This window comes from Sphingobacterium alkalisoli (assembly GCF_005049105.1).
Taxonomy (GTDB): Bacteria; Bacteroidota; Bacteroidia; order Sphingobacteriales; family Sphingobacteriaceae; genus Sphingobacterium; species Sphingobacterium alkalisoli.
The window spans coordinates 633474-691144 of the sequence record NZ_SUKA01000003.1 but is presented as its reverse complement, the minus strand read 5'-3'; the positions used below and the strand labels follow the sequence as shown (position 1 = coordinate 691144).

Here is a 57671-nt window from a genome sequence, read left to right as displayed (position 1 = left end):
TACCTAGTGCAGCATCCGAAAAGTTAATATATAAGTCATAAATGACATTTATACCGTCGCGTTTTAATGTTTCGTGCTGTACTTCTTCAACCAAGATAATCAAATCTCCGGGTACGCCTCCGCGCGGAGCTGCATTGCCTTTTCCATTCATAGACAATTGCATTCCTTCACTTACTCCTGCGGGAATATTAAAGGTAATGGTTTCTTCGCCACGCACAAGTCCTTCTCCTTTACAAGATGTACATTTAGCTGTCACTTCCACACCTTCGCCGTTACAAGTGGGGCAGGTGCTTGTTGTTTGCATTTGGCCCAGTATGGTATTGGTGACACGTCTTACTGATCCTGCACCCCCACAAGTACTGCAGGTGTGAAAAGAAGATTTATCTTTAGCACCTGTGCCGTCACAACTTTGACAATGGATTTGCTTATTTACTTTTACTGTTTTCTCTATACCGTTGGCAATTTCTTCCAGTGTAAGTTTTACTTTAATGCGTAGGTTAGTGCCCTTCTGCACCCGTCTTCCACCTCTGGAATTTCCGCCACCGAAAAAATTTTCAAAAGGATTTCCGCCACCGAATATATCTCCAAATTGACTGAAAATGTCGTCCATATTCATACCGCCCCCACCAAAACCAGAAGCTGAGTTTCCTGAATGACCGAATTGATCGTAGCGTGAACGCTTTTCTGGATTACTTAATATCTCATAGGCTTCGGCTGCTTCTTTGAAGTTTTCCTCGGCTTCTTTATCTCCCGGATTTTTATCGGGGTGGAATTTAATTGCCAGCTTTCGGTAAGCTGACTTAATTTCAGCGGCTTCGGCTGTACGAGATACACCTAATATATCGTAATAATCTCTTTTTGACATGTTATATTAAGGTTATTGTCCAATCACCACTTTTGCAAAACGGATTACTTTATCATTTAAAAAGTAACCTTTCTCCACAACGTCTAATACTTTGTTTTTTTGATCTTCAACCGGAGCCGGAATCGCCGTAATAGCTTCCTGGTATTCTGCATCAAAAGGTTGCCCCAACACTTCCATCTCTTTGAGTCCTTCGTTTTCCAACAGTTTTCTGAATTTCGAATTTACCAACTCAATTCCTTGTTTTACAGATTCAACATCTAGGGCTGTAGACATGGCATGAAGCGCTCTATCAAAGTCGTCTATTATTGGAAGTAATTTAGTAATCACGCCTTGGCCAGCAGATTGAATAAGATCAATACGTTCTTTAGAGGTACGTTTCTTATAATTATCAAATTCAGCAACTAAACGGGTATATTTGTCATTTGATTCCGTCAATTCTTGTGCTAGTTTCTCTTCCCTTGATACGGTTTCTTGCTCCGTCTGCAGCGTATCTTCTTGCTCTAAATTCTCTTCTTGGGTATTTTCTTGTTGTTCGTTCATTATCGCCCTATTTTTAATATACTTAAAAAGCTTCTTGAGATTTCTCAATAATTTTGCCATTATAAAATAAACGACACCCTGTCAGTACGCTGCATTGATGTACTTACAAAATGTCGCATTTAAGATTTTATGTCAGTTGATTTAGAGGCTTACGTTGTCATGCAACGCACCGTCTGAGGTTTTTATGATCCGAGCAGGAAGATTCTGAATAATTTGATAATCATGGGTAGCCATTAAAACTGATGTTCCGGAAGCAGCAATATCTCGAAGTAACAACACAATTTCCTCAGATGTTGAAGGGTCTAAATTTCCGGTAGGCTCGTCCGCAAGTATAATTTCGGGATTATTTAACAAAGCACGCGCGATGACAACCCTTTGCTGTTCGCCTCCCGATAATTCGTGGGGCATTTTTTTTAACTTAGAACGTAGGCCAACTTTTTCCAATACATCCAACATCCTGCTTTGAATCATTCCTTTCTCGGTCCAGCCTGTTGCCTTTAGTGCAAACTCTAGATTTTTTTCAACTGTTCTATCATTTAATAAATGAAAATCTTGAAAAACAATCCCTAGCTTTCTGCGGAGAAATGGAACTTCGTTTTCATGGAGTTTTTTTAAATCAAATCCAGCAATCATACCTTCGCCATTCGCAATATACAGATCTCCGTATATGATTTTCAATAAGCTACTTTTTCCGGTACCTGATTGTCCAATTAAATAAATAAATTCTCCTTTTGCAATGTCCATGTTGACATGCGATAAAACGAGATGTTTCTGCTGATATATATCGACATTTTTGAGTCTAATTACGGTGTTTTCTGCCATGTTCTATAATTCGATTTTCTTTATTTGACCAAACGGCAGATCATTAACGATTGCCATAATATACGCCATTTTGTCTCCGAGACCTATTTTTTCTAACGACTTATCTGGTCTATCTACTCTAAAATATGCTAGTAATGTAAACGAATCATCGCGTAATTGCACATAATCTGGAATTTTAGCAATGCCTTTTACTTTAATTAAATACATATATAGCAAAGTTAGAATTTTTTATGGATTCGTTATGAAACTAACGTTATAAATTCAAATTTATTGGTTAGCAAATAGAAAGTCCAATGTATTAACACCATCTGCATAGTCGTCGAGCGCAGGACACTGACTTGATCCTAAAGGAAAGACCGGAACTTCGAGGTCAAAAGATCCGTCTGTTACTACACACTGAATGCGTTCTCTACAATTGTTGATTGTGTTAACTACATCTTTGATGTTATCGTATTCCTCATAAAATACAACAGCTAAAGGGGATGCAATGTTTTTATCTTCTTTTAATAATAAAAAACCGTTGTCAAAGTGCTTTTCGCCATTAATAAGATAAATAGATTTGTTATAATCATAATTGTTGTTGTATTTGAAATGCGCCTTTGATTGATTGAAATGCTCAATCGCTTCAAAGAATGTTGAAACAGGGTAACCTGACGGAATAAATATCTTGGAAACAGATCTACAGCCTAGGCCAAAGTAATCAAAGATGTCATAACCCACTTTTTTTAGATCTTCTTCACTTTCTTTACCTGTAAGAATAGCCACGGAATTTCTGTTTTTACGAATTATATGAGGTTTACTGGAAAAATAATATTCAAAATAACGCGCCGAGTTGTTTGATCCGGTAGCTATAATAAGATCGTAATTGGCTAACTTATCAACTAAATCTATTTTATAGGCAAACAGCGGTTCTACTTGAGCCAACCTGTCAAGTACCATGGGTGTTAATCCGGCATCATCTGATGAAACTTTGATTTGTGCCACAAATCCGGACATGAGTACCGCTAGAATATCATGAAAGCCTACCAAAGGAAGATTACCCGCTAAGACAAGACCTACTATTTTGGAAGATTCGATATCGGGATAGTTTGCCAACCATTGGTTAAGCTTCTCGTCTGTCAATTGCTGCCCAAGAGACTGAAATTGCTTTAAAATATACTCTTCGGTATACCAAGGATTTTTATAATGAGCTCTTTGGATAGTATGAAGAGAGGTTTCATCTAAATTTAGCATCCATTTCCCCAATTGGCCCAATGCTTGAATACGTGTGTCCTTTGTCAAAATATTTTATTTAGAATTGTTCTGATAAATATTTGATTTATCTTTGTATTGTCAAATAAGTAGATAACCTACTAACTTTGTATACATTTTGTTGATAGTATACAATGAAGGTGCTACCTTTGAAATACAAAATTAGTTTATTTATTATAATTGTGAGGTTATAAATGGCGATAAAAATTACAGACGAGTGCATTAATTGTGGAGCATGTGAACCAGAATGCCCAAATAATGCTATATATGATGCTGGTGTGTCTTGGAAATTTTCAGAGGGAACAGCCTTAGATGGTATTATCGATTTTGGTGATGGTGTGACGCTAGATGCAAATGAAGGGCAGGCTGCTATTTCTGATGAGGTATATTATATAGTATCCGATAAATGTACGGAATGTGTTGGATTTCATGATGAGCCACAGTGTGCAGCTGTGTGCCCGGTGGATTGCTGTGTAGAGGATGAAGATGTGGTAGAATCTGAGGATGAATTATTAGCTAAAAAAGCTTGGTTACACGCCGAATAAAACAATATACATTTTGAAAAAGCATTGTCCAGGAGGATGATGCTTTTTTTTTGAAAGGTTAAAACGTAATAATTTGGTTTGCCTTTGTATTTTTCTATTTTTGTTGCTGAAATTTAAATTATGATCTAGATGTCGAAAAAGCGAATCGGTTTTGTAACCCTGATTACAGTTTCCATAGCTATTATAACCACTATATTTTATGAATTCGACTGGCTAGGGGTGAGCCCCCGGATAATGATTGGGGTTCGTTGGATTACAGCTATAGTGTTGATATTAAATGGAATATCTCGTAAAAACCTAACCACTTGGATTCTCACATGCTTGGTGCTAGGCGTCTTTGTTGGATTGGATTTTCCGGATTTGGCACGTGCGATGCAACCTTTAAGCCAAGGCTTTATTAAGCTTGTCAAGACTATCGTCGGACCTATTTTATTTGCAACGTTGGTATTCGGTATCGCAGGACATTCAGATTTGAAGTCCGTAGGACGTATGGCTTGGAAATCGATGCTTTACTTTTTTACAGCGACGTCATTTGCGATCTTCATAGGTCTATTTGTAATCAATTTAACCAAGGCGGGGGTAGGTGTCGACGTAGAAAACATGCCACACGAAGAACTGCCACAAACAACTACTATAACAGACGCTGACCAGCGCGCGTTACAACATATAGATGCCGACACCCATTGGGTATATAAATTTAACGCTTTTATAAGGGATACTTTTCCTGAAAACGTTGTAAAAGCTGTTTACGAGAACAAAGTGTTACAAATTGTTATTTTCGGAGTAATCTTCGGTATTGGTTTGGCCATGGTAGAGGAGAAGAAGCGGAAACCCCTTGTCGACTTTACCGAAAGTTTGTCGGAAGCAATGTTTAAATTCACTAACATTGTTATGTTATTTGCTCCAATTGGCGTAGGAGCTGCTATGGCTTATACAGTTGGACATCTCGGCGTGGATATTCTTAAAAATCTATTTATGCTATTAGGAAGTTTGTATTTTGCTTTATTGTTGTTTCTGGGATTCATTTTGTTCCCTATCGCTTTATTTCTAAAGGTACCCATTAAGCAATTTCTGAATGCAATCAAAGAACCCGTCTCGATAGCTTTTGCCACCACAAGTTCGGACGCAGCATTGCCAAAGGCGATGGAAAATATGGAAAAATTTGGAGTACCACGAAAAATCGTTTCTTTTGTAATACCTACTGGCTATAGCTTTAATCTAGATGGCACTTCTTTATACCTATCTTTAGCATCCATATTTGTAGCCCAGGCAGCTGGTATAGATCTTACTATTGGAGAACAGCTTCTTATCGCTTTTACGTTAATGATTACTTCAAAAGGAGTTGCCGCAGTTCCAAGAGCTTCTCTGATCGTGTTGATTGCAACAGCAGATCAATTTGGGTTGCCAACTTTTGTTATTGCTGCTATATTAGGTATCGATGAGCTGATGGATATGGCTAGGACTTCCGTCAATGTAATCGGAAACTGTTTAGCAACCGTAGTCGTGGCTAAATGGGAGGGGCAATTTGATGAAGAGGCTCCCTTCAGAACTGAATTAACCCAGAAAGCCTATTCTGGTGAACAATAATGCAACCCACACTTAATGTTATTGAAGATAGAGCTGTCACCATCGTTCCTCAAGTTCGCGATGACGACGATGACTTGCTTTTTAAAACAGCTTTTTTTAACCAATAACCAATCTTTTGAGGATTGTGTAAACGATTGCAAGATGCTAATGCGTGTTTGTAATCAACGAAAGCAAGAGGTATCGGCAGAATAAGGTAGTTAAGTTCGCTAGAGATGACGGATACGTTTTTTAATAATTTTAATTGTTACACCACAATTATCCAAAAAAATGTTATTTTGGATTCATGATTAATTTCTTGAAGAATGTGTCGTTATGTTTAATAGGTGTTCTATTTCCTTTATCGACCGTACAGGCACAAAATTTTGATACGTTGCAAGAACTATTTAAGGGTTCGTCAGTTCTGAATAAACACTATTATGGGTTTAGCTTATATGATTTGGACAGTAACAGATTTGTCTATGGTAATAACGAAGATAAGCATTTTACCCCCGCATCAAATACAAAGGTTTTTACATTATTTGCCTCTTTAAAAATTATTGGAGATTCTATTCCCGGAATCGAGTATATTGAAAAGGGAGACTCTTTATTATTTTGGGGTACGGGCGATCCCACATTTCTGCATCCTATTCTAGATTCGCGTCGGGTGTATAATTTTTTGAAATTTTCGAATAAAAAATTATTTTATGTATCCCAACAAACTGCTGAACCATTTTATAGAGAAGGGTGGTCTATTGAAGATTATGCTTATGATTATCAACCCGAAATAGCTGTATTTCCTATATATGGTAATTTAGTTCGCTTTAAAGCTTTAGGGAAAGATATTATCGCTTTTCCGAAACTATTTAATAACAAACTAACCATTAGGGAGAAATACGCCCGACATTTTAATATCATTCGTGATTTCCATTCCAATGCCTTTGAGCTAACGAATGTAAATCCGAGTGCGTCCTATCGTTCAAGTAAACCGTTTCATTGGTCAGACAGTCTTTTCGTCAATTTATTATCGGACACATTGTCTGTTAATATTAGACTATTAAGTAACTATAGCAAACCATCGGATACAAAAACACTTTATTCCGTGCCCAGAAATGTGGTTTTACGCGAAATGATGCTTCCTAGTGATAATTTTTTGGCGGAACACCTTACTATGGTAGCTGCAAAGATAAAATATAGGGAATTCCAAACGGATTCCTTGCGTGTCGAAATGCAAGACAAGTTTTATAAATTATTTACGGATTCTATACAGTTGCGTGATGGAAGTGGCTTATCGACATATAATAAGGTAACTCCGAGAAGTATGGTTGAACTATTAGTGTCCGTGAAGGAGATTTTTCCGGATTACAACCAATTATTTAATTACTTTCCTGCCGGCGGTATCGATGGAACTTTAAAAACGGCTTATGCATTGGATCAGGGTGTCCCCTTTGTTTGGGCCAAAACAGGAACTATTCACGCTGTACATTGTCAATCGGGCTATCTAGTGACGCGTACGGGGAGGAGGTATGCATTCTCTTTTTTGAATAATAATTTTATAGGAAGTGCCACTCCTGTACGTAAAGAGATGGTGCGAATAATGACGTTCATTCGTCAAAACTATTAATATTCTAAAACAAATGGTATCTTCGTAAATCAATAAAAAAAATGCTGGTTTTAAAAAAAAACGATAAAAAACTTGTACGTTCCTGGGCAATGTACGATTGGGCAAATTCGGCTTATAATCTTGTCATCACTTCTACGATATTTCCGGTCTATTACACGGCTATTACGACGACACGAGAAAAAGGAGATGTCGTAAGTTTTTTTGGTTTTGAGGTAATAAACACAGTCCTTTCCAATTATGCATTGGCAATCGCTTACTTAATTATGGCACTGGCGTTGCCTTTTTTGTCAGCTTACGCAGACTTAGGTGGTAAGAAAAAGTTTTTTATGAAGTTGTTTACTTATATAGGTGCTTTAGCCTGTATGGGACTGTTTTTTTTTAAACTTGAGACGTTGGAATTAAGTATTGTGTTTTTTGCGGTTGCCGCAATGGGTTATATCGGTGGTGTCGCCTTCAATAATTCATATCTTCCGCTGATCGCTACTGTTGATCAACAGGACAGGGTAAGTGCGCAAGGATTCGCATACGGGTATGTAGGCTGCGTAACTCTTCAATTAATCTGTTTTGTATTTGTGTTTAAGCCGGAATGGTTTGGAATTATAGATGCTTCTTTTCCGGCGAGATTTTCATTTTTTCTTGTAGGATTGTGGTGGATGGTATTTGCGCAGATACCGTTTGGCTATTTACCCGAATCGAAACCATTACTGGGTGATACGCAAGTCGTATTTTTTGACAAGGTGAAAAATGAGTTTAATCAGGTATTATCCGAGATAAAACAAATAGAACCTATTCGCCGCTTTTTACCGGCTTATTTCTTTAATGCTATGGGAGTACAGACGATTATGATTGTAGCGGCAGCTTTTGGTGAAAAGGTTTTGAATCTTGGAGCTACGAAGTTAATAGCAACAATTATATTGATTCAGTTAGTGGCGATTGCTGGAGCTTACCTAATGTCGAGCTTCGCTAAGCGTTACGGAAACATTAAGGTATTACTGGTGGTCGTTCTGATGTGGGTTTTTATATGTATTTCCGCTTATTTTTTGAATAATGAATTCCAATTTTACGGTATTGCTTTTATGGTAGGATTAATGATGGGCGGGATTCAGGCTCTATCAAGGTCGACTTATTCCAAACTCTTGCCACAAGATATGGAAGATACAACGGCATTTTTTAGTTTCTATGACGTCACGGAGAAGTTGGCGATTGTGTTTGGATTGTTTACTTTTGGTATCATTGAACAACTAACACACAATATTCGGAATTCAGCATTATTTCTTTCCGTCTTTTTTTTAATAGGATTCGTTTTAATGTGGAGAGTATTAAAGTTTAACACATTATTGAAGAATTAGTGTCTTATGCATAAAAAAGTAGAGTTATTTATCCCATGCTTCATTGATCAATTGTATCCTGATACAGCGTTTAATACCGTGAAGTTATTGCAAAAGGCCGGTTGCGAAGTCATTTACAATAGTGAACAAACGTGCTGTGGGCAGCCGGCTTATAATGCGGGCTTTTGGGATGAGGCTAAGACTGTGGGGGCTAATTTCTTGAATAATTTTACCGAAAATAACTATATTGTATCACCTTCTGCCTCTTGCACAGGCATGGTGAAACACGGCTACAACGATCTATTTACCAATTCGATCGAACATAATAAGTGCAGGAATGTGCAAAGAAATATCCATGAAATATCTAATTTTTTGGTAAATGTATTAAAAAAGGAATATTTTGGTGCTGAATTAGTGGGGACAGCAGTCTATCATGATTCTTGTTCTGGTTTACGGGGATGCAAGATAAAGGAAGAACCTAGAGTGTTGCTTTCACACGTCGGAGGACTTGAATTGGTAGAAATGCGAGATCAAGAAACCTGCTGTGGTTTTGGAGGAACGTTTGCTGTAAAGTTCGAGGGAATTTCTGCAGCGATGGCAGAGCAGAAAGTAAAAAATGCACAAGCTGTACATGCTGAATATATCATTTCTACGGATTCGTCCTGCTTGCTACAGCTCCAAGCATACATTGATAAACATAAAATTCCCATGAAAACAATACATCTTGTGGATGTACTGACTTCAGGATGGGCAAATATTTAATATATAAATCTATAAAATAATGAATTCAAGAAGAGATTTTATTAAAAACCTAGGGTTGGCGACAGCGGGTATAGTATTGTTGCCACCATTAGAAGGTTTTGCGGCAAAAAAGAAATGGTTTGACATTTCGTTGGCTGAGTGGTCCTTACACCGTACGCTTCACAAAGGTGATTTGAAAAATATTGATTTTCCAGAATTTACAGCTAAAAATTTTGGTATTTACGGCGTGGAATATGTCAACTCTTTCTTTAAGGATAAAGCAAAAGATATGACATATCTGAAAGACTTGAATAACAGAGCAAAAGATAACGGGGTAAAAAATGTACTGATTATGGTAGATGGAGAAGGGGATCTAGGTCATGCAGATGCTCAAAAAAGAGCGCAAGCTGTAGAAAATCACTATAAATGGGTTGATGCTGCAAGTTTTTTGGGATGTACATCTATCCGGGTAAATGCAGCAGGTAGCGGGACTCGTGAAGAAGTGGCAAAGCGGGCTGTTGAAAGCCTTTCTACGTTATCTAGTTATAGCAAGAAAGCAAAGATCAATGTTATTGTTGAGAATCATGGTGGCATATCTTCTCATGGTGACTGGCTAGCTGATGTGTTGAAATCTGTTGGCAATAAATACTGTGGTAGTCTACCTGATTTTGGTAATTTCTACGAATATGATCGTTATCAAGGTGTGAGTGATCTGATGCCTTATGCAAAGGGGGTTAGTGCCAAAGCACATGATTTTGATGAAAGCGGCAATGAAGTCAATATTGATTACGCAAAAATGATGAGAATTGTGAAAGATGCGGGCTATAAAGGTTTTGTAGGCATCGAATATGAAGGTGGTACTTTGAGTGAAATCGAAGGTATTAAAGCAACAAAAACTTTATTAGAACGTTTTCAATAAAGTATGATTAGAAAAAGCTTACTATGCATTTTTCTCACTTGTAGTATACTTTCATCTTTTGGACAAAATACCCAAAAGATGAAAGTATGGCAAGATAGTTTGGTGAAGTTGGGTACTAAAATGTTTAGAAACTCTGCAGAACCCGAGCGGCTTGACAACAATTTCAAATTTGTGAAGACCTTAGTGTCCGCTTTAAAAGAACCAAACTCTTATTATTATTCTTTTGAGCAATTAAATATGATTGCGATTTTGTCGTCTCCGGACAATAACTTCAGGATATTCTCTTGGAATATCCCATTACAAGATGGTTCCTATCTTTATTATGGGACTATTCAACATAAAACAGCAAACGGCCAAATTAGCTTGACACCCCTATTTGATAAAACATTTGAAATCAACGCTGTAGATAGTGCTGTTTTAAGTAATGCAGAATGGTATGGAGCACAGTATTATGATATTGTTCCACTTGGTAAAAACCAATACGTATTATTGGGATGGAAGGGGCATCATGCCGAATATACTAAAAAAGTTATAGAAATATTAACGTTAAAAGGCGGCAATCACGTGGAGCTAGGAGCACCAGTCTTTTTAGAAAATCCCAAAATAGTTAGACGAATATTTTCTTATACGCGTCAAGCAACGATGTACTTAAAATATAATAGGACGCACAACAGAATTGAGTTTGATAACTTGGTGCCCGCTAGCTCTAGTCTCAAAGGAAATTTCAAATATTATGGTCCGGATTTATCGTATGATGCATATGAAGTTACTAAAGAAGGTAAATTAAAATTGCAGATGGATATTGAGGTTAACAATGTGGAAAGAGGAGATGAGGATAGGTACATTGACCCACAGAAACCGGGTAAAAAGCGTAAAAGCGGACTTTGATAATGTAAATATTTTAAGATAATTGTTTTTTTAACCAAAATAGTCTTTTCTTTGCCTTGAAAAATTAAATAAGCCAATAGATTAACAGATAAATTATAATAAATAAACAGGTATGGTTGAGCAACAAAATGATGAATCCTTAGTAAAGCATCTAGCTAAGCAAGGGATCGACGAGAAAATGGTAATGGGACATCCCGCCGGACTCTTTGTCTTATTTTTCACCGAAATGTGGGAACGTTTTAGCTATTATGGAATGCGTGCGCTTCTGACATTATTTTTAATCAGTACGATTGCTGATGGAGGCTGGGAATGGACTAATGAACGAGCAATGAAATTGTATGGTTTGTATACCGGCTTGGTTTACCTTACACCCCTTTTAGGTGGAATTATTGCAGACAAACTTACTGGCTATAAGAAGGCAATTACCATAGGTGCTTTGATCATGACATTAGGACATGCATCGATGGCCTTGGAAGGCATCAGTGCCAATTTCTTTTACTTAGGTTTGATATTGATGATCCTTGGAAACGGTATGTTCAAACCAAATATCTCCTCCATGGTAGGAAGCTTGTATCCAGATACAAGCACAAAGAAGGATGCAGGTTATACGATCTTTTATATGGGTATTAATGCCGGTGCTTTTCTAGGTATGTTATTGTGCGGATATATCGGAGAGAAAATAGGCTGGCACTATGGTTTCGGACTTGCAGGTATTTTTATGTTCTTTGGTATGCTACAGTTCTATTTTGGAGAGAAGATATTCGGTATTATCGGGGAATCTCCAAAAGTAGTTAAAGATTTCAACGAACGGAAAATCGCAAATAAGGAAGATGAAGCTGATGTTGTACTGTCCGCTAATGTGGTAAGGGACAGGTTAGTAGTCGTAGCTGTATTGATGATCGCGAGTATTGTTTTTTTTCTAGCCTTTGAACAGGCGGGTGGATCTATGTCTATCTTTGCCAAGGATTATACCCAGCGTGTGCTGGAAGGTAATGCCGCCACTACATTTAAATGGATTGATGCGATATTGACAATTGCTCCGATAGTAATAGTAACATGGGTGCTATTTAGCCTAGCGAAAAAGATATACAAGCAATACCCTCTTACGATTATATTTACCGGAGTTTCGTTTTCGATAATTTGGGTTTTAGGATTTTGGAAAATTTATAGAGAATTTGATTCCGTTGAGACCGAGGTTGCTGCTTCTTGGTTCCAGATTTTGAATTCTTTTTTCATTATTGCCTTAGCATCAAGCTTTAGTAAATTTTGGGAAAAAATTTGGAATCCATCTGGTCCTGTAAAATTTGCTTTGGGCCTTATTTTGGTGGGTATCGGGTTTGCTGTTTTAGCTTATGGAGCCAGCGCTATTCCGCCAGGAGCAAAAACAGCTTCAGTAAGTATGATCTGGTTAATTGTTGCCTATTTTTTTCATACGACAGGCGAGTTGTGTTTATCGCCAGTTGGTCTCTCTTATGTAAGTAAGCTATCTCCTAAAAAATTTATAGGATTATTGTTCGGTTTTTGGTTTTGTGCTTCTGCTATTGCGAATTTCATTGGCGGACTATTAGGATCCTACATCGATAAAATCGCGGAGACATATTCAATGTCTTATTTCTTTATGATTTTTGCGATTATTCCAGCGGTTACAGCACTGCTTTTAATCGTTTTTAATCCGGTTTTGAAAAAAATGATGCATGGTGTAAATTAGTGTAAGTGTATAAACGAAAATGAGGTTGTTTTAGAAAGAAACGACCTCATTTTCGTTTATACACATTTTTATTTTTTATCTTCCTAATTTATATGTTGTTTTTCAAACTTGCATATCAAATCAAGTTTGTCTAAGTTTGCACTTTAACATTTTAGTAGTGACGGATAGCGTAGTAATTATTCCAACATACAATGAAATTGATAATATCGAAAATATCATTCGTGAAGTTTTTTCATTAACTGTCGATTTTCATGTCTTAGTTGTAGATGACGGTTCTCCGGATGGAACCGGTGAAGTGGTTAAAAAACTAATGGAATCGGATTATACTGGCAGATTGTTTATTGAAGAACGGAAAGGGAAATTAGGTTTAGGCACTGCGTATATCCATGGGTTTAAATGGTCTCTTAGTAGGGATTATACGTATATCTTTGAAATGGACGCAGATTTTAGCCACAATCCTAATGACTTGATACGTTTAAGGCAAGCCGCTCTAGAAGGTGCTGATATGGTCATCGGATCACGCTATATTAAAGGTGTAAATGTGGTTAACTGGCCTATGAGTCGTGTTTTGATGTCGTATTTTGCTTCGGTATATGTACGTATGATTACACGGATAAACATTCAGGATGCTACTGCGGGTTTTGTTTGTTTCAATAGAAGAGTATTGGAGAGAATAAAATTGGATGAAATTCGTTTTGTAGGATATGCTTTTCAGATTGAGATGAAGTTTAAAGCCGTACAGTATGGATTTAATGTTTTGGAAATTCCTATCATATTTACGGATCGTACTTTAGGCGTTTCTAAAATGAGTACAAAGATATTCCGGGAAGCTTTTTGGGGTGTAATACAGTTGAAATTAGGTAGTTTATTCAAAAAGTATTAATAACAAAGTTATAAATGAACGAGAATCTTGATCCCAATCCAGAACGTCTAAATCCTACGGAGAAAGAATTGGAAAGAGTTTTGCGACCGCAAAATTTTGAGGATTTTACTGGACAGGCCAAGATTCTGGAAAACCTTTCTATATTCGTAAAAGCGGCTAAATTACGTGGCGAAGCACTTGATCACGTTCTATTACACGGCCCTCCAGGACTGGGGAAGACAACACTATCCTACATTATTGCTAACGAGATGGGGGTGGGAATCAAAATTACTTCTGGACCAGTCTTAGACAAACCTGGAGATTTAGCAGGATTACTCACCAATTTAGAGGAGGGGGATATTCTGTTTATAGACGAGATACATCGCTTATCACCTGTTGTAGAGGAGTATCTGTATTCCGCGATGGAGGATTTTAAAATCGATATTATGCTGGAGACGGGACCAAATGCCAGATCGGTACAGATTTCTTTGAATCCGTTTACCTTGGTCGGTGCCACTACACGTTCAGGTTTACTTACGGCTCCATTAAGAGCGCGATTTGGTATTAATTCGAGACTTCAGTACTATGATGCAAAATTGTTGACTACTATCGTACTTAGGTCATCAAGTATATTAAATACAGCAATCAGTGAAGAAGGTGCTTACGAAATTGCTAGAAGAAGTCGCGGAACTCCTCGGATTGCAAATGCTTTGTTGCGTCGAACACGTGATTTTGCACAAATCAAGGGAAATGGAAGCATTGATAAAGCAATTGCACAGTATGCATTAAAAGCCCTAAATGTCGATGAACATGGATTGGATGAAATGGATAATCGTATCCTGTCTACAATTATAGATAAATTCAAGGGAGGGCCTGTAGGGCTAAAAACAATAGCGACCGCAGTAGGTGAGGATGAAGGCACAATAGAAGAAGTCTATGAACCATTTTTGATTCAAGAAGGGTATATTATGCGTACCTCTAGGGGAAGAGAATGTACTGAGGCAGCATACAAACACCTAGGGAAAAACAATTATAGTAAAGGAAACACACTTTTTTAAAGTTTATTATGAGATACCTTTTATTTGCAATTCTGTTGTTAAATTTATCGGTTGCCTATGCTCAATTAGATTGCCCGGTTCCGTTCGGAACTAATAATGGTGATCAAAAGTATCATATCACTATCGGTGTGGGGCAAACGAAATTGTACGGTGATATGGATAAATCCGGCACCATGGGAACCGCGTTTTTTTTGAAAGTTGATTATAAATTATTAAAGGGACTTCATATTGGTGTAGAAGGGCAAATAGGAAGCTTGGAAGCCGTACCTTCAATTGTGGACGAAAGATATGTAACAAATAATTATTATTCGGGTGGTGTTTTTGTGACCGCTTATCCTTATGATATTCTTACTAATAGTAAATCATCCTATAATTATTCACTTAAAGATAGATTGTTAAGTGGTTTCTATGTAGGCTTAGGCATTTCAGGACTACGTAACTCCTATAAAGAAGGTGATATTTACCGAGATCCAAATTTACTTTATACTTACGGTCCAATAGCATATTACGATGAAAATAATTTACCTGTATTCAAAGAAAAAATAAACTCTTTGTTACTACCAGCAATAAATGCTGGTTTGGCATTTCCTATTAATAAACACACTACCCGTACGGGTAGGTATTGGAGTGCAGTATTGAATGGACAATTTAATTTTGCAAACAACGAGTTATTGGACGGTTACATTCCATATGACCAAAATGGTCGACGAATCGAAAGTAATAATGATATGTACACTTTTTACTCTTTAGGCGTCCGATATTCACTTTAATTTTTTTAATAGTCGATTTCCTCTGCTTTTAATAGCGGGTGTGGGATTTTCTGAAATACATAGGCTTATCAGGGCAGTTAATTCTTCTTGAATCCAATCTTCATCATTCTTTAAATAATATAAGATATCAAAACAGTTTACTTTTACAGCTATTGGACAATTTAAATCAAGTAAACAGGCAAATGTCTTTTCCAGAATGCGCTTGCGTTGACCACTTTCTAAGGTGGGGAACTTGTTTTTGGGAGATAAGATCCACATAACTAATTTGGTGTAGGAACGGAGGCAGCTCCAGTTCTCCGTTATGTTATAAGCATCGATGACCTGCCGTGAATAGTTAGGAAAGTAATGAGGTTCTTTGAGAAATACTGTTTCTATAATCCATGCAGCCCGGAAAGCGATTTGCTTATCGTCGGTTTGTAATGAAAGTATAAATAGCTGATTTAATGGATGTAACTCGAAAATTGAAGAAGAGACTTCCGAAACCCTAATTTTTAGTAGGGTTTTGAAAGTCTCTTCGTAATTATTCAAATTTATACTATTTTTTAAGTGGTCTGTCACGATTCATCTCTATAATGTCAACTTTATCTCGTTTAGATTCTCCTAAAAGGTGTTCACTAAAATAATCAGCCATTTTCCAGAAGAAGTATTCAGTCATATCACCAAATGCATGACGTTGTCCGGGTAATAACAAAAAGTCAAAACGCTTATTTGCTTTTATCAATGCTTCTGCCATGCGGATTGAGTTTGCGGGATGCACGTTATTATCAATATCTCCCGTTACGATCAATAATTTTCCTTTTAGATTATTGGCCAACTCTGTGTTTTTTTGTATTTGATAGTTAAAGGTAGTATCTCCTTTTTCTGTGATAGATTCCTGTACGCCGTGGTGACGTTCGCTCCACCATCTATTGTAGATATTGTTCTCATGATTACCTGCCCCCGAAACAGCTACTTTGAAAAAATCTGGATAAACCAGCATCGCCGCTGTTGACATGAATCCTCCACCCGAATGGCCGGTGATACCCACTTTATTTATGTCGATGAAGCTATGTCGTGCAGCTAGTTGTTCTGCAGCTACTTTTTTATCCTCCAATCCGTAGTCTCGTAAATTTCCATAACCGTATGTATGATACCATTCAGAACGAGCTGGATGCCCGCCACGATTACCCACTGAGATTACCACAAAACCTATTTGTGCAAGACGATCGATCCGATCCATACTTCTTCCAAAACTCTTATTCACGGCTTCCGTTTGAGGTCCTGGGTATACATATTCAATGATAGGATAAACCTTAGTGGAATCGAAATCATAGGGTTTATATAACACACCATACAAGTCTGTAATACCATCGCCTGCTTTTACTTTGAACGTTTCGGGGAATCTATATCCGGCAGCGAAAAGCTGGGTAAGATCTGCTTCCTCTAGTTTCATAATTAACTGACCAGAAGAATTATATAGATTAGATGCCGGCGTGGTATCCACACGCGAAAAGTTGTCTACAATGAAAGTTCCACTTTCACTTACATCTACTTGATGATCATAATCTCCTTTTGTTACCAATTTTAAACCTGACCCATTCTTATTAATTGCATAATAATTGGAGTAATAGGGGTCAATGTCTTTTTCGCGCCCATTGGCTTTGAAATATATGGTACTGGTTGATTCATCAAATGAAGTTAGTTCCTGGCAATGAAATTCACCTTTTGTTATTTGGGTAAGGAGTTCTCCTCCCGTATCATATAAATAAAAGTGCCCCCATCCATCCCGTTGAGACCAATGGATAAATTGATTGCCATTATTGATAAAGGTCGGTTTTTGAATATCAAGGTAAACGTTCGAACGTTCTTCAACTAATGTTCGTGTACTGCCGTCGACACCTATCGCAAGGAGATCGATACGTTTTAAATCACGACTTGATCGGGCAATATAGAATTCCCTATCGTTACCAAGCCAATAATTGATGAAATGTTTACCCTTAAGATTTTCCTTTTTTCTATCTTTAGACCAAAGGCTTAACGTTTGATTTTTGAATCCGTAAATAGGAATCTGTGTCGGTTTTAGCGAAGTTACATCGAAAAGATGGAGTTCTACTTCCGTTGAATCAACCTCTCCTGGCATCAGGTATTTGTAGGTTTCAAGGGTCGGTCTTTTACTACCCACATTATTTATGACCCAAAGTGCTGGATTATTTCTATTGTCTTTACGAGTTAGAACAAAATACTTCCCGTTCGGGCTCCAATTCAATCGTACGGGCTTTCTTTTTTTTATTTCTTCGTCTTCAGACTTTTTATCTCCAGTTGTAATACTATATTCATCGCCGCCCCATGCGTAATATTGCACCCCATCGGTTGTGAATTGATTTTCTACAATAGTAGAATCCTTTTCATCCTGAATCGCCTTTTTGTAATTGGCGTAGTCCATCCAATAGAGATTGTAGTTTTTAGCATAATATACGCGCGACGTGTCTGGATTAAAGATCGCCCAATGCGGTTTTGCTTTTTCCTTGGTAGTATCGCTTATTTCCTTTAATTCTTTAGAAAGAAGGTCATATTCGAAAAAAAAAGTCTTTTTCTTTATTGTATCCTTTTTATTGGTCAGCTTTTTGATCTCATCCTTGTTTTTTAAAGTATCTTTTGTACTGGGAACTTCAAAACGGATTATATTTTCATTATCCATAAAACGTAAGTTGTCTAACGTCAAGTGCTGGGCATCAAAAGGATTTCGAACGATTGAGGTTATTTTTGCAGCCATTTCAGTTCGGTCAAACAACTCAGATTTTTCACGAGATTTGGGATTAACTAAGTACCAACTTTTACCCGATGAAGTGGTATATTCATACCAAAATTTATCCCCGTAGTTTATCCAATTAGGCCTCACTTCGGTTGAAAATATCATGGTACGAAGTTTAGAAGGAGAAAATTTAGAAGCCAACTGGTAATTAGGTTTTACTTGGTTGTCCTTTTCCTGTGCATATGAAAGTGAGATGCAGGTGAGGAGTATTCCTAAGATGTAATTCTTCATGTAATATAGAGAGTTGATAATAATTGATAACGAAATTATCTTTTTTTAATAAGAAATAGGGGCAGTAATGTGTAATATTTTTGATAGTAATTTTTAATAAAATTTCTCATTAAAATTGACCAAAAATAATTCTTGTCTGGCGCGTGTAATAGCAGTATAGAGCCATCTTAAAAATTCGGTATTTAACATTTCATCTATTAAATAGCCTTGATCGATAAATACGAGTGGCCATTGTCCTCCCTGTGCTTTATGACAAGTAATTGCATATGCAAACTTAATCTGCAACGCATTATAATAGGGATCCTTTTTTATTGCTTCAAGACGATCTCGTTTAGAGCCCATATCTTCGTAATCCCTGGCTATGCTTTCATATAGTTGCTGCTGTAAATCATAAGGTAATTGGGGAGCATCAACATGAAGACTATCCAATAACACGCGACAACGTATAGCATCACCTTCATTATTATCCATGAATTCTAAATATAGATCAGCAAAGCGAAAACCGTGCATGTCGTGTACATTGCTTACCTTGCGAATAATGGCCATGTCTCCATTCGCGATAAACCCGGTATGATTTTCATCATGTTGTTGCAACCAATAGTAGTTGTTACGCACAATCATGATTAAATCGCCCCCTGTGATTTCTTCTTCTCTAAAGAGTATTTGATTCCTGATATGCTTATTGTATAGGTTGGCGGATTTATTCGATCTACAGATAACCATACAGTTTTCTATACCGTGTTTGTCGTAGGCATAATGCAAGCCCTCAACCAATCGTTCCCCTGTCATCCTATATATATCTTTGAATCCATTGGTTATAAACTTTGGAAAGCTATAGGTGGCGTCACTTTCGTCCAGTTTTATTTCGTTCCGAATCTTAGTGGCGTTAAATAGTATTCCAGAGTTTTTTGCTTGGCGCACTACATCCGTCATTTCGTAAGTAATGGTTTGGAGCCCAAATTCTTGACTGATATAACCTGAATTTAACGCAGGACTATTTTCTAATCCCACCGGTGGGAGTTGGGCGGTATCGCCAACAAAAATGAGTATGCAATTTTCGCCAGAATGCACATATGAGATCAAATCGTGTAAAAGTCCATTTGAAAAAATATTTATTCCCTCATTGGATATCATAGATGCTTCATCGATAATAAACAGCGTATTCTGATGTCGATTTTCAGCGATCGAAAAGTCCATTTGTAGCGTAGCTGCAGTTTTTTTTCGGTATATTTTTTTGTGAATTGTTAATGCATTATGTCCTGAATAAGCTCCCATTACTTTGGCTGCCCGCCCTGTAGGTGCAAGAAGGACAGCTCTTTTTTGCAACTTGGGCAGTGCTTTTACCAATGAACTAATGATGGTAGTTTTTCCTGTACCAGCGTATCCTTTTAAAATAAAGCAGGAACTTTTAGAAAATGTATGTAAGAAGTCAGCTAGTAGAGTAAATACCTCTTCTTGTTGTATAGTAGGTTTCCATGAAAACTCTTGAATCAGTAAATTTTTAATATACACATTCAAAGTTATTTAAAAGGTTTGTCAATTCAATTGTAAAAGCTAATTTTGTTGTCGAAGGTTGGCGTAATCTGCTAGATAATATTATTCAATGAATTACACATCAGAAGAATTTCATATTCACTATATTTCCTCTTATACACTATTTGTAAATAGTGATTATACCTACGACCATTTAGTAGTTGTAGATGAACAAAAGAATGTTTTGGTTTTCATGAAGTACAAAACTACTAAGCCGTCTACTGACGCAATGAAAATATTAAGTTTACCTTTTCAACATGTATTTGTTACGCTCCCCCACCAGAGTCTTGTTTTGACACCAACTGATGTGTTTCAAGACGGAGAGAAGGACATTTATACAGATTATTTTATAGATCAGGATGCAGATCATACCTACGTAAAACACTTATCTTTTGGTATTACTGGGCTTTATCAATATGATTTATTGTTATATAATAGATGGAAAAATCTTTTTTCGGATGCTCATTTTATTCCATCGTTTGAAATAGTTGTACGACAAGCTCAGTCAAATATTCCTATTCAAGGGGAGACTTTAGGTGTTCATATTTATGACAGTCAAGCGGATCTCTTTTTATATATAGATGGTGCTTTACAACTATATAACACATTTGAGGTTCAGACCGTTGACGACTTGAATTACTTTGTGTTAAGCATATTCAAAAATTTCGGTTTAACTCATAAGATACAACGCATTTTGTTGAGCGGCACAAATGAGGGCTCAGAGTGGGGAGAGCGATTATCTAAATACACGGAGGATTTAGAGGTGATACGAGCTAAATCAAAGTGGATTACATCTGATGATGAAGTGAAAAAGCAGATGTCATATTTGAATATCTTACTAGATAGCCAATTATGCGTATAATAGGAGGCAAACTAGGTGGAATTCGACTCCATCCACCTACTGGTTTGCCGGTGCGACCGACGACCGATATTGCAAAAGAGGCATTATTTAATATTTTGTTAAATCAAATAGATGTGAATGCAACCACATGTTTGGATTTATTTTGTGGAACAGGAAACATCTCTTTTGAACTCGCATCTCGTGGAGCTACTGAGATTGATGCGATAGACATCCATAACAAATGTCTTCTTTATATTAAGGATACTTGTAAAAAGCACGAGATTAAAACCATTCATACGCGCAAAGCGGATGTTTTCAAGTACATTACCTCGTGTAAAAAAAGCTATGATTTGATCTTTGCCGACCCACCATACGATATTGATCGCTTACCGCAGTTACCCGAAATGATTATGACCAATAACCTATTAAAGGTAGGAGGGATTCTCGTAGTGGAACATCCTTCTACGCGAAAAATGATGACGGATGTCACTTTTGTGGAAACGCGAAAATATGGATATTCATCTTTTAGCTTTTATAAACAAAAATAATTCTAATGAGAATAGCAGTCTTCCCAGGTTCATTTGACCCATTTACTTTGGCCCATAAAGATTTAGTAGATAGATCGTTGTCATTGTTTGATAAGATTTATATAGCAATCGGTGTGAATTCTTCTAAAAAAGGTTTAATGGCATTTGAGAAACGGAAAAGTGCAATTGAATCGGTGTATGTTAACTCAGATCAGGTAATTGTAGGCTTGTTCTCAGGACTCACGGTTGATTATTGTTCATCCGTAGGTGCACGGTTTATATTGAGAGGTCTACGTAATGCCAACGATTTGATTTATGAAGATGCTATTGCTCAGAATAATTTGATTCTAGCACCCCACATTGAAACTTATTTTTTATTGAGTAGAAGTGGTACTGCACATATTTCTTCTACAATTGTGCGCGATATCCTTGCTAACGGAGGGGCTATTGATAGATTAGTACCCCAAGAAGTGATTGATTTTATAGAAGATTAGGTTCGCATAAATTTGATTTTATTACCCTTGATCTTACCTATTCCGTCATTCTTTAAAATCCGGGAAGCTACATTTCTTTTTACCGCGATATAAGACTCGTTATCTTTAACCTCTATGATACCTATATCATCTTTTTGAATGCCATCAAGTTGAAGTGTGTATCCTACCAGATCAATTTTATTAACTTTATTCTTTTTACCGACAGGGATATAAAGTGTGGCATAAGGTGTGTTTGATGGGAGATTATATTCTTCATCCAATATGATTTCTTCAGCAGGCTCAATTAGATACGGAAAATCATCGTCTGGTTTGAGCATAACAATAACGTCACCTTCTGTGTTCATACGTGCAGTACGTCCGTTTCTGTGTACAAAAGCATCTTCTTTATAAGGAAGCTGGTAGTGGATGATGGTGTCTACGGCTGGAATATCGAGGCCGCGGGCGGCTAAATCTGTTGTTAATAATATACGGTTGCTATTATTTCTAAACTTTAAAAGTGCTAACTCCCGGTCTCTTTGTTCTAGTCCGCCATGAAAAACGTCATGAATAAGCATACGGTCTTGCAATAGTTCACTTATATGGTCTACGGCATCCCGATGATTGCAAAAGATAAGTATTTTTTTATCTCCTAGTTTACATAGTAATTTAAATAGCGTTTTTAGCTTATGTTGAGGAGAAGAGGTTGTTTTTTTAAAAGTTAGTTTAGGAATACTTTCATCATCTGTCAAATAGTCGATGATGATAGGGTCGTTAAGCGTTATAAAACTAGGATATTCATCTAACTTTGTCGCCGACGTAAGTATCTTGTGTTCAATGTGACTAATCTGTGCGAGCAAGTTAGACATCTGCCCCTGAAAACCAAATTCTAAGGACTTGTCAAATTCGTCCAATACGACGGTGTGTATCTGTCTTGGATTAAAATGACCCCTATCCAAATGGTAGATAAGGCGCCCTGGTGTGCCAATTAGTATACTAGGAGCTTCTTTCAGTGCATTCCGTTCGATCTTGGTGTCATGTCCGCCATAACAGGTCGTTATTTTATTACCTTTTGTCACTTTTTTAATGACAGATTCTATTTGTAGGGCAAGTTCCCGGGTCGGAACAACAATCAATACCTGCACAACATCTTTTAGATATGGATCTAATAGCTGATTGATAATTAAAGAGAAGGCGAGTGTCTTACCTGTTCCCGTAGGTGATAGAACGATTAAATCCTGCTGAGCGCGGAATTTTTCGGTAACCTCCAGTTGCATAAGGTTTAACGATTCTATATTTAAACTTTGAAGAATTTTTGAGATATCCATGGTGCTAAATTAGTTAAATAATACCGTAGCGTTACCAATATTAACAAGAATTGGTGACTCAAAATCAATATCAAATAAACGTGTTTTTTAAGATAACTTTTGAAACACAGTAATAGATACATTTGTCTTTACTTGCATCGCCAAGGATAAGCTTTAGATATCCCGTTTAAAGTTTATTTAGTTAAAATACTTAAATATTGTTAACATGATGTAGAAAGGCATTTAATTTGCTATCTTCACATGAAAAACAATAGATACATGCTTAAACATAAGAGAATAATTCCGATTACTATACTACTGGGTAGCTTAGTAATGGCTAGCTGCGTTAGCAATAAAAAATATTTGTCTTTGCAGACACAACATCAAGATTTGGCGACACTTTATCAACAGGGACAAGTGGATTTAGCCGAAAGCCGAGCTAAGGTAAAAAGTCTGGAAGATCAATTAGAGCAGGAAAAAAAGAATAATATTGCCTTAAGAGAAGCATATTCAAAATTGCAAACGTCATTAGATAAAAGTATATCGCAAAACTCGCAAGGCAACGTGAATATATCTAAACTTGTCGACGAGATCAATGCTTCAAATAAGTATATCAAACACCTTGTTAATACAAAAAATAAGAGCGATTCATTGAATGTCGTATTGACAAATAATTTAACACGCTCACTAAGCCGCGAAGAATTACGTGACGTTGATGTAAAAGTATTAAAAGGTGTAGTGTACATTTCCCTTTCTGATAATATGCTTTACAAATCAGGTAGTTATGAGATCTCTGACAAAGCTGGCGAAACATTAAGTAAGATTGCCAAGATTATTCAAGATTATAAAGATTACGAGGTTCTTATAGAAGGTAATACGGATAGCGATCCGATCTCGAAAACAAACATCCGCAACAATTGGGACCTAAGTACTTTAAGAGCATCATCGGTAGTACAAGCGCTACAAAATAATTATGGCATAGAACCGAAAAGACTTACAGCTGGAGGTCGGGGCGAGTATAACCCTATTGCAGACAATTCTACACCTGATGGAAAAGCTAGGAATAGACGCACTCAGATTATCATTACACCAAAATTGGATCAGTTCATGGAGTTGATCGATAAAGCTCCTGAAACAGATAGTGCACCTACGATAGAAGATTTATAAAATTATCCAAATTGTGAAAATGTCCTTAATAATAATTGTTAAGGACATTTTTATGTTAGATACAAAAGACGCTATATTTAAATTTGAGATAGCGCTAAATTTGGCATGATTGTTTATACTCAGCAAGGATGATTTTAAAGAAACTTCAACTAGTCATTATCTTGTCGACTTTTTTTCTATTTATGGGCTGTAGTTCGATGTACATGCCCAATGTTCCGGCTACTCCGATGTTCAGAACTCAGGGTGAGGTATATGTTTCTGGCCATATAAATACGAAGGGTAATTTAAGTGGTTCTTTAGGAGTAGCGGCTACCAATCGTGTGGCGATAATTGCGAATGGATCGTATGTCAAGAATGGTGTGAAATCCAATGAACAGTTCGATCAAAAAATAATTGAAGGAGGGATAGGCTATTTTACTAAAATAGGGGAAAATAAAAGACAAGTATTGGAATTGTATGCTGGGTATGGAATAGGGAATACATTAAATATAGATAAACGAGCGTCCACGACTGGATTCGAAGCAGTAGAAATACGTGATATGAATTTTGATAAAATATTTGTTCAGCTAAACTATTCTGCCACACGTAAGCGCAAATTAAATCTGTTCGGCAATAAAAGAGAATTGAATTATGGTACTGCAATTCGATTAAGTAGAATAGGAACAACAGATTTTACTATTGATGGTATAGATTTACAGTCAGAAGAAAATCTCTTTATCGAACCTGTTTTTTTTACCCGAATGGAGCTTTTTAATGGTTTCCAATTACAATACACAACTGGCTTTAATATCGGTATGGTCGATAATGAATATTTAAAGGCAGGTAATTCAGTTTTTACGTTAGGCGTGTCGTATAATTTTGTACGAAAAAAAAATAAATAATGAAAAGAATAAGTTTAATATCAATTATCGTTGTAATAACGTTTGTGATTACCGGATGCGTCGCAAGTAAACGAGCGCAATTAGAAGCATTGGCAAAATGTACATACGATGTTCAGTCCATTAACAATATGTTAGTGGGCGGAAAATCGGTCGAAAGTTTTGATACAGGAAATGGGATTAACATCGCTTCAATACCAAGTATCGCATTGGCTATTTTGAGAAAAGATTTGCCACTTGAAGCGAATGTGAATTTGAAAATAATGAACCCTTCCCCGACGGTGGCTGCTATTAATCAGTTTAAATATCTAATAGAAATACAAGGTAATCCAGTATTTGAGGGAACAGTCGATCAAAACATTCATTTAAGCACAAATGAATCTAGCGTGGTTCCATTAAGTTTTAAATTAAATTTATTTGGAGCAGATAAAAAGGATAACTATGTTGAAAAAATTTTTGACGAGCTTTTTAAAAGAGAGAAGAGCGATAATTTTATGACTTTGAAAATTAAGCCCTCCTTTCGAATAGGAGGAAACAATATTTATTATCCGACATACATTACAGTAGATACCAATTTGCTAAAAAAACTTAAAATTTAGATTTTTTAGCAAATTGTTTAACAGAGGCTTTTGAAATCATTTCAAAAGCCTTTTCTTTGTTGTCGTGTTAAATTTTCTAATTATCTTAATTTCCTTAGTGGCGGGCTTCCTCGTCCGACAAACTAAGTTGACAGATGCATCTGCCCATAAAGGAATTAATATATGGGTAATTTATATAGCACTGCCTGCTGTTGCGCTTAAATTTATACCGCAGATTGATTTGAATATTGCTTATTTGTACACAATTCTCCTACCTTTCATCGTTTTTGGCGGATCTTTTTTATTCTTTAAATCTCTCAACTTAATTTTAAAACTTTCCAATCGTAATCTGATAACTTTAATTCTGGTCTCTGGATTAAGCAATACATCATTTGTTGGATTTCCCTTGATTATTACATTTTTTGGAGAGGAATATTTAAAAATCGGTATTGTAAGTGATCAAACCACTTTTTTTATTCTATCTTCAGCGGGAGTAATACTTGCCATAGACGCAAAAAAATCTAGTCAAAAAACTGAAAATCGAATATCTTTCATCGTTAAAAGAGTTTTTACCTTTCCGCCTTTAATAGCATGCATAATAGCCGTTATTTTTCGCGATGTATGGCTTACCAATGCATCTCAGGAAGTTCTTACTGCTTTTGCCTCAACTGTTTCACCTTTAGCACTTTTTTCGATAGGAATGCAGTTGAGTTTTAAAAATTGGAAAAAGGAGTTTAGTTTGATTTCATATTCTTTATTTTACAAACTGATTTTAGCTCCCGCTGTCCTTATCGTACTTACATTTTTTATAGGTTTGCACGGGACATTCTATAGAGTTTCTGTCTTTGAGATGGTCATGCCAAGTTTGGTTGCAACGAGTCTAGTTATACAACAGTTTGGTCTCAATACCAAACTTGCGAATTCGACAATAGGAGTCAGCGTTATTATCGGCCTATTTCTTTCTTTTATTTGGCATAGTGTGATAATTACACTATTGTAACGTCTTTGTTATTCGACACTAACGGTAACCTGAATTTTATTTACTACTTTAGATTTAGTTTATCAAATTAGATATACTAAACCTATAATTGATAATTGATGAATAGAATTTTCTTGTTTTCCGTTTTGAGTATTTCTGCAGCGCAAGCGCAGTCATCTCATGAACGTTATGTACAGCAGATAGAGGGTACTTCGCTTGAATTCACCATGGAGGCCATTCCTGGTGGCACATTCATTATGGGGAGCAATAGTTCTGCAAAAGCGGATGAAAAACCTGCTCACCATGTAGAAATTGATGCTTTTTGGATGGGAACTTACGAAGTAACCTGGGATATTTACGAACTCTTTTTATATAAGGACTACGAGCAGTCTAAACAAACAAGTGGTGCCATCCCTGACCAGGTAGACGCCGTTACACGCCCTACTAAGCCTTATTTGGATATGACTTTTGGAATGGGGAAGGAAGGATATCCTGCATTGGCGATGACCCATTATAATGCTATACAGTTTTGTAAATGGCTATACGTAAGAACGGGCGTGTTTTATAGATTACCAACGGAAGCAGAGTGGGAATATGCCTGTCGTGCAGGATCTGATAAAGCATACTTCTTTGGAGATGATGTAAAATTGGCGGCAGAATACGCTTGGTTTGGCACGAACAGCAATCAATCTACACACCCAGTGGGAGAGAAGAAGCCCAATTCGTTTGGATTATATGACATTCTGGGCAATGTAGCAGAGTGGACATATGATCAATATATTGCTGATTTTTATACTCGGGATAAACCAGAGCCTATTGATAATCCAGTAGCTATTCCCACTGCTCTCTACCCACATGTAGTGAGAGGAGGGTCTTTTGAAAGCGTAATCGAAGAGTTGCGTTCGGCAGCTCGTACAGCTTCCGATCCAGTTTGGAAGCAACTGGATCCACAGATGCCCAAATCTAACTGGTGGTTTCCAGAGGCTCCTTTTGTAGGAATGCGTCTTGTTAGGCCCTTAAATCCGCCTACACACGAAGAAATAATAGCCTATTACGATAAAGAACCTATTGCTGATTTTTAAAAAACCTAAATATTATAATACATGAAAAATTTTGACCGTAGAGATTTTATAAAATCTTCTTCCATAATAGCCGGATCGGCTGCTGTTACCATGACATCAGCTTCGTCAGTGTTTGCTGCTGGAAATGACGCGATTAAAGTCGCGTTGATCGGTTGTGGCGGACGGGGTACAGGAGCTACTGCCGATGCGCTTGAATCAGGGCAAAATGTTCGGATAGTTGCAATGGCGGATGCTTTTCAGGATAATCTCGATACATCATTAAAAAATCTAAAACAAAAATATAACGAAAAAATTGATGTTCCCCAGAGTCGACAATATGTGGGCTTTGACGGATACAAGTCTGCTATAAAAGATGCCGATGTCGTCATCCTAGCGACTCCGCCAGGATTTAGACCCATCCATTTTGAAGAAGCTGTAAAAGCTGGAAAGCATGTTTTTATGGAGAAGCCAGTGGCTGTTGATATTCCTGGAATACGCAAGGTATTGATTGCTGCAGCGGAAGCAAAAAAGAAAAAACTGAATGTCGTGGTGGGCTTACAAAGACGATATCAAAAGAATTACAAAGAAACTATTCAGCGCATCCAAGATGGAGCAATTGGTGATATCGTATCCGGACAAGTGTATTGGAATAGCGGTGGCGTATGGGTTAGGCCCCGTAAACCCAACCAGACAGAAATGGAATATCAGATGAGAAACTGGTATTACTTCAATTGGTTGTGTGGAGATCACATCGTAGAACAGCACGTACATAATATCGATATCGCTAACTGGATAAAAGGAAAATACCCGGTTTCCATTGAGGGAACTGGTTCTAGGGCACAAAGAGATGGAAAGGAGTACGGAGAGATCTATGATAATTTCGCAGTTGAATTGACTTATGATGATGGGACAGTTGTGTATAGTCAATGTCGTCATTTTGAGGGTATACACAATCGCGTAGATGAAACTTTTCAGGGAACTAAAGGAAGAGTTTATCTATCTGCTGGTAACCAAGGAGTACTTTGGGATGCGAAAGGCAACGAAATTTACCGTCACAATGGAAGAGGTGATGCTAATCCCTATCGTCAAGAGCATGTTGAATTGTTTGATGCAATTGCGAAGGGCGAATATAAATTTGAAAATGCTGAGTATGGAGCTTATAGTACATTGACGGGTATAATTGGTCGGTTAGCCTGCTATTCCGGTAAAGTAATTAAATGGGATCAGGCTATACAATCAGAGATTGATTTAATGCCAACAACGTATACATGGGAAAGTCTTCCGAAGATATTACCGGATGAAAATGGAATTTATCCAGTAGCTATACCTGGAATAAATTCGCAGCTGTACATTTAGTGTTAAGAATTATTGTTATCATAGTTCAGATACTGTTAGGATGTTTTGTTTTTGCTCAACATCCTAATGTATCTCATGAACAGGTAATTCAAGGACGTGCTCAGGGGACAACTTATCTGATACGCTATTTTTCAAACCAAGTTATACATAAAGATAATATAGATAGTTTGTTGAATAGCATAGACGCATCAATGTCTCTCTACAATCCATCTTCATTGATTTCCATATTTAATCAAGCCAGTACTAAAGTGATACACATGGATCCTCATATGGCTGAGGTAGTTCGTAAGGGCTTGCAAATGCATAAGCGAACAAAAGGATATTTTGATATTACCATATTGCCACTTGTTAAGTTGTGGGGGTTCGGTGCTGAAGGTGTTAAGCATGATCCAACAGATTACGAAGTCTCAGCGATACTACCCCTTGTAGGAATTCAAAACCTAAAAATTAGAGGAAAAAAGCTGATTAAAAATAATCCTGGCGTTTCAATAGATTTAAATGGTATAGCGCAGGGTTATAGCGTGGATGTGGTTGCGCAATATTTGGAAGACAATAATATTCAGAACTATCTCGTTGAAATAGGGGGAGAAATAAGGGTGAAAGGAACTAAAGAATCGAAAAGTTGGCAAATTGCGATCCAACGGCCTCTCTCTCGCTTAGCCATAGATTCATTGACCCATTATAAATTAAATTTGAAGGATAAAGCTGTTACAACCTCTGGAACTTATGAAAACAGGAGGGTCGTTGGCCAGACGCATATCTCTCATCACATAAATCCCATAACGGGATACCCGGTGAAAAATGTGATCGTTAGCGCTACAGTGATAGCAAATACGGCCATGGAAGCTGATGCTTTTGATAACTACTTTATGTACCTTAAACCATCTAGCGCAATAGAATTTGCGGACAAAATAAAAGGAATTGAAGTGTATTTAATCTACTTCGATAATAATTCTTATAAAGAGGTTTTTTCTAAAGGCTTTAAAAATTATATTTACAATGCATCAGCAATATGATGGCATATTTTCCCGTAAAGCGTGTGACATATTTTTGAAATGATACTTTAACGAACAATTATATAAATGAAAAGATCAGATTTTGTTAAAAATGCAGGTTTGCTTGTCGGAAGCTCTGTGTTTCTGGATTCATCTCTAAAAGCATCAACGACAGATAATAATAACATGAAAAATCAAACGTTTAAATTGGATTATGCTCCACATCAAGGGATGTTCAGTACGTCTGCCGGTAAGGGTTTTCTCGATGAGATACAATATATGTATGATTTGGGCTTTCGCAGTATTGAAGACAACGGTATGCCCGGACGTTCCGTGGATGAGCAAAAGAAAGCGGGAGAACTACTCGCTAAGTTGGGCATGAGAATGGGTGTATTTGTTGTGCCAAAAGGTGGCAATGGTGCAAATACATTGGCAGCAGGTAAACGGGAGCATGTCGATATATTTTTAAAAGGATGTCGTGACTCCGTTGAAATCGCTAAACGTGTCAATGCGAAGTGGGTGACTGTAGTACCTGGTGACTATGAACGTCGCCTTCCTATTGGTGTACAAACGGCAAACGTTATTGAAGGACTTAAAAGGGGAGCTGAAATATTTGAACCACATGGAATTACAATGGTTTTAGAGCCATTAAGTGATACACCAGATCTTTTTCTACGATTTACTGACCAGACCTACGAGATTTGCAAAGCGGTCAATAGTCCATCATGTAAAATTCTATATGATGCCTATCACCAACAAAAGAACGAGGGAAATTTGATTAATTTGATGAACCAGTGTTGGAGTGAGATTGCATATATTCAAGTGGGCGATAACCCAGGCAGAAAAGAACCCACAACAGGAGAAATCAACTATAAAAATGTGTTTAAGTGGTTGTATGAAAAAGGTTACAAAGGGATAGTAGGAATGGAACACGGTATGTCCAAATCGGGAAAGGAAGGTGAAATATCGTTGGTCAATGCTTATCGTGAAGTGGATAATTTCTAATGCTAAATTATATTAGCAAAAATAATTTTAAATAATTTAGAATAACTACTATATTTATAAAATAAACCTATCATTCATCAAGATGTCAACATCAATAAAATTTAAGTTATCCTTCATGATGTTTCTCGAATTCTTTATTTGGGGAGCATGGTTTGTAACATTAGGAACATTTTTAATTAAAAATCTCCAAGCGAGTCAGTTTGAAATTTCGAACGTATTTTCAACGCAGTCATTAGGTGCTATTATTGCGCCTTTCATTATTGGTATGATTGCCGATAGGTATTTTAATGCCGAAAGAATATTGGGGATTTTACATTTAATTGGTGCGGGTTTGATGTTTCAAATGTATCAGGCGACAGATATGTCTGTATTTTATCCTTACGTGCTTTCATATATGATATTGTATATGCCTACGCTATCGTTGGTGAATTCAGTTTCATTTAGACAATTAACCAATCCGGAAAAGCAGTTTTCGAGTATCCGTATTTGGGGTACTATCGGATGGATTGTCGCGGGGTTATCAATCAGTTATTTATTTAAATGGGATTCGGCATTGGCGTCTGGAGAAGGGGCATTAAGAAATACGTTTTTAATGGCTTCTATTGCATCATTGGTGTTAGGATTATTCTCTTTCATCCTACCTAAAACTCCTCCAGTTAAAGTCCTATCAGATGAAAAAGCCTCTTTTGCATCCATAATTGGTTTGGATGCTATAAAATTGCTAAAAGATAAGAATTTCTTGATATTCTTTATCTCTTCCATTTTAATCTGTATTCCATTAGCATTCTACTATCAAAATGCAAATCCTTTTTTAGATCAAATTGGACTAGAAAATCCCACAGGGAAAATGACTATTGGTCAAATATCGGAGGTGCTCTTTTTATTGCTATTACCCGTGTTTTTCACCCGATTTGGTTTCAAAAAAACTATTCTTGTCGGTATGTTGGCTTGGGCTGTTCGTTATCTTTTATTCGCATATGGCGATGCAGGAGATTTATCATTTATGTTGATTTTAGGTATTGCCTTACATGGAATTTGTTACGATTTTTTCTTCGTATCAGGACAAATCTATACAGATAGTAAGGCTGGTGTGAAATATAAAAGTGCTGCCCAGGGCCTAATTACATTGGCTACCTATGGTGTGGGACAATTAATTGGATTTTGGGTAGCGGGGTTTGTCGGCGAAAAATATAAAAGCTTACAGGAAACAGATGTTGCTGCATTCTGGGAGCAAACTTGGATTATACCTGCCGGCATTGCGTTTGTGGTATTTATCCTATTCTTAATTTTCTTTAAAGACGAGAAAGTAGAAAACAAAACTGAAAAAATTTAAACCAAACTAGTAGAAGAAATATGGCAGACAATGTTTATGATGCAATCGTTATTGGATCGGGTATTAGCGGTGGATGGGCAGCGAAGGAGCTTACGGAGAAAGGGTTAAAAACCATTATGCTGGAGCGTGGCCGGAATGTTGAACATGTAAAGGATTATCATGCGAATAAAAATACATGGGAATATCCCCATCGTGGCGGTCGCACGAAACAAATGGAGGAGGACTATCCTGTTCTAAAGCGCGATTACGCTTTAAATGAAAAGAATTTAGATTTTTGGGTTAATGAAAAAGAAAGCCCATATACAGAGACAAAACGTTTTGATTGGTATAGAGGATATCACGTAGGAGGTAGATCTTTAATGTGGGGACGTCAAAGCTACCGTTTCTCAGATTTGGATTTCGAAGCTAATATAAAAGATGGACACGGTACAGATTGGCCTATCCGATATGCCGATATCGCTCCTTGGTATAGCTACGCTGAAAAGTGGGCCGGTATCTCTGGCAATAGAGATGGATTAGCTGTATTACCCGATGGTGACTTTCAACCTGCCATGGATATGAACGTGGTGGAGAAAGATCTCGCATCGCGTTTGAAAAAAGAGTACGGTGGCCAACGTCACTTCATTATGGGGCGAACTGCTAATATCACTAAACCACATACAGGTCGTATCAATTGCCAATACCAAAATCAGTGTTGGTTAGGTTGTAATTTTGGTGCCTACTTTAGTACACAGTCATCGACTTTACCCCCTGCTGTAGCTACGGGCAACCTTACCTTAAGACCGTTTTCTATTGTTACCGAAATTATTTATGATAAGGATACCCAGAAAGCTAAAGGAGTAAGGATTATTGATGCTGAGACTAACCAAACCTATGAATTTTTTGCTAAAATAGTTTTTGTCTGTGCTTCTGCATTTAACTCCACTTGGGTGTTAATGAATTCGGCAACCGACGTATGGGAAGGTGGATTAGGAAGTAGTAGTGGCGAGTTAGGTCACAATGCAATGGATCATCATTTTCGAGTTGGTGCCGGTGGGAGAGTAGAAGGACATGAAGATAAGTATATTTTCGGTCGAAGACCGACTGGATTATATGTTCCTCGATTTGTCAATGTTGATGGAGATACAAAGCAGAGAGAATATGTGCGTGGTTTTGGCTATCAGGGAGCAGCCAGTCGTGGACGATGGTCTGGCGAGGTAGCTGAGATGAGTGTAGGCGGAGACTGGAAAGACGCCATGCTCGAACCAGGTGATTGGTCTGTGGGCTTTACCGCATTTGGCGAGATATTACCTTATCATGAAAACCGTATTTCACTCGATAAGAATACGAAAGACAAATGGGGGCTACCCGTATTGGCAATGGATATGGAGATAAAAGACAACGAGAAAAAAATGCGTAAAGATATGGCGGAGGAAATGAAAGAAATGCTGGATAAAGTGGGCGTGAAAGATATCTATACGTATGACAATGATTATGCCTTTGGTATGGGTATCCATGAGATGGGGACTGCGCGTATGGGGACAGATCCTAAGAATTCAGTTTTGAATAAACATAATCAAGTTTGGGATGCAAAAAATGTATTTGTTACAGATGGTGCAGCAATGACTTCCGGTGCTTGTGTGAACCCTTCATTGACGTATATGGCTTTGACGGCTAGAGCGGTAGACTTTGCTGTGTCAGAATTAAAAAAAGGAAATTTGTAAAATAAGCGATTAAACCTATAAAACATGAATACAACAAACGAGAGTAGAAGAGATTTTATCAAGAAAGCGGCTATAGCAGCGGCTGGAATTACTATAGTACCTAGACATGTACTTGGAGGAGAGGGGTACAGAGCACCAAGCGATATGTTACAAATTGCCTCGATCGGCGTAGGCGGAATGGGACAATCTGATGTAAATAATTTTTTTAAAAGCGGAAAAGCAAATATTGCCTATCTATGTGATGTAGATACCGCAAGAGCAAAGAATTCGGTAGAGAAATTTCCTAAAGCAAAGTTCTATACTGATTTTAGGGAAATGTTAGACAAAGAGCATACACATATCGATGCAGTATCTATTTCCACTCCAGATCACAACCATGCTATACAAACTTTAGCGGCCATGCAGCTGGGTAAACATGTGTATGTGCAAAAGCCTATGGCTCATGATGTATGGGAAGCGAGGGTATTGACCGATGCGGCGAAGAAGTATAAAGTAGTGACACAAATGGGAAATCAAGGTGCTTCCGGAGATGGTGTGCGTCAGATGCGTGAGTGGATTGACGCCGGTCTTATCGGAGATTTGGAAGAAATCTATTGTTGGACAGATAGACCCGTTTGGCCTCAAGGTATTGCGTGGCCCGCTCAAAAAGCGAAAGTTCCGAGTACGTTGGATTGGGATAAATGGTTAGGTACTGCACCACAGACTGATTATTTTGATAAATTGGTTCCTTTTAATTGGAGGGGTTGGTGGCCTTACGGTACCGGAGCGTTAGGTGATATGGGTTGTCATAATATGGAAGCTCCTTTTAGCATTTATGGGTTACAATATGTAAAAGATGTACAAGCAAGTGTCGGTTCGGTATATGTTGATGAATTTAAGCGAGGATATTTTCCAGAATCGTGTCCGCCGTCTAGTTATGCAACATTGACTTTCCCCAAAACAGCAAAAACTAAAGGTGATGTGAAGGTTCATTGGATGGACGGCGGTATTCAACCACCTAGACCCGAAGAATTAGGCGCAAATGAGATGTTCGGCGACGGAGGAAATGGTATTTTATTCATAGGTAAGAAAGGCAAGATTTTAGCAGATACATATGCCGCTAATCCTCGATTGTTACCAACGGATAAAAAGCATAAGGAAGTAAAACAGAAGTATGCTCGTGTAGAAGGGGGGGCATCAGGGCATTGGACACAGTGGGTAGAAGGATGTCTTGCAGGTTATGGTAATATGGAAATGTCGTCGCCTTTCGAAATAGCTGGTCCTTTAACGGAAGCGTTATTGATGGCAAATTTGGCTATTAGAGGATCTGATCTGAAGGTTGATAATAAATATCCCGGGCGTGGATTAAAACTACTATGGGATAATAATAATATGCGCGTTACCAATTTTGAAGACGTAAACCAGTTCGTTAAAAGAACGTATCGTCCAGGATGGGAGGTTAATTATACTTTTTAATAATTAGAAAGATGAATAGAAGAGAAGCAATACAACGAGTTGCAATGATTATAGGTGGATCTGTAATCGGTGCTAATTTATTTTTAGAGGGGTGTACAAGGTCAGCTTCTAAAGACGTAGCAGCGTTATTCGAACAAACCAGTGTAGATTTATTAAATGAATTGGCAGAGGCTATTTTGCCTCGTACCTCTACTCCAGGAGCTAAAGACGCAAATGTTGGCGCATTTATTCCCGTGATGATAAGAGACTGCTATACCGCCGTAGATCAAAAAGCGTTCTTAGAAGGACTGTCTAAAGTTGATGAAATTTCCCAGAAAGGATTTAATAAAAATTTCAGAGAATTAACCTCTGAAGAACGTTTACAATTTGTAAATACGTTGGATAAGGAGGCAAAAGACTTTCAAACTGACAAAAAAGAGAAAGAGAAAGCAAGGGAGCAGGATAGGGCTAATCAAAATGAGAATGCGACGAACCGGCAAAACCAAAGTGCTGACAAAGTTAATGATCTAGAGGAGCTTCCTAATCACTTTTTTACAATGCTTAAGCAGCTAACGCTTACTGGTTTTTTTACTTCCGAAGTCGGAATGACGCAGGCTTTACGTTACGTAAAAATTCCAGGTAAGTTTGATGGTGCCTACCCCTACAAAAAAGGTGATAGAGCTTTTGCATAGAAATAAACAACCCGCATCTCTACTATTTAGATGCGGGTTGTTTCGTAGAATCCCTTGCGATCAAGATGGGCTCTAGAACTATTTTTTCAGGACTATCAATACTCGATTTTTTGTTGATCAATCTTAAAAATAAAGAAGCACATTCCTGTCCCATTTTTACTGCCTGTTGATCGATAGTAGACAGACTGGGGGTTATATATTCGGAAAAAGTTTGATTGGCAAACCCTATTACCCCCACCTTGGGAGGAACAATTCCTATTGTCGATAATCCTTTTACGATGCCTAACGCAGTAAAATCGTCGCCACCAATTATAGCATCTGGTTTTTCCTTTAATTTGAATAGTTTTTCTGTGGCTTTAATTCCGCCTTGAATGGATAACTCGTCTAAAATAATTAGATTCTCATCTAAAGCTATATTTGCTTCATGTAATGCATTTATATAGCCTTTGTAACGATCTACAAAAATTTTAATTTTGTGCTTAGTTGATACATAAGCTATTTTTTTATATCCTGAATCGATAAGATGTTTAGTCGCTATATATCCTGCTAATGTATCGTTAATAGCGACCGATGGAACATTGAGCTCATTATGAATGCGATCAAATACAATCAATGGTTTTCCTTCTGCTTCCACTTTTCGAATGTGGTCTATGTTATCGGTCTCTAGCGAAAGTGATATAATAATACCATCTACCTGCGCTTCCAATAACGTTTGAATTCCATTTATTTCAGATTCCAGCGTTTCATTAGATTGGTATAGCAGAATACTGTAGCCTGCTTTTTTCAATGCTTGTTCCAAGCTGTATATTACGGAGGAAAAAAAATGAATTTTTGCACTGGGAATAACTATACCAATAATATTTGTCTTGCCTGAACTTAGAGATGTAGCAATTTTATTTGGGCGGTAATTTAATTTCTTCGCCATCTCCCAAACAGCATTTCGAGTTTCCTCACTAATTGAAGAAATATTATTTAATGCCCTAGAAACGGTAGATACTGTGATATTCAGCTCTTTGGCAATGTCATATATTGTAGTTCTCTTTTTCAATTATCTTATTTTTTAAAATTAATTTGTAAATATAATTAAAATTAAATACTTTTATGCAATCGGTTGCATCGTCACTCTTTTTTATTATGTTATTATTAGGTATAGACTTAGGAACATCGTCCATAAAAGTATCAATTGTTGATGCTTATCGACAAAAATTAATAGTGTCTGTTAATTACCCAGAAACGGAAGCAGAAATATTATCTCCAGAAGCGGGTTGGGCAGAGCAAGATCCGGAGGTCTGGTGGGCGAATACCGTTCGTTGTATTCAGAAGGCTCATGCATCTAATTTGTATAATCCCAAGGAGATAAAGGCGATTGGAATAGCTTATCAGATGCACGGTCTTGTCCTTGTGGATAGGTCACAACAGGTATTGCGTAACGCTATTATCTGGTGTGATAGTAGGGCAGTAGCGATAGGTGATAAGGCGTTTGACGATTTAGGACATAAAGAATGCTTGACTACCTTGTTAAATTCTCCGGGTAACTTTACGGCCTCCAAATTAGCTTGGGTGAAATCAAATGAGCCAGATATTTATGAAAAGATAGACAAAATCTTATTACCAGGTGATTTTCTAACCATGAAACTAACCGGTGAGCTCAATACCACTAGCAGTGCACTTTCAGAGGGAGTTTTTTGGGATTTTTCTACGAATGCACTGTCTGATAATGTGATGTCTTATTTTAGTTTTTCTGGGTCCTTTATTCCTGCGATAAACCCTGTATTTAGTAATCATGGTAGATTGCATGCTAGCATAGCAGCCCAATTGGGATTGGCTTCAGACGTTGTCGTTACCTATAAAGCTGGTGATCAGCCGAATAATGCGTTGTCTCTTAATGTGTTGAAGTCAGGAGAGGTTGCTGCTACAGCCGGGACCTCAGGAGTTATATATGGAGTAAGTAATGAACTTGTATTCGATAAGCAATCGCGTATTAATACATTTGCTCATGTAAATCACAGCAGCGAGAATGTTAGTACCGGTGTTTTACTTTGTATAAACGGAACGGGAATACAAAACAGTTGGGTGAAAAAAATGGTTGGTGGAAATTTTGGATATGATGAGCTTAACAGCATAGCCTCAACTGCACCTCTTGGAAGTGGTGGGCTTCGGATACTTCCATTTGGGAATGGAGCGGAGCGCATGCTTAATAATAGACTGGTCAATGCACATATTCACCAAATTGATTTCAATCGCCACGGTATAGCCGAGGTACTCCGTGCTACGCAAGAGGGGATTGCTTTTTCATTCCGTTATGGGTTGGATATTATGCGTGAAAATGGGCTAAACCCGTCGGTTATTAGAGCGGGTAATGCCAATTTGTTTTTAAGCCCAATTTTTATATCTTCTTTTGTAGGTGCTACGCACACACCGGTAGAATTATACAACAATGATGGCAGTGTGGGTGCTGCGCTGGGGGCGGGTATAGGTGCCGATATTTATCATTCTTCCGGGGAGGCTTTTTCTAAAATGCAGATGATCCGTGAAATCGAGCCCCAACAAGTTGATTTGTACGAAGAACTATATCAAGACTGGAAATCATTATTAATAAAACAGCTAAACTAAATAATAATTTATCAAAAAGAATATGAACATTTTAAAAGGAGAAAAAGAGTATTTCGAAGGCATTCAGCAGATCCAGTTTGAAGGAAATGAAAGTGATAATCCACTAGCTTTTCGTTGGTATAATCCCGATCAGATGGTTCGGGGTAAGAGTATGGCCGAACATTTTAAATTTGCATGTGCGTATTGGCATTCTTTCAATGCAAATGGCAGCGATCCTTTTGGTGGCCCAACACACATTTTCTCATGGGATAAAAAAGCAGATGCTGTAGAAAGAGCTAAGGATAAAATGGATGCTGCATTTGAATTCATTACAAAATTGCAGATTCCTTATTACTGTTTTCACGATGTGGATTTGGTAGATTACACGGATGACATCGTCGAAAATGAACGACGGTTAGCGGCAATTACCGATTATGCGAAGATTAAGCAATCAGAAAGTGGGGTTAAATTATTGTGGGGTACTGCAAATTTGTTTAGCCACAGTAGATATATGAATGGCGCTTCTACCAATCCCGATTTTCATGTAGTTGCGCATGGCGCCGCACAAGTAAAAGCAGCACTAGACGCAACGATAGCATTAGGTGGTGAAAACTACGTGTTCTGGGGTGGGCGTGAAGGTTATATGTCATTGTTGAACACGAACATGAAACGAGAGCAAGAACATCTGGCGAAGTTTTTACATTTATCAAAAGATTACGCTCGTAAAAATGGTTTCAAAGGAACCTTCTTTATTGAACCTAAGCCCTGTGAGCCTTCAAAACATCAATATGATTACGATGCTGCTACAGTTATTGGTTTTTTACGTCAATATGATCTGTTAGATGATTTTAAATTGAATTTGGAAGTAAATCATGCAACATTAGCAGGGCATACTTTCCAGCATGAATTGCAAGTGGCTGCCGATGCGGGATTATTAGGCTCTATCGATGCGAATCGCGGCGATTACCAAAACGGATGGGATACAGATCAATTTCCAAATGACATTAATGAATTGACTGAGAGCTTGTTGATTATCTTGGAATCGGGAGGACTTCAGGGCGGAGGAGTGAATTTTGATGCTAAAATACGAAGAAACTCTACTGATCCGAAAGATTTATTTTATGCACACGTAGGAGGGATGGATATCTTTGCGAGAGCGTTATTAACTGCTGACCGTATTTTAGAAAAATCGGAATATTTAGAAATCCGTAAGGAAAGATACGCCTCATTTGATAGTGATCAAGGTGCTGATTTTGAGAAAGGTCTGTTGTCATTGGAGGACTTGCGCGACTATGCAGTAGCAAATGGTGAACCTAAGTCAATTAGCGGACGCCAAGAATATTTAGAAAATTTAATTAATAGGTTTATATAAGTCCGAACATTTTCTTACATTTAGACCCTAAACTAATATCGAATAAACCGATGAATAATTATTTAAGTACACAAGATTACATTGTGTTCCTCATTTATTTTGTGATCGTTGCTTCCTATGGGCTTTGGGTTTACTATAAGAAAAACGTGAAGACTGAAGGAACAGAATCAAAAGATTACTTTTTGGCCGAGGGGTCATTAACGTGGTGGGCAATCGGAGCGTCTCTCATTGCCTCTAACATTTCTGCCGAACAATTTATCGGTATGAGTGGTTCCGGATTTAAGATGGGCTTAGCCATAGCCACTTACGAATGGATGGCTGCAATTACGTTAATTGTAGTAGCTATTTTCTTTATTCCAGTATACCTGAAGAATAAGATTTTTACGATGCCACAATTTCTTAATCAGCGATATAATGGCACAGTTGCCATGATTATGGCTGTTTTTTGGTTAATGTTGTACGTTGTAGTGAATCTGACCTCTATTCTGTATTTGGGAGCCCTTGCGGTGAGCAGTATTTCTGGAATCAGCTTAACATTCTGTATGTATGCTATTGCCGTTTTTGCTATCATTATCACGTTGGGTGGGATGAAAGTAATTGGTTATACTGATGTAATTCAAGTTTTCTTTTTGATTTTAGGAGGCTTGGCTACAACCTATTTAGCATTGAGTTTGGTATCCGACCATTTCGGCGGCGGAGGTGGAATTCTACAAGGATACCAAATCATGACGGACAAAGCATCTGAGCATTTTCATATGATACTAAAACCCGAGAATGAGAATTATCTCGATTTGCCGGGTTTAACTGTGTTGGTAGGTGGTATGTGGATTGTTAATCTTAACTATTGGGGATGTAATCAGTATATTACTCAACGTGCCTTGGGAGCTGATCTTAAAACTGCCCGTAACGGGATCCTCTTTGCTGCATTTTTAAAGCTATTGATGCCTATCATTGTCGTAATCCCGGGCATTGCAGCCTATGTATTGTGGAAAGACGGCCTATTTCAACAAGAAATGCTTCAGGCAGGAGAAACCAATCCAGATCGCGCATATCCCGTTTTATTAAATCTGTTGCCAACAGGCTTAAAAGGCTTATCTTTCGCTGCGCTTACAGCAGCTGTAGTGGCTTCTCTAGCTGGTAAAGCGAATAGTATTGCAACAATATTCTCTTTAGATGTTTACAAAAAAGTATTCAACAAAGATGCTTCAGAGCGACAATTAGTGAATGTAGGGAAAATCACCATTATTGTATCTATGATTCTAGCGGTAATTATTGCGCCGCATTTGGGAATTGATAAAAAAGGTGGATTTCAATATATTCAGGAGTATACAGGTTTTGTTTCGCCGGGTATTTTCGCGATGTTTATACTAGGATTCTTTTGGAAGAAAACAACATCTAATGCTGCATTATTTGCAACTATTGGTGGATTCTTGTTTTCAATATTCTTTAAATTTTTACCGGGATATGTGGATCTTTCGTTTTTAAGTTCAATGAATTTTTCGGTTCTTAGTCCGGCTAGTGGCCTTTACGAAATCCCGTTCTTGGACCGTATGGGTTTTGTGTTTATTATCTGTATTATTGGAATGATCATAATCAGTAAAATTGAAAACGCGAGAGGAGTGGTTCCAAAAGGACTTGAGATCGATGTTAAAATGTTTAAAATGCATCCCGGCTTCATTGCTGGAGCACTGATCGTGACTTTTATTACAATAGCGCTATATACTATTTATTGGTAGTACTATACTTCATTTAAACATATCTTAATCCCAAATGTTAAGGCATTTGGGATTTTTTTATTAAGGGCAACATCAGGGTTGTACGTTTTATTTTCTTTATGATTATACTTCTTAATTACATGTAATATAACTGTATAAAAAAGGCGAAGGCATGAAATAAATTCATGCCTTCGCCTTTTTTATATAAGCTTACTTTTTAGTTTAAGGCATCAAGCTTATCCTGAATAGCTTTTCCTTTAGTTTCATCTTGTGTGAAATCGTAAAGACCTTTAAGACCTCTCAACGCACTCTCACTTTTCGGATCGCTATCGATTACTTTTGTAAAATAGATTTCAGCCGGTTTAATCTTTTCTTTAAGGGCATTTACTTTTTCATTATATTGGTTGTTGTTTAACGTCTTGTCATCGTTAATGGCTTGTAATTCATCACGGACCGAGTTCATTAATACAACACCAGCATTCAAATTTGCATCGGCATAATTTGGATCGATTTCGATAGCTTTTTGATACGCTTCAAGCGCTTTATCAGAATCGTTAGCAGCTGAATGGGCAATACCCAAATAATAATATAAACTTTTATTTTGAGGGTCTTTAGTCAATTGATTTTCGATTTCAGAAACAATTTTAGCTTCGTTACCAACTATTAAATTTAATTCAATATTTTGAATTACTGCATCGTTATCATTTGGATATGCTTGAGCTGCCTGAGCCGCATATTCAATAGCAGATGTAGTATCTCCTAAAGATAAGTATAACTTAGGTAAATCAACGACTACGAGTTTATGTGATGAAAAATCTTTTCTATCTAACAGTTGCTTGTATTTTTCGATACCATTCTTATAGTCCTGATTTTGGATCGCAGCTAATCCAGAATAATATGTTAACGTCGTGTCCCCTGGTAAATACGTCAAGGCATCATTGAAAGAGGTATAAGCGGACTTGAAATCTTGTTTTTCCCAAGCTCCCACGCCTTCATTAAATTTGTATTGTCCTAAAATCTGACCCGCTACGTCAATATTGGCTGTATTTTTATTATCCTTATCCAACTCTTTTGCTTTTTTTATACCTTCAATAGCTTTTGTTGCGGATTCAGCACTTTTTTCAAGAGAAGCAATATTGGCATATATTAATGAATAGTAAGTCCATGTTTCTGCCAGATCTTTGGTTTTCTCATGTACACTAGCTTCGTCAATTGCCTCTTGAGCAGTCGTCAAGTTTGCCTTACCCAATTCAGGACTTCCAGCACCCTTTACCTCTTCAAATTTTTGGATATTAGTAGCTGCTTTTTTCAAGTTGCTGTTTTGTGAATAAACCGTCGATGCGCCTGCTGCCATCAAAACGGAAAGAACTATTGCTTTTTTTAAATAATCCATGTCTATTGTAATATTAATTATTTGAAAGTTGATTTAATAACATGTTAACTCTATCCAGCTGTGTTATATCGTCTGCAGCTTCATAAAATAATGCCAGCCCTCTAAGTGTATTTACAGCGTATGGCTTTATCTCATTTGCTTTCAGCAAATAATTCTGTGCATCATACTGTGCTTCAAGATTATTTTTGTCTTGCAAAAATGTATTTAAATGGATCAAACCTAATGCCAAATTAGCATCATAATTACCATCATCCAACCCGATTACTTTTGTGTAATAACCCTTTGCTGCTTCAATATTCCGTTCATTTTCGTTCGCAAAACCAGCGAGATAAATTAAATGGATGTTTTCAGGCTCAAATTCTATCGCCTCATCAATGATAGGAACAATTGCAGCGTACGATTTGTTTTGAGCATACACCTCCACTAATTGGAAAAGAACATTTTTATTATTAAGGAATTTTGTTCTTGCAGCCTGAAGTGTATTCAAATACAACTGGTTTTCACCCTTTTTATGGTAGAGGTCTGCTAACTCTAGGTATTTGCTAGCATCTGCATCTGTGCTGTCCACTAATTTCTTGTAATAGACGATTGCATCATCTATCTTATTTGTTTGAGTGGCTAGAAGGGCTAAGTTATAGGTTACATCTTCTCCTTTGGAACCCAATTTTTGCACTTGAAGAAAATCAGCATATGCCTCCTCTAATTTTTGATTTTCTATAGATTTGTTTGCTTTGTAGATATAAGCTGCAGCCAAATTTTGCTTTATATATCTTACTTCTCCTTGGAAATTGTCCAAATCTCTAGGCCTTATCTTTGATAAAGCACTTGTTGCAATTTCTATTGGATCCTTATCGTTCTTAATTTTGCGTGTAGAATCCGAGTAAGCCATCGAACTATAGATCATAGCCCGTAAAACATTTACTTTTTTGTTAGAAGAGTCACGCCTAGTCTTGTAGGTAGCGTCAATAAACTTCTTCGCATTTTCGAGATCTTTTAGATCCCCTGTTTTCGAGTATTTAGCAAAACTGTTGGAGCTCTCCTTATAATCGGATTGAGCTACAACAGTTCCTGTAATCATTAAAAACAATAGTGAAGCAGTAAATGCTTTCATCATCGAATTATTCTTCAGTTTCATCATTATTTTGATCGTTAGATTCGCTGTTTTCTGAATCCTGATCTGTAAGACCATCTAGAATATCTTCTTCACGAGCTACTTTAGTGATCGAAGCGATCGCATCAGTTTCTTTCAACGTAATCAATCGCACACCTTGTGTTGCTCTACCCATCACTCTTAATGTATCTACACCTATCCGGATCACAATGCCAGATTTATTGATAATCATTAGATCATCTTGATCTGTGACGCCTTTGATTGCAACAAGTTCTCCCGTTTTTTCGGTGACATTTATGGTTTTTACACCTTTACCACCCCGGTTTGTAACACGATAATCATCGATATCAGTACGTTTTCCGTATCCTTTTTCAGAAACAACCAATACCGTTGCTTCAGAATCATCAACACTAATCATGCCAACTACCTCATCTTTTTCGGAAGCCAACCTGATACCACGAACTCCAGTTGCTGTTCTACCCATGGGTCTTACGGTCGATTCATTAAATCTGATGGCACGACCTGAGCGTAAAGCCATCACGATTTCACTAGTACCATTTGTTAAAGATGCTTCAATCAATTGATCTCCTTCATTGATGTTGATGGCATTAATGCCGTTCGCTCTTGGACGTGAATAAGCCTCTAAAGAAGTTTTCTTGATTGTTCCTTTTTTTGTACACATAATAATAAAGTTGTTTTCCAAATATTCTTGGTCTTTCAAGTTCTTTATTAATATGTATGCTTTGATCTTCTCATCTTTCGGTATGTTGATGATATTTTGAAGCGCTCTACCTCGTGAGGTTCGGCTTCCTTCAGGTATTTCGAATGCGCGCAACCAAAAGCAACGTCCGGATTCTGTAAATAGCAACATATAATTATGGGCGGTAGCTGTAATAATATGTTCTGTAAAATCCTCTTCTCTCGTATTCGTTCCGATTGCGCCCTTACCACCACGGCCTTGACGCTTATACTCCGACAATGGTGTTCGTTTCACATAACTGTTGTTTGATATGGTGATTACCACTTCTTCATCATCGACGAAATCTTCCATAGTCATATCTTCCGCCGAGTGTACAATTACTGATCGACGTTCATCACCATATTTCTCTTTAACCTCAGCCAATTCGTCTTTGATGATTTGCATACGTAGACCTTCATCTGCCAATACAGATTTCAAATACTCGATGGTATTCATCAACTCCGCATATTCTTCTTTGATCTTGTCGCGTTCCAGTCCGGTAAGACGTCTTAACGTCATATCCAAGATAGCGCGAGCCTGGATGTCACTCAATTCAAAACGTTCCATCAGCCCAACACGAGCCTCTTCTGGTGTATCCGAATTACGTATTAGTTTGATCACTTCATCTAGATGATCTAACGCAATTAAATAACCTTCAAGAATGTGTGCACGTTTTTCAGCCTCTGCTAATTCGTATTTTGTACGACGAATTACTACTTCGTGTCTATGCTCTACGAACTCATGAATCATATCTTTCAGATTCATTAACATTGGCCTTCCTTTTACAAGCGCAATATTATTTACAGAAAACGAAGTCTGTAATGAAGTGTGTTTATATAAATTATTTAGGACGACATTTGCATTTGAGTCGCGTTTTATGTCGTATACAATCCGGACCTCTCGTGTGGATTCATCACGTATCTCTGAAATACCTTCAATTTTCTTCTCATTGATCAAATCTACTGTTCGTTTGATCATGTCCGCCTTATTGATCTGATATGGGATTTCAGTAACGACAATGATTTCACGACCTGATTTGGTTGTTTCAATTTCAGCCTTCGCCCGCATGACAATACGGCCTCTACCGGTTTCAAATGCTTCTCTTACACCATGATGACCATAGATAATACCGCCAGTTGGGAAATCGGGACCTTTCACAAATTGCATTAACTCAGCGATCTCAATTTGACGGTTGTCTATATAGGCAATGGTTCCCTCTATAACCTCTGTTAGATTATGAGGCGCCATATTTGTAGCCATACCCACCGCGATACCAGAAGCTCCGTTAACTAATAGATTGGGGATTCGTGTCGGTAATACCGTAGGTTCCTGCAAGGAATCATCAAAGTTGAGCTGAAAGTCAACGGTGTCCTTATTAATGTCGGACAACATTTCTTCTGCAATTTTCCGAAGACGAGCTTCAGTATACCGCATTGCCGCTGGGGGGTCACCATCTAACGATCCATAATTACCTTGACCGTCGACCAATTGATATCGCAGTGACCAGCTCTGTGCCAAACGTACCATTGCATCATAAACAGATGAATCACCATGTGGGTGATACTTACCTAATACGTCACCGACAATACGAGCTGATTTTTTATATGGCTTTCCCGATGTTACACCCAAATCCAACATGCCGTATAAGACCCGGCGGTGCACAGGCTTCAAGCCATCCCTTGCATCAGGAAGAGCACGAGATACAATTACTGACATCGAATAATCGATGTAAGCAGCTTTCATCTGGTCTTCAATATTAATTTTTACAATCCTGTCGTGAGCAGGTGTTAAATTGTTTTCATTTTCTGTTTCTTCAGCCATATTTACCTGGTTTCTGTAAAACTAAATAAAGTGCCCTAATTTAGGCACTTCGCATGCGAAGATACGATTTTTTAGATGAAATATTTATATCTTACTATTAATATTTCGGTATAAAAAGTAAACGAAAATGATCAATGAGAGGCAAAACATAATGCCCCGTTTCACTGTCAAATTTGAAAAAGTAAGAATTGTTGTTATGTGTCAATGTTTTATAAAAAAGTGGTAAAATTTGAATATTTCATAATAATAATTTGAATTCATTTAAAATAATATAAAATAAAGTGTAAATTTGCAATCAAAATTTCACCATAAAACAATACTTACAAATGAAACATAATTTCGGTGCGGGTCCATGTATTTTACCTAAAGAAGTTTTTCAAGAAGCTTCTCAAGCAGTATTGGATTTTAATAATACGGGATTGTCCATTTTAGAAATATCTCATCGTTCCAAAGAGTTCGAGGAAGTGGTAGTGGAAACGGAGCGTTTAGTACGTGAACTGTTAAATGTTCCCCAAAATTATTCTGTATTATTTCTACAAGGTGGTGCAAGTCAACAATTTGCAATGGTTCCGTTAAACCTATTGCCCGAAGGCGGTAAGGCTGCTTACTTTGATACAGGTGTGTGGGCTACAAAGGCGGCTAAAGAAGCTAAAAAAATAGGACAAGTAGAAATAGTAGCTTCCTCAAGTGATAAAAACTATAATTATATTCCCAAAGGATTTGAAATCCCAGCTGATTCTGCCTATTTTCATTATACCTCCAATAACACTATTTACGGAACAGAAGTTTTTGAAAAACCTACTACGTCAGTTCCTACCGTAGTAGATATGTCTTCAGATATACTAAGTCGCGTGATAGATATAACGGATTATGACTTGATTTATGCTGGGGCGCAAAAAAATATGGGGCCGGCGGGTGTGACATTGGTCATCATCAAAGATGAAATTTTAGGTAGAAGCGGCCGTAGCTTACCTTCTATTTTGGATTACGAACCGCATATCAAAGCAGGTTCTATGTACAATACTCCTCCAGTGTATTCTATTTACGTATCCATGTTGAATCTTCGGTGGCTAAAGGCTAAGGGCGGTATCTCGGTGATCGAACAAGAAAATATTGTTAAAGCCCGCACATTATACGACGAGATCGAGCGTAATCCATTTTTTAAAGGAACTGCCGCGGTAGAGGATAGATCTCGTATGAATGTCACTTTTGTAATGGAAAATTCGGATTTAGAAGCAGAATTTCTAGCTTTGTCCAAAGAGCGTAATTTGATAGGTATTAAAGGTCATCGTTCGGTGGGAGGTTTTAGAGCATCCATTTACAATGCATTAAGCATTACATCTATAAACGCATTAGTAGACGCAATGCGAGAGTTTGAAGAAAAACACAAATAGTTTTTGAATATGAGAATTTTAGCGAATGATGGGATTGATCCTATCGGAAAGAAAATATTAGAAGATGCAGGTTTCGCGGTGGATACCGTTCACATTCCACAAGATGAGTTGCCGTTTCGACTAAATGAATATGATGCTGTTACCGTGCGTAGTGCTACAAAATTAAGACAGGCGCTAATTGATATCTGTCCGAATATTAAGGTGATTGGTCGTGGTGGCGTAGGCATGGATAATATAGATGTTGACTATGCACGGGCGAAAGGGATTGCCGTAGTAAATACGCCAGCAGCTTCTTCACATTCGGTCGCGGAATTGGTATTTGCACATTTACTAAATGGTGTACGTTTTCTTTACGATTCAAATCGAAAAATGCCTGTGGAGGGCAATACAAATTTTGGCGGATTAAAGAAAGCCTATGGAGCAGGTGTTGAACTGCAAGGTAAAACGTTGGGAGTAGTAGGTTTCGGTCGTATCGGAAGAGAAACGGCTAAGATTGCTTTAGGGTTAGGCATGGATGTGCTTTATTCTGACCTTTTTGATGGACCTAAGGCGCTGACATTAACATTGTCGGGAGGAGCACAGGTCGACGTTCCGGTCAAACAAGTGGAGTTAGAAGAGGTCCTTCGTAAATCCGACTTTATTTCCCTGCACGTTCCTTTTTTAGACAGACCGGTCATTGGGAAGGAAGAATTCACAATTCTTAAAGATGGTGTAGCATTGGTAAATGCGTCGCGAGGCGGCGTTATTGATGAGTTGGAGCTTGTAAATGCCCTTAATGCTGGTAAAGTTTCATTTGCAGCTCTTGATGTTTTTGATAACGAACCAACGCCAAGAGTCGAGATTTTAAACCATCCAAGAATATCTTTGACGCCACATATAGGTGCAGCCACAAATGAAGCACAAGAACGTATAGGAGAAGAATTAGCACTTCTTCTAATTGAGAACCTGAAGAAGTAGGTTTTCCGCATAAATAATATGCGGCACAAAAGCTTTTAACGCATTTGTGCCGCTTTTTTGTTTATTCACCTGTAATAAGTATATTCACAAGCAAAAAAATAAGTATCAAATTAAATTATGAAAATTCTAAAATTCGGTGGTACTTCTGTAGGAAGTGCAGCGCGTATCAAAGGGTTATTGGATATAGTAAATCCTTCTGAACGCCAGATCGTCGTGTTGTCTGCGGTGTCGGGTACGACAAATGCATTGGTTGAAATTGGTCAAGCTTTTCTAAACGGGAAGAAGGACGATGCTAATCAATTAATCAAGACGCACAAAGATAAGTACAATGCATTAATTAAAGAACTTTTTAGTACCGAAGAAGGGTTAAAGAAAGGGCAGGAATTAATTGATTCTCATTTTAACCATATCGCATCTTTATCCAATGATATTTTTACACCAACTGAGGAGAAGATTATTTTAGCACAAGGTGAGTTACTTTCTACCACCTTATGGCATTTTCATCTTACCGAAATTGGCGTTCCTTCCGTTTTATTACCGGCATTGGATTTTATGAAAATTGATGAAGATAACGAGCCGGTTGTGGAATATATTAGTGAAAAAATAAGCGCTATTTTAGCAGATTATCCGTCTAATAATCTATTTATTACTCAAGGATATATCTGTCGCAATTCATTCGGTGAAATCGACAATTTACGTCGAGGTGGTTCAGATTATACTGCCTCATTAATCGGGGCAGCTGTTCGGGCAGATGAGGTTCAAATCTGGACAGATATTGACGGCATGCACAATAATGATCCACGAGTCGTTACCAACACAAAGCCCATTGCAAATCTGAGCTTTGATGAAGCCGCCGAATTAGCTTATTTTGGTGCGAAGATATTACATCCGCAAAGTGTTTTCCCTGCACAAAAATACAATGTTCCAGTACGGTTATTGAATACCATGGATCCGCAGGCAAAAGGAACGTTGATTTCGAAAAATGGGGGCGAGAAAGGCTCTATTCGCGCAATTGCAGCAAAAGATGGAATAACGGCAATACACATTCATTCCACACGTATGCTATTGGCCTATGGCTTTTTGAGGAAGGTCTTTGAAATTTTCGAACGTTATAAAACCCCGATTGATATGATTACGACATCCGAAGTTGCTGTGTCGTTGTCCATCGACGATACCAGTAATTTACTGGAGATTATAAAAGAAGTTGAGAGTTTCGGTAAGGTAGGTGTAGATGAAGGACAGACTATTGTATGTGTAGTAGGAGATTTCGGAGCGAATACACATGGATATGCCGCGCGTGTGTTGGATGCCGTGAAGCATCTGCCGGTTCGAATGATTTCTTACGGCGGATCCGATTATAACGTTTCTATTTTATTGGATTCGAAACACAAAACGGAGGCGTTGCGCTCTTTACATAATAGATTATTTTAAGCTTAAGAAGGAATGTTGTTTAACGATCAACAAGTAGAAAAATTAGTAGGGGTAGAGACACCTTTTTATTATTACGATCTAGCATTATTAGAACGTACCCTAGATGCGGCAAAGCAGGCTGCCGATAAGCGTAAATTTCATATTCACTACGCCCTGAAGGCCAATTTCAATGATCGAATTTTATCTATCATTCGATCGAAGGGATTTGGCGCAGACTGTGTAAGTGGGAATGAGGTTCAAAAATCCATTGATGTGGGTTTTGAAGCCAGTAAGATTACTTTTGCAGGAGTAGGTAAGTCAGATAAGGAGATTACAAGTGCACTTAAGCATCAAATCTTTGCATTCAATGTAGAATCTATTCAAGAGCTTGAAGTAATTGACGAACTCGCAGCTAAGCTGGGCGAAAAGGCAAATGTGTCTTTACGCATTAATCCAAATGTGGATGCACATACTCATCATTACATCACAACAGGTTTAGACGAAAATAAATTCGGCGTTCCAAATTCAGAGCTGGAGCAGGCTGCCGCTGTTTTGAGGTCTTGCGAGCATGTGAATCTAGTAGGATTGCATTTTCATGTGGGATCTCAGATTACAGATCTAAACGTCTTTAAGAGTCTGTGTGTCAAGGTAAATGAGTGGAAAAATTGGTTTGAGGAGCGTGGTACCTACATCAAAGTAATTAATGTGGGGGGCGGATTGGGTGTTGATTATCATGCTCCCGATGAAAATCCAATTCCCGATTTTGAAGCCTACTTCGATGTATTCGATAAATTTTTGGACCGCAACGGGCAACAGGAGGTACATTTTGAATTGGGACGCGCTTTGGTAGCACAATGTGGAAGTTTAGTAAGCAAAGTTTTGTATACCAAAAGTGGAACAAAAAAGCACTTTCTGATATTAGATGCAGGAATGACGGAATTGATGCGTCCTGCTCTATATCAAGCATATCATAAAATTGAAAAAATAGGCTCCGATCCGTCTGCAAAGACAATCAATTACGATGTAGTTGGGCCTATTTGTGAGAGTTCGGACTGCTTTGGTAAGGAGGTTCCCCTTCCAGAATCCAAAAGAGGTGATTTGATTGCTATTCGCACGGCAGGTGCCTATGGTGAAGTAATGGCCTCACGTTATAATCTGCGGGAAGAAATAAGATACATTTATTCAACATAGAACGGGAGGCCTAGCGCCTCCCGTTCTATCTATTTATAAGAGTTTGAAATCAATCTCTTTGGTGTTTTTGGAATCGGGACCGATGAATAGCGTAAAATCCCCAGGCTCGGCCGTAAACTTAAGTTCCTGATTATAAAACTTTAGATCGTCCTCTGATATTGTGAAGGAGACGGTTCTACTTTCTCCCTTCTTCAACGATATTTTTTCAAAAGCCTTCAGCTCCTTTACCGGGCGAGTTACCGACCCAACTAAATCCCTGATGTATAATTGCACGATTTCCTCGCCGTCATAATTACCGGTATTGGTAACGGTGATATCCGCTTGGATATGTTGTCCCGCAGCGATGGACTTCTTGTCCAATTTAATATCACCATATTCGAATGTTGTATAACTTAGACCATAGCCGAATGGGTAAAGCGGTTCATTGGTTACATCCAGATAATTCGAACGAAACTTTTGAAACCAAGTACCCTCCGCGAGCGGACGTCCCGTGTTTTTAGCACTATAATATAATGGGATTTGTCCTACGTTCTGCGGAAAGGTAGCCGGTAGCTTTCCAGAGGGAGTGATATCACCGAAAAGTACATCAGCAACAGCTTTGCCGGTTTCTGTTCCCCCAAACCACACGTTTAATATAGCCGGAACATGTTTATCTTCCCAAGTTAATGTTAAAGGTCGCCCTGCAAAAAGTACCAATACAACAGGTTTACCGGTCTTTAATAAGGCTTCTAGCAAGCGTCGTTGAGTGGCGGGGATATTCAAATCTGTTCTACTCGAACTTTCACCCGACATCTCCGATCCTTCACCCAGCGCCGCGACGATAACATCTGCATCCTCAGCTACACGGATAGCCTCGCTAATGATCTCCTGCTCGGGTCTTTCATCCCGTGGGATAGTTCGGCCAAACATGGTAGCCCGCTCTTGATAAGCAGCATCTGCTACTAGATTGCTTCCTAAATGGGTCATAATCTTGACCTTGTTTCCCAAGGCATCTTTCATGCCGTCTACAAGCGATTGCGTATTTGCTAAGTCTGCGCTTACACTCCATGTTCCTGGCATATTCGCTCCACTGTTTGCAAGCGGACCAATAACAGCGACAGTTCCTTGCTTTTTTAAAGGTAGTAGATTGTTGTCATTTTTAAGCAATACAAATGATTTTGCCGCGGCTTCACGTGCTTTGGCCAAATGATCTTTTGTTAGTATGTTGTTTTTTGCGCGTTCATCGCTGCAATAGCGAAAAGGGTCATCAAAAAGACCTAACTTATATTTAGCCTCGAGTATCAAGCGACAAGCTTCGTCAATCTCAGCTCGCGTTACTTTTCCTTCTTCTAATGACTTTTTTAACGTAGATAAGAATCCTTCACCTACCATATCCATATGTACGCCAGCCTTTAGAGACAAAGCCGATACGGTTTGGAGATCGCCGAGGCCATGGTCGATCAACTCGTTAATGGCGGTGTAATCCGTGACGACCATCCCCTTAAATCCCCATTGTTTTCTCAGCAGATCTGTCATTAACCACCTGTTTGCCGTAGCAGGCACACCATTGATGTCATTGAAAGAAGTCATGACCGTTCCTGCACCAGCATCGATTGCCGCTTTATAAGGTGGCAGGTATTCGTTATACATACGATGTAAACTCATATCCGTGGTGTGGTAGTCACGTCCACCCTCGGCAGCACCATATAAAGCGAAATGCTTTACACAGGCCATCAATGTATTGTGTGCATCTAAATTAGCACCTTGATAGCCCTTTACCATCTCCGTCGCTATTCTTGAACTTAAATAGGTATCCTCACCACTACCTTCAGAAATTCGTCCCCAACGCGGATCCCGGGAAATATCAACCATCGGAGAAAAGGTCCAATTTAGACCATCTGCTGTAGCCTCTACTGCCGCTATGCGCGCCGATTCACGGATTAGTTCCATATCCCAGGTAGCCGCCAGTCCCAGCGGAATTGGAAACATGGTCTTGTATCCATGGATCACATCCATGCCAAAAATGATAGGTATGCCCAGCCGGGAATGCTTCACGGCGAGTTCTTGCGCTTGTCGAATTTTTGCTGGCGAAGACATGCTGAAAATACCGCCGATGTTTCCTTCTTTGATTTTAGATTCGACCCCTGTCGAGACGGCTGATCCGGTCACTGCCTCGCCACCCGTTACCAGATTTAACTGGCCAATCTTTTCTTCGACGGTCATCTTACCCATTAAATTCGTTATAAAATGATCCATCTTGCGATCCTGAGCATATATGGATCCAAGCTGAACTAAGCTTATAAGCAATCCTGCAATTGTGATTTTCATCTGTCTAAGTACTACTTGAGCTTTCTTGCTCGCTGTGAGGCGGGCAAGCTCGGTTATCATTAATATATTCTAAAGCGCTTCGAGGCAATTACTACTTCAAATACGGACTCTCAAAATCCAGTTTTTTTAATCCAGCCTGTATCTCTGGGGCATTCATAAACAAATTCCATATCAATCCAGATCGATAGTTTTCGATCATCACCACGATAGGGCCTTGATCGATTGCTAGGTATCGCTGCGGAAACCAGTTTTCGGTCTCGCTATATGCGTCATAGAAACCATATTTCCCCCAAACTTTGTCGCCCAAGTGCTGATAAAGGTACTGTGCGAAGGATATGCTTTCTTTTGGTGTATATGCAATAGAAGAAAGGGCGGCGGTTGGTGATATAACGCCGTGATCATTATCGGGGTGGTGCGCGTTATAGCCTTTTACCGAATAGCTAGCCGTAAGTCCCCAGCCTTTATCAGTTCCATATCCCACATATTGTTTCGGATTTTTCTTCGCATGTTCAATATGGATTTTGGTATGGTTCACTGCCGCATCCCAATAATTAGCATATTTGTCTTTTAGTCCTTTAGGACTTAATCCCAAGTAGGAGTAATGCTGCCAAAAAAGAGGACCGACCTCGCCGGTTTTCGAATTGTGTTTCAATATGGTGGGAATCTCGTATTTGCTGATAGTAGACGATATTTGACCATCCCTTGCCCACCCCTTGTGGTAGGTCGATGCCGGAATAGGATGAGTAGGAGAAGAAGCGGCAAGAATATACGTTATCAACCCTTCATCGTATCCCTGTATAGCATGATTCATGCCCCACGCATATTTTGGACTCCAATGCCAAAATAGCACATCCTTACCATTACGGTAGAAATCCCAATTAATGTCTTTCCATAGTTGATCTGCTTTTTGTGCAATCCGTTGTTGATCCTGCGTGCCATCTTTGTAATATTCCCTTACACAGATTAGTGCTTGCGCCATAAAAGCAGTTTCAACAAGGTCGCCACCATCATCATTTTGGCTGAATGCTTTCGGTTTACCCGTATCGCCAAAATACCAATGTGACCATACGCCATGAAACCTTTCTATTTTCCCCAAATATCCTACGATGTGTGCTAATCTTTCTTGCCCTTCCGTAGTGCTAATATACCTGTTTTCAATGCCCACAAGCAATGACATGATTCCAAAACCACTACCGCCTATAGTGATGACGTTTTGATCATTTTGGGGGTATTCGCCGTCTATATGTATACGCTCTCGCGCCAGACCCGAGTTCGGTTCGGCACCTTCCCAAAAATATTGAAAAGTTTGTTGTTGGATTAAGGTCAGTAGCGAATCGTCGGAGAGTTTACGATCATTCGTTTTGTTTTCCGTTGGTTTGTTAACACATGCAAAAAATGGTAAACAGCATAAAAAAAATATAAAACGATGTATTAGCATAGATATATTGTTAAATGGCCTTCCCTAAGGAAGGCCAGAATGAGATTAATTCGATGTTAGTCTTGCAGCCGATAAATAATAAAAGCCAGATCCATTTGTGTTGTTTTCACCCGACGTGACCGTAACTGTTATAGTTCCTTCCGCATTCGGTGTTATTCCGTTAGCACACACTTTATTACTGACGTTATTAGAAGTATTCAGACTTACGCTAACCTCATTGGTGCCTTTAGAAGTATATTTTGTTTCTCGATTGTCTGATACGCCTCCTCTAGACCCAAAGAAGCATAAGTTGTAGGTCAAGTTTGGATCAAGTCCGGATATGTCGAATACGCTTTTCAGAACAGTTATGCCGTTGAAGGGGCCTTTAGAATTTCCGAAATATGAATATTTGGATACATTTGATGGCATATTGTCAAATGCTTCAGAAGATTCTGGTCCATTTGTATTTACGCTATTAAAACGTTCCGTTATTTCCAGCGCGATTCCAACATAAGAGCCCAAGCTGTCTTTTAAGTTGATACGCGTTCCTGCTAAAAATGAATTGATATGGTTCCAGTTTTCCGATGCCAGGTTATTTCCGAAATCCAGCAATACAGCACTTTCCAATGGACCAGAGTTACCACCTTGAAAGTCGGTCATAGGTGTTACCTCTAATGGCTTTGCAATAGCCGTGTGTGCTGCATTTTGTGCTATTTCGGCTTCAAAATCAGACATTCCCGTCGGTTTAAATGAATTTCCGATTGGGCTCTTGCCGGTCAACGCCTCAAACCAGGTGCATGCTGCCGTATACCGACCTATAGACAAATTTAAATGGTATCCATCGCGTGTAAAATTATCTTCTACCACCGACGTTCTTCCATTCTGGATAGCCGTTCCGGCAGGCACAACAAGATCAATAGCGACAAGTTCTTTAGCGCGGTTTACGGCATCTATGATTGCCTCATACATGTCCATTTGGTTGTTGCCATAGTTTGCAAACCCGGTGTGTGTTGAATTCTGTGCGTAAGCCCAGGTTTGATGTAATAGGAACTTAACATCAGGATTATTCTTTGTGGCTCTGGCAGCGACATAATCATATACGATAGGCAAGGGCTCTACCCAGCTATCATACATTCCCGAGTTAGAACTCTCTTGCTGGAAACTGATGTGCGTCCATCGTTCGCTCGTCAATGCAGTTGCGATGGAGGTACTTGCCACAGTGGTTTTATTTCCATCACGGTCGATCTTACGGAAACTATACGCCCCGTTATTTTCTTCAACATTTTTTTGGTGTTGAGCTAGTGTTGCACCACCGATATAGAGGTTTCCAATCACGATGGGAACATCCTCAGCTTTAGCAAGGTCATAAAGGTAGTTCTCAACTGCGTCTTCCGAGAAGCTGTTGCCGATTGTCAACACGCGTATGGTACCATCATCAGCTGGATCTGGTATAATATTCATTTCTGGCCGTTCCATTTTTTGGCACGACGAGCTAAGTGCTATTCCGCCAATACTGCAGATAAGCAAAACTAAAGCTAGATATATGTGTTTTTTCATCTTTTTATTCTTTATTCAGTGTTATTAATAGTTAGGATTTTGAATCAAAATACCATCTGATCGATCAATTTCCGGTTGCGGAATGGGGAAGAAGCGGTTTCGTACTTGATAATTGATATGACCGGCGGCATGCATGGTTTCTACGTCGATACCCCAACGTACCAGATCAAAGAAGCGTTCATTTTCCATACCCAATTCTACTTGGCGTTCATGGCGTATCGCTTCTCGCAGTTCCGCTTGGTTTCGCGTAGTTACAGTTGGTAGTACTAAACTGTTTGTTCCTCTTGCCCGTCCTCTCACCTGTTCCAAATATTCCAGCGCTAAGTCTAT

At 38.3% G+C, this 57671-nt stretch carries 50 protein-coding genes (2 of these 50 cut by a window edge); 33 read left to right on the top strand and 17 right to left on the bottom strand.

Translation table 11 applies throughout. The annotated features are described in order from the left end of the window. The 5 genes from dnaJ to FAZ19_RS12525 form a co-directional block, all read right to left on the bottom strand. Positions 1 to 865, bottom strand: the 5' portion of a protein-coding gene (dnaJ, locus tag FAZ19_RS12545) for a molecular chaperone DnaJ (protein WP_136821058.1). Its footprint begins 281 nt before the window's first position; only the first 865 of its 1146 coding nucleotides appear in the window; the start codon lies at positions 863 to 865; its stop codon lies beyond the left edge, outside the window. A 12-nt stretch (positions 866 to 877) separates the two neighbouring features. Continuing rightward, entirely contained in the window at positions 878 to 1405 is a 528-nt protein-coding gene (locus FAZ19_RS12540) for a nucleotide exchange factor GrpE (protein ID WP_136821057.1), read from the bottom strand. Between the two features lie 141 nt (positions 1406 to 1546). Next, positions 1547 to 2227: a cell division ATP-binding protein FtsE gene (locus FAZ19_RS12535; RefSeq protein WP_136821056.1), complete on the bottom strand. Its 681-nt coding sequence runs from the start codon at positions 2225 to 2227 to the stop codon at positions 1547 to 1549. A 3-nt stretch (positions 2228 to 2230) separates the two neighbouring features. Next, positions 2231 to 2434, bottom strand: coding sequence for a fructose-6-phosphate aldolase (locus FAZ19_RS12530; protein ID WP_136821055.1), 204 nt, complete (start codon positions 2432 to 2434; stop codon positions 2231 to 2233). A gap of 60 nt (positions 2435 to 2494) precedes the next feature. Then, entirely contained in the window at positions 2495 to 3508 is a 1014-nt protein-coding gene (locus FAZ19_RS12525) for an acyl-CoA reductase (RefSeq protein ID WP_136821054.1), read from the bottom strand. 164 nt (positions 3509 to 3672) lie between these two features. On the opposite strand from FAZ19_RS12525, the gene FAZ19_RS12520 reads away from it, so the two are divergent. The 11 genes from FAZ19_RS12520 (at position 3673) to FAZ19_RS12470 (ending at position 15484) form a co-directional block, all read left to right on the top strand. After that, positions 3673 to 4023, top strand: a complete 351-nt coding sequence (locus tag FAZ19_RS12520; RefSeq protein ID WP_136821053.1) for a 4Fe-4S dicluster domain-containing protein — start codon at positions 3673 to 3675, stop codon at positions 4021 to 4023. Between the two features lie 129 nt (positions 4024 to 4152). Next, entirely contained in the window at positions 4153 to 5610 is a 1458-nt protein-coding gene (locus FAZ19_RS12515; RefSeq protein ID WP_136821052.1) for a dicarboxylate/amino acid:cation symporter, read from the top strand. A 283-nt stretch (positions 5611 to 5893) separates the two neighbouring features. Further along, complete coding sequence (locus tag FAZ19_RS12510; protein ID WP_136821051.1) at positions 5894 to 7210, top strand: D-alanyl-D-alanine carboxypeptidase; 1317 nt, start codon at positions 5894 to 5896, stop codon at positions 7208 to 7210. 41 nt (positions 7211 to 7251) lie between these two features. Next, the gene (locus FAZ19_RS12505) at positions 7252 to 8559 is read left to right on the top strand and encodes an MFS transporter (protein WP_136821050.1); all 1308 of its coding nucleotides are present in this window, start codon (positions 7252 to 7254) and stop codon (positions 8557 to 8559) included. Positions 8560 to 8565: 6 nt separating this feature from the next. Further along, positions 8566 to 9300: a (Fe-S)-binding protein gene (locus FAZ19_RS12500; RefSeq protein WP_136821049.1), complete on the top strand. Its 735-nt coding sequence runs from the start codon at positions 8566 to 8568 to the stop codon at positions 9298 to 9300. Positions 9301 to 9319: 19 nt separating this feature from the next. Continuing rightward, the gene (locus FAZ19_RS12495) at positions 9320 to 10198 is read left to right on the top strand and encodes a sugar phosphate isomerase/epimerase family protein (RefSeq protein WP_136821048.1); all 879 of its coding nucleotides are present in this window, start codon (positions 9320 to 9322) and stop codon (positions 10196 to 10198) included. A gap of 78 nt (positions 10199 to 10276) precedes the next feature. Further along, entirely contained in the window at positions 10277 to 11086 is an 810-nt protein-coding gene (locus FAZ19_RS12490) for a hypothetical protein (RefSeq protein WP_136821047.1), read from the top strand. A gap of 112 nt (positions 11087 to 11198) precedes the next feature. Continuing rightward, positions 11199 to 12794 (top strand): peptide MFS transporter, encoded by a 1596-nt coding sequence (locus FAZ19_RS12485; protein WP_136821046.1) that lies wholly within the window; start codon positions 11199 to 11201, stop codon positions 12792 to 12794. A 157-nt stretch (positions 12795 to 12951) separates the two neighbouring features. Further along, positions 12952 to 13677 (top strand): polyprenol monophosphomannose synthase, encoded by a 726-nt coding sequence (locus FAZ19_RS12480; RefSeq protein WP_136821045.1) that lies wholly within the window; start codon positions 12952 to 12954, stop codon positions 13675 to 13677. 14 nt (positions 13678 to 13691) lie between these two features. Next, on the top strand, positions 13692 to 14714 hold the full coding sequence (gene ruvB / locus FAZ19_RS12475) for a Holliday junction branch migration DNA helicase RuvB (protein ID WP_136821044.1): 1023 nt from the start codon (positions 13692 to 13694) through the stop codon (positions 14712 to 14714). Between the two features lie 8 nt (positions 14715 to 14722). Then, positions 14723 to 15484, top strand: coding sequence for a hypothetical protein (locus FAZ19_RS12470; RefSeq protein ID WP_136821043.1), 762 nt, complete (start codon positions 14723 to 14725; stop codon positions 15482 to 15484). Here FAZ19_RS12470 and FAZ19_RS12465 read toward each other — a convergent pair. The 3 genes from FAZ19_RS12465 to FAZ19_RS12455 all read right to left on the bottom strand — a co-directional run bounded on the left by FAZ19_RS12465 (position 15476) and on the right by FAZ19_RS12455 (position 20018). After that, the gene (locus FAZ19_RS12465; protein WP_136821042.1) at positions 15476 to 16012 is read right to left on the bottom strand and encodes a hypothetical protein; all 537 of its coding nucleotides are present in this window, start codon (positions 16010 to 16012) and stop codon (positions 15476 to 15478) included. The genes FAZ19_RS12470 and FAZ19_RS12465 overlap by 9 nt on opposite strands. Before the next feature lie 7 nt (positions 16013 to 16019). Further along, the gene (locus FAZ19_RS12460) at positions 16020 to 18506 is read right to left on the bottom strand and encodes a S9 family peptidase (RefSeq protein WP_136821041.1); all 2487 of its coding nucleotides are present in this window, start codon (positions 18504 to 18506) and stop codon (positions 16020 to 16022) included. A gap of 93 nt (positions 18507 to 18599) precedes the next feature. Then, positions 18600 to 20018 carry an ATP-dependent DNA helicase gene (locus FAZ19_RS12455; RefSeq protein ID WP_136821040.1) on the bottom strand — a complete coding sequence of 473 codons (1419 nt, stop codon included), beginning with the start codon at positions 20016 to 20018 and terminating at the stop codon, positions 18600 to 18602. 91 nt (positions 20019 to 20109) lie between these two features. Between FAZ19_RS12455 and FAZ19_RS12450 the strand changes: the two genes are divergently transcribed. Genes FAZ19_RS12450 through coaD form a run of 3 tightly spaced genes read left to right on the top strand, consistent with a single transcriptional unit; the run spans position 20110 to position 21901 of the window. Beyond that, positions 20110 to 20901 (top strand): DUF3822 family protein, encoded by a 792-nt coding sequence (locus FAZ19_RS12450; protein ID WP_136821039.1) that lies wholly within the window; start codon positions 20110 to 20112, stop codon positions 20899 to 20901. Next, complete coding sequence (locus FAZ19_RS12445; protein WP_136821038.1) at positions 20892 to 21428, top strand: RsmD family RNA methyltransferase; 537 nt, start codon at positions 20892 to 20894, stop codon at positions 21426 to 21428. Before FAZ19_RS12450 ends, FAZ19_RS12445 begins: the two co-directional genes overlap by 10 nt. Positions 21429 to 21433: 5 nt before the next feature. Further along, a complete protein-coding gene (gene coaD, locus FAZ19_RS12440; protein ID WP_136821037.1) occupies positions 21434 to 21901 on the top strand; it encodes a pantetheine-phosphate adenylyltransferase in 468 nt (155 codons plus the stop codon). Here the strand turns inward: coaD and FAZ19_RS12435 are convergent. Beyond that, positions 21898 to 23205 carry a DEAD/DEAH box helicase gene (locus FAZ19_RS12435; protein WP_136821036.1) on the bottom strand — a complete coding sequence of 436 codons (1308 nt, stop codon included), beginning with the start codon at positions 23203 to 23205 and terminating at the stop codon, positions 21898 to 21900. The genes coaD and FAZ19_RS12435 overlap by 4 nt on opposite strands. A gap of 258 nt (positions 23206 to 23463) precedes the next feature. Between FAZ19_RS12435 and FAZ19_RS12430 the strand changes: the two genes are divergently transcribed. From FAZ19_RS12430 to FAZ19_RS12375, 12 genes are all read left to right on the top strand, one after another. Beyond that, positions 23464 to 24351 carry an OmpA/MotB family protein gene (locus FAZ19_RS12430; protein ID WP_136821035.1) on the top strand — a complete coding sequence of 296 codons (888 nt, stop codon included), beginning with the start codon at positions 23464 to 23466 and terminating at the stop codon, positions 24349 to 24351. A gap of 128 nt (positions 24352 to 24479) precedes the next feature. Next, the gene (locus FAZ19_RS12425; RefSeq protein ID WP_136821034.1) at positions 24480 to 25232 is read left to right on the top strand and encodes a hypothetical protein; all 753 of its coding nucleotides are present in this window, start codon (positions 24480 to 24482) and stop codon (positions 25230 to 25232) included. Further along, a complete protein-coding gene (locus tag FAZ19_RS12420) occupies positions 25232 to 25828 on the top strand; it encodes a hypothetical protein (protein ID WP_136821033.1) in 597 nt (198 codons plus the stop codon). Before FAZ19_RS12425 ends, FAZ19_RS12420 begins: the two co-directional genes overlap by 1 nt. A 64-nt stretch (positions 25829 to 25892) precedes the next feature. Then, complete coding sequence (locus tag FAZ19_RS12415; protein WP_136821032.1) at positions 25893 to 26807, top strand: AEC family transporter; 915 nt, start codon at positions 25893 to 25895, stop codon at positions 26805 to 26807. A 98-nt stretch (positions 26808 to 26905) separates the two neighbouring features. Then, complete coding sequence (locus FAZ19_RS12410; RefSeq protein WP_136821031.1) at positions 26906 to 27868, top strand: formylglycine-generating enzyme family protein; 963 nt, start codon at positions 26906 to 26908, stop codon at positions 27866 to 27868. A gap of 21 nt (positions 27869 to 27889) precedes the next feature. Continuing rightward, positions 27890 to 29203 (top strand): Gfo/Idh/MocA family protein, encoded by a 1314-nt coding sequence (locus FAZ19_RS12405; protein WP_136821030.1) that lies wholly within the window; start codon positions 27890 to 27892, stop codon positions 29201 to 29203. Continuing rightward, on the top strand, positions 29203 to 30219 hold the full coding sequence (locus tag FAZ19_RS12400) for an FAD:protein FMN transferase (protein WP_136821029.1): 1017 nt from the start codon (positions 29203 to 29205) through the stop codon (positions 30217 to 30219). Before FAZ19_RS12405 ends, FAZ19_RS12400 begins: the two co-directional genes overlap by 1 nt. Positions 30220 to 30285: 66 nt before the next feature. Continuing rightward, positions 30286 to 31203 (top strand): hydroxypyruvate isomerase family protein, encoded by a 918-nt coding sequence (locus FAZ19_RS12395; protein WP_136821028.1) that lies wholly within the window; start codon positions 30286 to 30288, stop codon positions 31201 to 31203. An 82-nt stretch (positions 31204 to 31285) separates the two neighbouring features. Beyond that, positions 31286 to 32536: a nucleoside permease gene (locus FAZ19_RS12390; protein WP_136821027.1), complete on the top strand. Its 1251-nt coding sequence runs from the start codon at positions 31286 to 31288 to the stop codon at positions 32534 to 32536. A gap of 20 nt (positions 32537 to 32556) precedes the next feature. Next, entirely contained in the window at positions 32557 to 34239 is a 1683-nt protein-coding gene (locus tag FAZ19_RS12385; RefSeq protein ID WP_136821026.1) for a GMC oxidoreductase, read from the top strand. A gap of 24 nt (positions 34240 to 34263) precedes the next feature. Continuing rightward, positions 34264 to 35694 carry a Gfo/Idh/MocA family protein gene (locus tag FAZ19_RS12380; protein WP_136821025.1) on the top strand — a complete coding sequence of 477 codons (1431 nt, stop codon included), beginning with the start codon at positions 34264 to 34266 and terminating at the stop codon, positions 35692 to 35694. An 11-nt stretch (positions 35695 to 35705) separates the two neighbouring features. Next, positions 35706 to 36365, top strand: coding sequence for a gluconate 2-dehydrogenase subunit 3 family protein (locus tag FAZ19_RS12375; RefSeq protein ID WP_136821024.1), 660 nt, complete (start codon positions 35706 to 35708; stop codon positions 36363 to 36365). A gap of 22 nt (positions 36366 to 36387) precedes the next feature. Here FAZ19_RS12375 and FAZ19_RS12370 read toward each other — a convergent pair whose 3' ends face one another. Next, positions 36388 to 37413 carry a LacI family DNA-binding transcriptional regulator gene (locus FAZ19_RS12370; protein ID WP_136821023.1) on the bottom strand — a complete coding sequence of 342 codons (1026 nt, stop codon included), beginning with the start codon at positions 37411 to 37413 and terminating at the stop codon, positions 36388 to 36390. 86 nt (positions 37414 to 37499) lie between these two features. On the opposite strand from FAZ19_RS12370, the gene FAZ19_RS12365 reads away from it, so the two are divergent. The 3 genes from FAZ19_RS12365 to FAZ19_RS12355 are packed head-to-tail and all read left to right on the top strand — an operon-like array spanning position 37500 to position 42065. After that, positions 37500 to 38978 carry a xylulokinase gene (locus tag FAZ19_RS12365; protein WP_136821022.1) on the top strand — a complete coding sequence of 493 codons (1479 nt, stop codon included), beginning with the start codon at positions 37500 to 37502 and terminating at the stop codon, positions 38976 to 38978. A gap of 22 nt (positions 38979 to 39000) precedes the next feature. Further along, entirely contained in the window at positions 39001 to 40329 is a 1329-nt protein-coding gene (gene xylA / locus FAZ19_RS12360; protein ID WP_136821021.1) for a xylose isomerase, read from the top strand. Between the two features lie 50 nt (positions 40330 to 40379). Beyond that, entirely contained in the window at positions 40380 to 42065 is a 1686-nt protein-coding gene (locus FAZ19_RS12355) for a sodium/sugar symporter (RefSeq protein WP_136821020.1), read from the top strand. 196 nt (positions 42066 to 42261) lie between these two features. On the opposite strand, the gene FAZ19_RS12350 is transcribed toward FAZ19_RS12355, so the two are convergent. From FAZ19_RS12350 to gyrA, 3 genes are read right to left on the bottom strand one after another with little or no spacing between them, the layout of a single operon-like run. After that, positions 42262 to 43437: a tetratricopeptide repeat protein gene (locus tag FAZ19_RS12350; protein WP_136821019.1), complete on the bottom strand. Its 1176-nt coding sequence runs from the start codon at positions 43435 to 43437 to the stop codon at positions 42262 to 42264. A 13-nt stretch (positions 43438 to 43450) separates the two neighbouring features. Further along, positions 43451 to 44575: a tetratricopeptide repeat protein gene (locus FAZ19_RS12345; protein WP_229707472.1), complete on the bottom strand. Its 1125-nt coding sequence runs from the start codon at positions 44573 to 44575 to the stop codon at positions 43451 to 43453. Beyond that, the gene (gene gyrA / locus FAZ19_RS12340) at positions 44556 to 47108 is read right to left on the bottom strand and encodes a DNA gyrase subunit A (RefSeq protein WP_136821018.1); all 2553 of its coding nucleotides are present in this window, start codon (positions 47106 to 47108) and stop codon (positions 44556 to 44558) included. Before gyrA ends, FAZ19_RS12345 begins: the two co-directional genes overlap by 20 nt. 326 nt (positions 47109 to 47434) lie before the next feature. Here gyrA and serC point away from each other — a divergent pair, with 326 nt between their 5' ends. From serC to lysA, 4 genes are all read left to right on the top strand, one after another. Continuing rightward, positions 47435 to 48502, top strand: a complete 1068-nt coding sequence (gene serC / locus FAZ19_RS12335; RefSeq protein ID WP_136821017.1) for a 3-phosphoserine/phosphohydroxythreonine transaminase — start codon at positions 47435 to 47437, stop codon at positions 48500 to 48502. A gap of 9 nt (positions 48503 to 48511) precedes the next feature. Next, positions 48512 to 49459: a D-2-hydroxyacid dehydrogenase gene (locus FAZ19_RS12330; protein WP_136821016.1), complete on the top strand. Its 948-nt coding sequence runs from the start codon at positions 48512 to 48514 to the stop codon at positions 49457 to 49459. Positions 49460 to 49576: 117 nt separating this feature from the next. Next, positions 49577 to 50890, top strand: coding sequence for an aspartate kinase (locus tag FAZ19_RS12325; RefSeq protein ID WP_136821015.1), 1314 nt, complete (start codon positions 49577 to 49579; stop codon positions 50888 to 50890). A gap of 15 nt (positions 50891 to 50905) precedes the next feature. Continuing rightward, the gene (gene lysA, locus FAZ19_RS12320; protein WP_373287733.1) at positions 50906 to 52060 is read left to right on the top strand and encodes a diaminopimelate decarboxylase; all 1155 of its coding nucleotides are present in this window, start codon (positions 50906 to 50908) and stop codon (positions 52058 to 52060) included. Between the two features lie 33 nt (positions 52061 to 52093). Here the strand turns inward: lysA and bglX are convergent, their stop codons facing one another. The 4 genes in view from bglX to FAZ19_RS12300 are tightly spaced (at most 45 nt apart) and all read right to left on the bottom strand, a layout consistent with a single transcriptional unit that may run on beyond the window. Continuing rightward, positions 52094 to 54427, bottom strand: a complete 2334-nt coding sequence (bglX, locus tag FAZ19_RS12315) for a beta-glucosidase BglX (RefSeq protein WP_262709344.1) — start codon at positions 54425 to 54427, stop codon at positions 52094 to 52096. A 31-nt stretch (positions 54428 to 54458) separates the two neighbouring features. After that, positions 54459 to 55805 carry a glucoamylase family protein gene (locus FAZ19_RS12310; RefSeq protein ID WP_136821012.1) on the bottom strand — a complete coding sequence of 449 codons (1347 nt, stop codon included), beginning with the start codon at positions 55803 to 55805 and terminating at the stop codon, positions 54459 to 54461. A gap of 45 nt (positions 55806 to 55850) precedes the next feature. Beyond that, on the bottom strand, positions 55851 to 57341 hold the full coding sequence (locus FAZ19_RS12305) for a DUF4886 domain-containing protein (RefSeq protein ID WP_136821011.1): 1491 nt from the start codon (positions 57339 to 57341) through the stop codon (positions 55851 to 55853). 24 nt (positions 57342 to 57365) lie between these two features. Then, a protein-coding gene (locus FAZ19_RS12300) for a RagB/SusD family nutrient uptake outer membrane protein (RefSeq protein WP_136821010.1) crosses the window boundary here: on the bottom strand, positions 57366 to 57671 show its 3' end. 1188 nt of this gene lie beyond the right edge of the window; only the last 306 of its 1494 coding nucleotides appear in the window; its start codon lies off the right edge, out of view — the gene reads right to left on this strand; its stop codon occupies positions 57366 to 57368.

What these genes read in the sequence shown, in the direction of transcription:
- FAZ19_RS12540 (WP_136821057.1), bottom strand. Translation starts at nt 1,405, where the DNA reads ATGAACGAACAACAAGAAAATACCCAAGAAGAGAATTTAGAGCAAGAA.
- FAZ19_RS12535 (WP_136821056.1), bottom strand. Translation starts at nt 2,227, where the DNA reads ATGGCAGAAAACACCGTAATTAGACTCAAAAATGTCGATATATATCAG.
- FAZ19_RS12530 (WP_136821055.1), bottom strand. Translation starts at nt 2,434, where the DNA reads ATGTATTTAATTAAAGTAAAAGGCATTGCTAAAATTCCAGATTATGTG.
- FAZ19_RS12520 (WP_136821053.1), top strand. Translation starts at nt 3,673, where the DNA reads ATGGCGATAAAAATTACAGACGAGTGCATTAATTGTGGAGCATGTGAA.
- FAZ19_RS12515 (WP_136821052.1), top strand. Translation starts at nt 4,153, where the DNA reads ATGTCGAAAAAGCGAATCGGTTTTGTAACCCTGATTACAGTTTCCATA.
- FAZ19_RS12510 (WP_136821051.1), top strand. Translation starts at nt 5,894, where the DNA reads ATGATTAATTTCTTGAAGAATGTGTCGTTATGTTTAATAGGTGTTCTA.
- FAZ19_RS12505 (WP_136821050.1), top strand. Translation starts at nt 7,252, where the DNA reads ATGCTGGTTTTAAAAAAAAACGATAAAAAACTTGTACGTTCCTGGGCA.
- FAZ19_RS12500 (WP_136821049.1), top strand. Translation starts at nt 8,566, where the DNA reads ATGCATAAAAAAGTAGAGTTATTTATCCCATGCTTCATTGATCAATTG.
- FAZ19_RS12495 (WP_136821048.1), top strand. Translation starts at nt 9,320, where the DNA reads ATGAATTCAAGAAGAGATTTTATTAAAAACCTAGGGTTGGCGACAGCG.
- FAZ19_RS12490 (WP_136821047.1), top strand. Translation starts at nt 10,277, where the DNA reads ATGAAAGTATGGCAAGATAGTTTGGTGAAGTTGGGTACTAAAATGTTT.
- FAZ19_RS12485 (WP_136821046.1), top strand. Translation starts at nt 11,199, where the DNA reads ATGGTTGAGCAACAAAATGATGAATCCTTAGTAAAGCATCTAGCTAAG.
- ruvB (WP_136821044.1), top strand. Translation starts at nt 13,692, where the DNA reads ATGAACGAGAATCTTGATCCCAATCCAGAACGTCTAAATCCTACGGAG.
- FAZ19_RS12470 (WP_136821043.1), top strand. Translation starts at nt 14,723, where the DNA reads ATGAGATACCTTTTATTTGCAATTCTGTTGTTAAATTTATCGGTTGCC.
- FAZ19_RS12460 (WP_136821041.1), bottom strand. Translation starts at nt 18,506, where the DNA reads ATGAAGAATTACATCTTAGGAATACTCCTCACCTGCATCTCACTTTCA.
- FAZ19_RS12450 (WP_136821039.1), top strand. Translation starts at nt 20,110, where the DNA reads ATGAATTACACATCAGAAGAATTTCATATTCACTATATTTCCTCTTAT.
- FAZ19_RS12445 (WP_136821038.1), top strand. Translation starts at nt 20,892, where the DNA reads ATGCGTATAATAGGAGGCAAACTAGGTGGAATTCGACTCCATCCACCT.
- coaD (WP_136821037.1), top strand. Translation starts at nt 21,434, where the DNA reads ATGAGAATAGCAGTCTTCCCAGGTTCATTTGACCCATTTACTTTGGCC.
- FAZ19_RS12435 (WP_136821036.1), bottom strand. Translation starts at nt 23,205, where the DNA reads ATGGATATCTCAAAAATTCTTCAAAGTTTAAATATAGAATCGTTAAAC.
- FAZ19_RS12430 (WP_136821035.1), top strand. Translation starts at nt 23,464, where the DNA reads ATGCTTAAACATAAGAGAATAATTCCGATTACTATACTACTGGGTAGC.
- FAZ19_RS12425 (WP_136821034.1), top strand. Translation starts at nt 24,480, where the DNA reads ATGATTTTAAAGAAACTTCAACTAGTCATTATCTTGTCGACTTTTTTT.
- FAZ19_RS12420 (WP_136821033.1), top strand. Translation starts at nt 25,232, where the DNA reads ATGAAAAGAATAAGTTTAATATCAATTATCGTTGTAATAACGTTTGTG.
- FAZ19_RS12410 (WP_136821031.1), top strand. Translation starts at nt 26,906, where the DNA reads ATGAATAGAATTTTCTTGTTTTCCGTTTTGAGTATTTCTGCAGCGCAA.
- FAZ19_RS12405 (WP_136821030.1), top strand. Translation starts at nt 27,890, where the DNA reads ATGAAAAATTTTGACCGTAGAGATTTTATAAAATCTTCTTCCATAATA.
- FAZ19_RS12395 (WP_136821028.1), top strand. Translation starts at nt 30,286, where the DNA reads ATGAAAAGATCAGATTTTGTTAAAAATGCAGGTTTGCTTGTCGGAAGC.
- FAZ19_RS12390 (WP_136821027.1), top strand. Translation starts at nt 31,286, where the DNA reads ATGTCAACATCAATAAAATTTAAGTTATCCTTCATGATGTTTCTCGAA.
- FAZ19_RS12385 (WP_136821026.1), top strand. Translation starts at nt 32,557, where the DNA reads ATGGCAGACAATGTTTATGATGCAATCGTTATTGGATCGGGTATTAGC.
- FAZ19_RS12380 (WP_136821025.1), top strand. Translation starts at nt 34,264, where the DNA reads ATGAATACAACAAACGAGAGTAGAAGAGATTTTATCAAGAAAGCGGCT.
- FAZ19_RS12375 (WP_136821024.1), top strand. Translation starts at nt 35,706, where the DNA reads ATGAATAGAAGAGAAGCAATACAACGAGTTGCAATGATTATAGGTGGA.
- FAZ19_RS12365 (WP_136821022.1), top strand. Translation starts at nt 37,500, where the DNA reads ATGTTATTATTAGGTATAGACTTAGGAACATCGTCCATAAAAGTATCA.
- xylA (WP_136821021.1), top strand. Translation starts at nt 39,001, where the DNA reads ATGAACATTTTAAAAGGAGAAAAAGAGTATTTCGAAGGCATTCAGCAG.
- FAZ19_RS12355 (WP_136821020.1), top strand. Translation starts at nt 40,380, where the DNA reads ATGAATAATTATTTAAGTACACAAGATTACATTGTGTTCCTCATTTAT.
- FAZ19_RS12350 (WP_136821019.1), bottom strand. Translation starts at nt 43,437, where the DNA reads ATGGATTATTTAAAAAAAGCAATAGTTCTTTCCGTTTTGATGGCAGCA.
- FAZ19_RS12345 (WP_229707472.1), bottom strand. Translation starts at nt 44,575, where the DNA reads ATGATGAAACTGAAGAATAATTCGATGATGAAAGCATTTACTGCTTCA.
- gyrA (WP_136821018.1), bottom strand. Translation starts at nt 47,108, where the DNA reads ATGGCTGAAGAAACAGAAAATGAAAACAATTTAACACCTGCTCACGAC.
- serC (WP_136821017.1), top strand. Translation starts at nt 47,435, where the DNA reads ATGAAACATAATTTCGGTGCGGGTCCATGTATTTTACCTAAAGAAGTT.
- FAZ19_RS12330 (WP_136821016.1), top strand. Translation starts at nt 48,512, where the DNA reads ATGAGAATTTTAGCGAATGATGGGATTGATCCTATCGGAAAGAAAATA.
- FAZ19_RS12325 (WP_136821015.1), top strand. Translation starts at nt 49,577, where the DNA reads ATGAAAATTCTAAAATTCGGTGGTACTTCTGTAGGAAGTGCAGCGCGT.
- bglX (WP_262709344.1), bottom strand. Translation starts at nt 54,427, where the DNA reads ATGATAACCGAGCTTGCCCGCCTCACAGCGAGCAAGAAAGCTCAAGTA.
- FAZ19_RS12310 (WP_136821012.1), bottom strand. Translation starts at nt 55,805, where the DNA reads ATGCTAATACATCGTTTTATATTTTTTTTATGCTGTTTACCATTTTTT.
- FAZ19_RS12305 (WP_136821011.1), bottom strand. Translation starts at nt 57,341, where the DNA reads ATGAAAAAACACATATATCTAGCTTTAGTTTTGCTTATCTGCAGTATT.